The 54,532-nt window shown below is 61.2% G+C and carries 64 protein-coding genes and 2 pseudogenes; 25 read left to right on the top strand and 41 right to left on the bottom strand.

All coding sequences use genetic code 11. From position 1 onward, the window contains the following. The first annotated feature begins 286 nt into the window (after positions 1-286). Positions 287-769, top strand: a complete 483-nt coding sequence (locus V7787_RS08225) for an Hsp20/alpha crystallin family protein (protein ID WP_336087087.1) — start codon at positions 287-289, stop codon at positions 767-769. Between the two features lie 50 nt (positions 770-819). Beyond that, positions 820-1,098, top strand: coding sequence for a hypothetical protein (locus V7787_RS08220; protein WP_336087085.1), 279 nt, complete (start codon positions 820-822; stop codon positions 1,096-1,098). On the opposite strand, the gene V7787_RS08215 is transcribed toward V7787_RS08220, so the two are convergent. The 16 genes from V7787_RS08215 to V7787_RS08140 form a co-directional block, all read right to left on the bottom strand. Next, on the bottom strand, positions 1,099-1,575 hold the full coding sequence (locus tag V7787_RS08215) for a glycoside hydrolase family 24 protein (RefSeq protein WP_336087083.1): 477 nt from the start codon (positions 1,573-1,575) through the stop codon (positions 1,099-1,101). Continuing rightward, positions 1,556-1,777 (bottom strand): DUF7940 domain-containing protein, encoded by a 222-nt coding sequence (locus V7787_RS08210; protein ID WP_336087080.1) that lies wholly within the window; start codon positions 1,775-1,777, stop codon positions 1,556-1,558. Before V7787_RS08210 ends, V7787_RS08215 begins: the two co-directional genes overlap by 20 nt. Before the next feature lie 181 nt (positions 1,778-1,958). Next, on the bottom strand, positions 1,959-2,393 hold the full coding sequence (locus V7787_RS08205; RefSeq protein ID WP_336087078.1) for a DUF6631 family protein: 435 nt from the start codon (positions 2,391-2,393) through the stop codon (positions 1,959-1,961). Further along, the gene (locus V7787_RS08200; protein ID WP_336087076.1) at positions 2,393-3,151 is read right to left on the bottom strand and encodes a hypothetical protein; all 759 of its coding nucleotides are present in this window, start codon (positions 3,149-3,151) and stop codon (positions 2,393-2,395) included. The genes V7787_RS08205 and V7787_RS08200 overlap by 1 nt, the downstream gene beginning before the upstream one ends. Positions 3,152-3,188: 37 nt before the next feature. After that, complete coding sequence (locus V7787_RS08195) at positions 3,189-3,731, bottom strand: hypothetical protein (protein WP_336087074.1); 543 nt, start codon at positions 3,729-3,731, stop codon at positions 3,189-3,191. Then, complete coding sequence (locus tag V7787_RS08190) at positions 3,731-4,156, bottom strand: hypothetical protein (protein ID WP_336087072.1); 426 nt, start codon at positions 4,154-4,156, stop codon at positions 3,731-3,733. The genes V7787_RS08195 and V7787_RS08190 overlap by 1 nt, the downstream gene beginning before the upstream one ends. Further along, on the bottom strand, positions 4,149-4,439 hold the full coding sequence (locus V7787_RS08185) for a hypothetical protein (protein ID WP_336087070.1): 291 nt from the start codon (positions 4,437-4,439) through the stop codon (positions 4,149-4,151). Before V7787_RS08185 ends, V7787_RS08190 begins: the two co-directional genes overlap by 8 nt. After that, positions 4,440-5,447: a major capsid protein gene (locus tag V7787_RS08180; protein ID WP_336087067.1), complete on the bottom strand. Its 1,008-nt coding sequence runs from the start codon at positions 5,445-5,447 to the stop codon at positions 4,440-4,442. Positions 5,448-5,450: 3 nt separating this feature from the next. After that, positions 5,451-5,843 carry a head decoration protein gene (locus tag V7787_RS08175; protein WP_336087065.1) on the bottom strand — a complete coding sequence of 131 codons (393 nt, stop codon included), beginning with the start codon at positions 5,841-5,843 and terminating at the stop codon, positions 5,451-5,453. Position 5,844: 1 nt separating this feature from the next. After that, positions 5,845-7,023 carry a S49 family peptidase gene (locus V7787_RS08170; RefSeq protein WP_336087062.1) on the bottom strand — a complete coding sequence of 393 codons (1,179 nt, stop codon included), beginning with the start codon at positions 7,021-7,023 and terminating at the stop codon, positions 5,845-5,847. After that, positions 7,020-8,513 carry a phage portal protein gene (locus V7787_RS08165; RefSeq protein ID WP_336087060.1) on the bottom strand — a complete coding sequence of 498 codons (1,494 nt, stop codon included), beginning with the start codon at positions 8,511-8,513 and terminating at the stop codon, positions 7,020-7,022. Before V7787_RS08165 ends, V7787_RS08170 begins: the two co-directional genes overlap by 4 nt. A gap of 1 nt (position 8,514) precedes the next feature. Next, positions 8,515-8,733 carry a phage head-tail joining protein gene (locus V7787_RS08160; protein WP_336087058.1) on the bottom strand — a complete coding sequence of 73 codons (219 nt, stop codon included), beginning with the start codon at positions 8,731-8,733 and terminating at the stop codon, positions 8,515-8,517. Continuing rightward, positions 8,730-10,628, bottom strand: a complete 1,899-nt coding sequence (locus V7787_RS08155; protein WP_336087056.1) for a phage terminase large subunit family protein — start codon at positions 10,626-10,628, stop codon at positions 8,730-8,732. The genes V7787_RS08160 and V7787_RS08155 overlap by 4 nt, the downstream gene beginning before the upstream one ends. 48 nt (positions 10,629-10,676) lie before the next feature. Further along, positions 10,677-11,222 (bottom strand): elements of external origin, encoded by a 546-nt coding sequence (locus V7787_RS08150; RefSeq protein ID WP_336087054.1) that lies wholly within the window; start codon positions 11,220-11,222, stop codon positions 10,677-10,679. A gap of 122 nt (positions 11,223-11,344) precedes the next feature. Further along, the gene (locus tag V7787_RS08145; RefSeq protein WP_336087052.1) at positions 11,345-11,875 is read right to left on the bottom strand and encodes a hypothetical protein; all 531 of its coding nucleotides are present in this window, start codon (positions 11,873-11,875) and stop codon (positions 11,345-11,347) included. After that, positions 11,872-12,192 carry a hypothetical protein gene (locus V7787_RS08140; RefSeq protein WP_336087049.1) on the bottom strand — a complete coding sequence of 107 codons (321 nt, stop codon included), beginning with the start codon at positions 12,190-12,192 and terminating at the stop codon, positions 11,872-11,874. Before V7787_RS08140 ends, V7787_RS08145 begins: the two co-directional genes overlap by 4 nt. A 256-nt stretch (positions 12,193-12,448) precedes the next feature. On the opposite strand from V7787_RS08140, the gene V7787_RS08135 reads away from it, so the two are divergent. The 3 genes from V7787_RS08135 to V7787_RS08125 all read left to right on the top strand — a co-directional run bounded on the left by V7787_RS08135 (position 12,449) and on the right by V7787_RS08125 (position 14,491). Further along, positions 12,449-12,724, top strand: a complete 276-nt coding sequence (locus tag V7787_RS08135) for a hypothetical protein (protein ID WP_336087047.1) — start codon at positions 12,449-12,451, stop codon at positions 12,722-12,724. Between the two features lie 132 nt (positions 12,725-12,856). Beyond that, on the top strand, positions 12,857-14,002 hold the full coding sequence (locus V7787_RS08130) for a DUF3489 domain-containing protein (protein WP_336087045.1): 1,146 nt from the start codon (positions 12,857-12,859) through the stop codon (positions 14,000-14,002). 207 nt (positions 14,003-14,209) lie between these two features. Beyond that, positions 14,210-14,491, top strand: coding sequence for a hypothetical protein (locus V7787_RS08125; RefSeq protein ID WP_336087043.1), 282 nt, complete (start codon positions 14,210-14,212; stop codon positions 14,489-14,491). Positions 14,492-14,512: 21 nt separating this feature from the next. Here the strand turns inward: V7787_RS08125 and V7787_RS08120 are convergent, their stop codons facing one another. The 3 genes from V7787_RS08120 to V7787_RS08110 form a co-directional block, all read right to left on the bottom strand. Then, on the bottom strand, positions 14,513-14,872 hold the full coding sequence (locus tag V7787_RS08120; protein ID WP_336087041.1) for a hypothetical protein: 360 nt from the start codon (positions 14,870-14,872) through the stop codon (positions 14,513-14,515). A 106-nt stretch (positions 14,873-14,978) separates the two neighbouring features. After that, a complete protein-coding gene (locus tag V7787_RS08115; RefSeq protein ID WP_336087039.1) occupies positions 14,979-15,878 on the bottom strand; it encodes a DNA cytosine methyltransferase in 900 nt (299 codons plus the stop codon). Beyond that, positions 15,875-17,122, bottom strand: a complete 1,248-nt coding sequence (locus tag V7787_RS08110) for a site-specific DNA-methyltransferase (RefSeq protein WP_336087037.1) — start codon at positions 17,120-17,122, stop codon at positions 15,875-15,877. The genes V7787_RS08115 and V7787_RS08110 overlap by 4 nt, the downstream gene beginning before the upstream one ends. A gap of 326 nt (positions 17,123-17,448) precedes the next feature. On the opposite strand from V7787_RS08110, the gene V7787_RS08105 reads away from it, so the two are divergent. After that, complete coding sequence (locus V7787_RS08105; protein ID WP_336087035.1) at positions 17,449-17,676, top strand: hypothetical protein; 228 nt, start codon at positions 17,449-17,451, stop codon at positions 17,674-17,676. Between the two features lie 107 nt (positions 17,677-17,783). Here the strand turns inward: V7787_RS08105 and V7787_RS08100 are convergent, their stop codons facing one another. The 14 genes from V7787_RS08100 to V7787_RS08035 form a co-directional block, all read right to left on the bottom strand. Next, on the bottom strand, positions 17,784-18,644 hold the full coding sequence (locus V7787_RS08100; RefSeq protein WP_336087033.1) for a hypothetical protein: 861 nt from the start codon (positions 18,642-18,644) through the stop codon (positions 17,784-17,786). 842 nt (positions 18,645-19,486) lie between these two features. Beyond that, positions 19,487-19,915 (bottom strand): DUF6362 family protein, encoded by a 429-nt coding sequence (locus V7787_RS08095; RefSeq protein ID WP_336087032.1) that lies wholly within the window; start codon positions 19,913-19,915, stop codon positions 19,487-19,489. Next, a complete protein-coding gene (locus V7787_RS08090; protein ID WP_336087029.1) occupies positions 19,912-20,376 on the bottom strand; it encodes a crossover junction endodeoxyribonuclease RuvC in 465 nt (154 codons plus the stop codon). The genes V7787_RS08095 and V7787_RS08090 overlap by 4 nt, the downstream gene beginning before the upstream one ends. A 140-nt stretch (positions 20,377-20,516) precedes the next feature. Beyond that, entirely contained in the window at positions 20,517-22,790 is a 2,274-nt protein-coding gene (locus V7787_RS08085; protein ID WP_336087027.1) for a phage/plasmid primase, P4 family, read from the bottom strand. Next, entirely contained in the window at positions 22,787-23,632 is an 846-nt protein-coding gene (locus V7787_RS08080) for a ParB/RepB/Spo0J family partition protein (RefSeq protein ID WP_336087025.1), read from the bottom strand. Before V7787_RS08080 ends, V7787_RS08085 begins: the two co-directional genes overlap by 4 nt. Further along, the gene (locus V7787_RS08075) at positions 23,629-24,516 is read right to left on the bottom strand and encodes a hypothetical protein (protein ID WP_336087023.1); all 888 of its coding nucleotides are present in this window, start codon (positions 24,514-24,516) and stop codon (positions 23,629-23,631) included. The genes V7787_RS08080 and V7787_RS08075 overlap by 4 nt, the downstream gene beginning before the upstream one ends. A gap of 13 nt (positions 24,517-24,529) precedes the next feature. Beyond that, positions 24,530-25,279, bottom strand: coding sequence for a PD-(D/E)XK nuclease family protein (locus V7787_RS08070; RefSeq protein ID WP_336087021.1), 750 nt, complete (start codon positions 25,277-25,279; stop codon positions 24,530-24,532). A 51-nt stretch (positions 25,280-25,330) separates the two neighbouring features. Then, positions 25,331-25,570, bottom strand: coding sequence for a DUF6511 domain-containing protein (locus tag V7787_RS08065; RefSeq protein ID WP_336087019.1), 240 nt, complete (start codon positions 25,568-25,570; stop codon positions 25,331-25,333). Positions 25,571-25,758: 188 nt separating this feature from the next. Then, a complete protein-coding gene (locus tag V7787_RS08060) occupies positions 25,759-25,956 on the bottom strand; it encodes a hypothetical protein (protein ID WP_336087017.1) in 198 nt (65 codons plus the stop codon). Positions 25,957-25,971: 15 nt separating this feature from the next. Then, entirely contained in the window at positions 25,972-26,583 is a 612-nt protein-coding gene (locus V7787_RS08055; RefSeq protein WP_336087015.1) for a hypothetical protein, read from the bottom strand. Positions 26,584-26,597: 14 nt separating this feature from the next. Next, a complete protein-coding gene (locus V7787_RS08050; RefSeq protein ID WP_336087013.1) occupies positions 26,598-27,425 on the bottom strand; it encodes an ATP-binding protein in 828 nt (275 codons plus the stop codon). Next, entirely contained in the window at positions 27,425-27,601 is a 177-nt protein-coding gene (locus tag V7787_RS08045) for a hypothetical protein (RefSeq protein ID WP_336087011.1), read from the bottom strand. The genes V7787_RS08050 and V7787_RS08045 overlap by 1 nt, the downstream gene beginning before the upstream one ends. Next, complete coding sequence (locus tag V7787_RS08040) at positions 27,601-28,071, bottom strand: hypothetical protein (RefSeq protein WP_336087009.1); 471 nt, start codon at positions 28,069-28,071, stop codon at positions 27,601-27,603. Before V7787_RS08040 ends, V7787_RS08045 begins: the two co-directional genes overlap by 1 nt. Then, positions 28,068-28,340, bottom strand: coding sequence for a helix-turn-helix transcriptional regulator (locus V7787_RS08035; RefSeq protein WP_336087007.1), 273 nt, complete (start codon positions 28,338-28,340; stop codon positions 28,068-28,070). The genes V7787_RS08040 and V7787_RS08035 overlap by 4 nt, the downstream gene beginning before the upstream one ends. 819 nt (positions 28,341-29,159) lie before the next feature. Here V7787_RS08035 and V7787_RS08030 point away from each other — a divergent pair. The 9 genes from V7787_RS08030 (at position 29,160) to V7787_RS07990 (ending at position 35,140) form a co-directional block, all read left to right on the top strand. Beyond that, positions 29,160-30,074, top strand: a complete 915-nt coding sequence (locus V7787_RS08030; protein ID WP_336087005.1) for a hypothetical protein — start codon at positions 29,160-29,162, stop codon at positions 30,072-30,074. Continuing rightward, positions 30,071-30,280 (top strand): hypothetical protein, encoded by a 210-nt coding sequence (locus tag V7787_RS08025; protein ID WP_336087003.1) that lies wholly within the window; start codon positions 30,071-30,073, stop codon positions 30,278-30,280. The genes V7787_RS08030 and V7787_RS08025 overlap by 4 nt, the downstream gene beginning before the upstream one ends. Further along, on the top strand, positions 30,270-30,740 hold the full coding sequence (locus tag V7787_RS08020) for a DUF2924 domain-containing protein (RefSeq protein WP_336087001.1): 471 nt from the start codon (positions 30,270-30,272) through the stop codon (positions 30,738-30,740). Before V7787_RS08025 ends, V7787_RS08020 begins: the two co-directional genes overlap by 11 nt. Beyond that, entirely contained in the window at positions 30,737-31,144 is a 408-nt protein-coding gene (locus V7787_RS08015; RefSeq protein WP_336087000.1) for a recombinase family protein, read from the top strand. Before V7787_RS08020 ends, V7787_RS08015 begins: the two co-directional genes overlap by 4 nt. Then, positions 31,141-31,503 (top strand): recombinase family protein, encoded by a 363-nt coding sequence (locus V7787_RS08010; RefSeq protein ID WP_336086998.1) that lies wholly within the window; start codon positions 31,141-31,143, stop codon positions 31,501-31,503. The genes V7787_RS08015 and V7787_RS08010 overlap by 4 nt, the downstream gene beginning before the upstream one ends. Continuing rightward, entirely contained in the window at positions 31,500-32,828 is a 1,329-nt protein-coding gene (locus V7787_RS08005; protein ID WP_336086997.1) for a recombinase family protein, read from the top strand. Before V7787_RS08010 ends, V7787_RS08005 begins: the two co-directional genes overlap by 4 nt. After that, entirely contained in the window at positions 32,825-33,271 is a 447-nt protein-coding gene (locus V7787_RS08000) for a LacI family transcriptional regulator (protein ID WP_336086996.1), read from the top strand. The genes V7787_RS08005 and V7787_RS08000 overlap by 4 nt, the downstream gene beginning before the upstream one ends. Positions 33,272-33,307: 36 nt before the next feature. Continuing rightward, on the top strand, positions 33,308-33,964 hold the full coding sequence (locus V7787_RS07995; RefSeq protein WP_336086995.1) for a helix-turn-helix domain-containing protein: 657 nt from the start codon (positions 33,308-33,310) through the stop codon (positions 33,962-33,964). A 549-nt stretch (positions 33,965-34,513) separates the two neighbouring features. Beyond that, positions 34,514-35,140: a hypothetical protein gene (locus tag V7787_RS07990; protein WP_336086994.1), complete on the top strand. Its 627-nt coding sequence runs from the start codon at positions 34,514-34,516 to the stop codon at positions 35,138-35,140. A gap of 4 nt (positions 35,141-35,144) precedes the next feature. On the opposite strand, the gene V7787_RS07985 is transcribed toward V7787_RS07990, so the two are convergent. Further along, positions 35,145-35,438, bottom strand: a complete 294-nt coding sequence (locus tag V7787_RS07985) for a DUF3658 domain-containing protein (protein ID WP_336086993.1) — start codon at positions 35,436-35,438, stop codon at positions 35,145-35,147. Positions 35,439-35,471: 33 nt separating this feature from the next. Beyond that, positions 35,472-36,101 carry a DUF6988 family protein gene (locus V7787_RS07980; RefSeq protein ID WP_336086992.1) on the bottom strand — a complete coding sequence of 210 codons (630 nt, stop codon included), beginning with the start codon at positions 36,099-36,101 and terminating at the stop codon, positions 35,472-35,474. A gap of 82 nt (positions 36,102-36,183) precedes the next feature. Between V7787_RS07980 and V7787_RS07975 the strand changes: the two genes are divergently transcribed. Further along, positions 36,184-36,603 (top strand): H-NS histone family protein, encoded by a 420-nt coding sequence (locus V7787_RS07975; protein WP_336086991.1) that lies wholly within the window; start codon positions 36,184-36,186, stop codon positions 36,601-36,603. Between the two features lie 187 nt (positions 36,604-36,790). On the opposite strand, the gene V7787_RS07970 is transcribed toward V7787_RS07975, so the two are convergent. Together V7787_RS07970 and V7787_RS07965 are read right to left on the bottom strand one after the other, a co-directional pair. Beyond that, entirely contained in the window at positions 36,791-37,444 is a 654-nt protein-coding gene (locus V7787_RS07970; RefSeq protein ID WP_336086990.1) for a hypothetical protein, read from the bottom strand. Then, positions 37,389-38,192, bottom strand: a complete 804-nt coding sequence (locus V7787_RS07965; RefSeq protein ID WP_336086989.1) for a hypothetical protein — start codon at positions 38,190-38,192, stop codon at positions 37,389-37,391. The genes V7787_RS07970 and V7787_RS07965 overlap by 56 nt, the downstream gene beginning before the upstream one ends. A 515-nt stretch (positions 38,193-38,707) precedes the next feature. Between V7787_RS07965 and V7787_RS07960 the strand changes: the two are divergent. Beyond that, positions 38,708-39,081, top strand: a pseudogene (locus V7787_RS07960) (transposase); the annotation flags it as partial. Positions 39,082-39,132: 51 nt separating this feature from the next. Here V7787_RS07960 and V7787_RS07955 read toward each other — a convergent pair. After that, on the bottom strand, positions 39,133-39,564 hold the full coding sequence (locus V7787_RS07955; RefSeq protein WP_336086987.1) for a hypothetical protein: 432 nt from the start codon (positions 39,562-39,564) through the stop codon (positions 39,133-39,135). A 585-nt stretch (positions 39,565-40,149) separates the two neighbouring features. Then, positions 40,150-40,356, bottom strand: coding sequence for a hypothetical protein (locus V7787_RS07950; RefSeq protein WP_336086986.1), 207 nt, complete (start codon positions 40,354-40,356; stop codon positions 40,150-40,152). A gap of 1,973 nt (positions 40,357-42,329) precedes the next feature. On the opposite strand from V7787_RS07950, the gene V7787_RS07945 reads away from it, so the two are divergent. Both V7787_RS07945 and V7787_RS07940 read left to right on the top strand, forming a co-directional pair. After that, a complete protein-coding gene (locus V7787_RS07945; RefSeq protein ID WP_336086985.1) occupies positions 42,330-42,770 on the top strand; it encodes a hypothetical protein in 441 nt (146 codons plus the stop codon). Between the two features lie 80 nt (positions 42,771-42,850). Continuing rightward, a pseudogene (locus V7787_RS07940) lies at positions 42,851-43,542 on the top strand (IS3 family transposase); the annotation flags it as partial. Between the two features lie 147 nt (positions 43,543-43,689). Here the strand turns inward: V7787_RS07940 and V7787_RS07935 are convergent. Then, a complete protein-coding gene (locus V7787_RS07935) occupies positions 43,690-44,634 on the bottom strand; it encodes a DUF4760 domain-containing protein (protein ID WP_336086983.1) in 945 nt (314 codons plus the stop codon). A gap of 461 nt (positions 44,635-45,095) precedes the next feature. On the opposite strand from V7787_RS07935, the gene V7787_RS53060 reads away from it, so the two are divergent. Then, positions 45,096-45,458 carry a helix-turn-helix domain-containing protein gene (locus V7787_RS53060; protein WP_442965307.1) on the top strand — a complete coding sequence of 121 codons (363 nt, stop codon included), beginning with the start codon at positions 45,096-45,098 and terminating at the stop codon, positions 45,456-45,458. Between the two features lie 204 nt (positions 45,459-45,662). Here V7787_RS53060 and V7787_RS07930 read toward each other — a convergent pair whose 3' ends face one another. Continuing rightward, positions 45,663-46,160, bottom strand: a complete 498-nt coding sequence (locus V7787_RS07930; protein ID WP_336086982.1) for a hypothetical protein — start codon at positions 46,158-46,160, stop codon at positions 45,663-45,665. 530 nt (positions 46,161-46,690) lie between these two features. Between V7787_RS07930 and V7787_RS07925 the strand changes: the two genes are divergently transcribed. From V7787_RS07925 to V7787_RS07905, 5 genes are all read left to right on the top strand, one after another. Then, on the top strand, positions 46,691-48,133 hold the full coding sequence (locus V7787_RS07925) for a hypothetical protein (RefSeq protein ID WP_336086981.1): 1,443 nt from the start codon (positions 46,691-46,693) through the stop codon (positions 48,131-48,133). Then, a complete protein-coding gene (locus V7787_RS07920) occupies positions 48,130-48,858 on the top strand; it encodes a hypothetical protein (RefSeq protein WP_336086980.1) in 729 nt (242 codons plus the stop codon). The genes V7787_RS07925 and V7787_RS07920 overlap by 4 nt, the downstream gene beginning before the upstream one ends. After that, complete coding sequence (locus V7787_RS07915; protein WP_336086978.1) at positions 48,859-53,196, top strand: hypothetical protein; 4,338 nt, start codon at positions 48,859-48,861, stop codon at positions 53,194-53,196. Then, on the top strand, positions 53,193-54,194 hold the full coding sequence (locus V7787_RS07910; protein ID WP_336086977.1) for a Wadjet anti-phage system protein JetD domain-containing protein: 1,002 nt from the start codon (positions 53,193-53,195) through the stop codon (positions 54,192-54,194). The genes V7787_RS07915 and V7787_RS07910 overlap by 4 nt, the downstream gene beginning before the upstream one ends. 150 nt (positions 54,195-54,344) lie before the next feature. Then, a partial coding sequence (locus tag V7787_RS07905; protein ID WP_336086976.1) for a hypothetical protein occupies positions 54,345-54,532 on the top strand: 188 nt, incomplete at its 3' end.

Raw genomic sequence — 54,532 nt, 5'->3', positions numbered from 1 at the left:
AATGAAACGAACAGGCACGACGCTTCGCACCGCTGCATTCGCAGCGATGGGCGCGTGGCTCTTCTGGGCGCCTTAGTTAAGGAAAGTTATTCGCAAGATGTGCGGACCGTCACATGCTGCACGAAGACGCCCCATAGGGCAGAACGGTCAGCCCTGGCCAACCCTCAACCTAAATGGATACTAAACGAGAGCGAAGCTGCACCGTGGAGGGCTTGAAACCGCGTCTTCAGCCCCTACCGAAGGCTCGGGCGGATAGACCGCTCAACTGACCAATGGAGACCTTGCCATGAACGCTATGGTTCGCAATCCCCAATGGCCGACGCAGAACACGACCAAGAACAATGATCCGGTGCGTCACTTCATGGATCAGCTGTTCAACGACGTGTTCCTGCGCACCAGCACGACGGACGAATCATCCGTCGTCACGAGCCAGTGGGTGCCGCTCGTAGATATCGTGGAAACGAACGACAAGTTCGTCATCCTCGCCGACCTTCCCGGGGTCGATCCCAAAGACATCGACGTCCAAATGGAGAAGGGCATCCTGACCATCCGCGGTGAACGCCGACTCGACCGACAGACCGACTCGCAGACCTTCGCCCGAACGGAGCGGCTCCATGGCTCCTTCCATCGGCGCTTCGCCCTGCCCGACAGCGCCGATGCTGACAAGGTTTCCGCGTCCGGCAGCAACGGCGTACTGGAGATCGTGATCCCCAAGCGTCCCGAAACGACGCCACGCCGCATTCCGGTGGGCTTGGTGCACAACTCGTAACCTTCCAGCGGCCCGCTTGCGCGGGCCGCTTTTTCTTTGGCGGGGTCACTATGGACCGCAACACCGAAGAGGCAGTCTCCTCACTTCAGGCACAGATTGCCGTCCAGCATTTGATGCTGCTCAGTTTGGTCAAAACGCACCCGTACCCCAACCAATTACTGGAGACGTGGCGCTCAGTATTGGCGGACTGTGTCGAATGCAAGTCGGCGCTGCCGAGCACTAGTCGCACAAGTGAGTTGGTGCGTGAACGATGTGAGCACTTTGCCGAAGAATGGACGGCGCAACTGGTGGATGTCGCTATAGATCGTTCATCTCAGAAACCGACGTGATCAAGCGATCGACCCACCGGCCTTCTGATAAACGACGAGCAGGGCTTCCAGCGACAATTCGCGCTGTCCATAGCCAGCACTCGGCTGCGATGCCCAGGTCTTCCGCGATTTTCGGATCGCCGAAGCGATCCACCCCTTTTGGATGTCCGCCAGCGAGCCATTCTCGCGCAGTAGCTCAATCGCAGCCCGATCCTGCGAGATCGGCCCGAAGTCTAGCAACTTCAAGCGCTCGCGCAGGCTGTTCCAGGTCTTCCACAGGAATTGGTATCGACCCGCGGCGGTGGAATGGATGCGGTACTTCGGCAGCCACACCATCTTGCGCGGATGCTCGGTGTAGCTGGTGAATCGACCACCGCCGACCAGCACGTCGTAGCCGCTGTGCTCGCTGAAGCGCTCCACGCCTTCCGCGTGAGCGATCATGTCCAGGAATGCGACGACGTTCTGGCCGCCGGCCTGCTCAGCGGAGAGTTTCGCCATCGGCCCCTCGCTGTTGGAACAGACGGCCGATCAGGCCCAGAACGAGAATGCCGGCGGTGACGCTCAATGCGATCTTGTCGGGAATGTGCGCGCGCAGATCGTCGGGCAGATTGATCCACACGCCTTGTAGAGCAATCGCAAGTGCCATCGCTTGCACGCTCAAGTAGCGCCAGGCTTGGCGCCAGTTATCGATCAACTTCATAAGGGGTTCCGTAGTTTTTGAACGAAGGCGGCCACATCGCGCCCACCGGCGAAGCCCGCATTGATGTCTTCCACGCGCTCGGCGCGCAGCGCGCGCTCGCGATGGATGGCCGCGCGGTAAAACAGCGTCAGCTGGCGGGCGGTAGCGCGCTCGATCCACGGCCAGTCGTGGCCGTGATCGATCAGGGTGGCGAGGACGCTGGGCCAGTCGCTTCCGCTGGCGCTTGCCGTTGCAGCTCCAGCGCGCTCAGGAGCCGTTGCAGAAAAAAATCGGCGTTGACCGCCCAGAACGTCAGCAGCAACAGATCGCCGTGCGCGGCGCTGAGCGAATGCACCCACTCCACCGACTGATCGCTGGCCTGGGCGAGCAGTTCCACCGTCGCATCAGGGTGCAGCGCGCAGACCCGGTGCAGCCGGCCCAGGTCCACGTTGCCGTCGTCGGTCAGCCGCACCAAGTCGCCCACCAAGGCGGCGATGGATTCGTTCAAGCGCAGGCTTTCGAAGAAGCCAAGCTCGCGGACGGTGACCGCGCGATCGCCAAGCGGCAAGCTCCGCGTCGGCTGCAAGATCGCCAGTTCGTCCGCTGGGGACTGGGGTCGTTTGACGCGCCGCGCCATTACGACCGCACCATTTCGATTCGGCCGAAGCCACCTAGATCCGGGTCCAGCGAGCGGGATTCATCGAACAAGGTCGCGCCCGACAATTGCAGGCTGCCCCACTCTTCCGAGATCAGGTCCAGCTGCTCGATCGGATTGAACGCAACACGGTAGAGCGTCACGCGGGCGCGGCGGCCGTTCACGGTGTTGATGCCGTCGAGAAACAGCATCCGCTCCTGCGGCGGGGTGTTGAACAGGGCGATGTTCACGGTCTCGCCGTGCTGGTAAGTCGCCTTGAACGGCTGGGTGAAGCCTTCGACCTTGCGCAGGCCGAGAAGGCCCGCCGAAGCCGATTCGGTCCACCATTTGGGCGCCGGCACCGTGACCGACGGGTTGGCGCTGTCGGTCAGGGACACTTCACTGATCCAACCGCGGTCCAGCGCCACCATCTCGCCGGCCTTCAGGCCGACCGGCAGCAGCTCGTTGCTCACCGCGCCGGCCGGCAGGGTCGCCGGCAAGGAGTACAAGCCCTCGGCGAGGTTCTCCGGCGTGGCCTCATCCAGGGTCAGGTTGAGATTGGCGGTCTTGCTCTGGATCAGGCGGCCGTACAGCAGGCGGTTGCCGCTGAACGACTCGGTTTTGTCCGAATTTTGGACTTCCAGCGCGAGCTGGAGTTGGGGCGCATTGCCGACCCAGCGCAGCGGGCCGGGCCGGCCGCTGGACAGGCGTTGGGCGAGGTAGACCTTGCCCTGGAACGAAAAGAGGTCTTGCGCGGCCATCGGTCGCGTTGCTCCTATATATAGGTGTAGCGGCCGCTTAGCGGCGCAGCGAGCGCAGCAGCAGGCGGTCGATGTCGGCGGTGATGACGTCCAGGCCTGCTTGGGCCATGCGCTCCGGGCGGCCGCCCTTGCGCAGCATTTGTGCCAGCGATGGGCCGTACAGCCGGACAACCGGGGTGCGTGGCACGCGCTTATCCCCGGCGGTCGGGGTTCGAACAAACGCGATCTCGGCGCCGCGGTAGCAGTTCTGGAAGCCGCTGCGGCGAAAGCCGCGCTTACCGCGCACCGCGCTGTAGCTCAGGCCCATCGGGGTCTTGCGCGTTCCGAAGTTACGCAGACCCACGCCGCGCGCCACACCCATCAGCTCGACGCCCTCGCGGGTCGTGCGGACGCTGAGGCCGGCACGGATGCGCTGCGCCGACAGCGCGTACTCGGTTTGAATGTCGCGGCGCGCGATCACCGGCCAGCGACGGCGCAGCGTGCCCAACGCGCGGCGCTGGGCCAGGGCGACCTTTGCCGGAAGCTGACTGACGCGCTGAGCCGCATCCAACACAGCGTTGGCGTCGATGAATAGTTCCATCAGCGGCGGTACCGAAAGGCCAGCGCCACTTGGACCACTACGACCGGCAGCCCTTCCGGTCGGTCCAGGAACACGATGTCCTCGACCTGCACCGGCAGGGCCTGCGGCAGCGGAATCCAGTCATCGAGCGCATCCTCGATGTCGGCGGCAATGGCGTGGGATTGCGCATGGGCGTCGTTCATAGACACCGGCACCGTCGCTTCGGCCAGGGCTTGCAGCGTCCGATACCGCCCATGGGGCTTGTTGGCGTCGCGCTGAATCCCCAAAGCTGCCAGGGTCAATCCAGTCACGTCGTCGGCATGCTGCGCAGGCTCCAGCGCGATCGAGCCGCCGATATCGGTGCGATAACCCGCTGCCGTCCGGATGACAGCCATTCGCTCGGCAACCCGCTCCAACAAAGCCCAGCTCTGGGCGGGGTTAGCCATGCAGGACGGCCTCATTGACCAGGCCGTCGTCCCGGACCAGCGCCTCGATGGCTTGGGTCCGGCCATCGAGCGTTACGTCGTCGCCGCGGCGGAACAGCCAGTCACGATTACGGGCGGAGACGTGCCGCGCCCGCCCCACGACCTGCTGGAACTCGCCCAGACGCTCGACGCCGTCGCGCACGACAAGGGGGATCAGCACCGAGGGGTGAGATGGGCGCTGAACCTGCGCGACGACGCCGAGCACCTCAAAGATTACGTCATCGGCCACTGCAAAGGCGTTCACTTACGCCTTCAGCTTTACCAGCAACGCCGGCCGGTGGCACATCGGGAGGGGATTGGACTGCGTGTGCAAGTCGGTTCCGCGGTCGAACTTACGCGGCGCTTGCTTGCTGTAAAGCATCTGACCGAGTGTGTTGACCGTCTCGTTGAAGTCGGCCGGCGCGACGTAGGTCGCAAAGGTATCGAGGGTCCCCAACGGGAACGCGTGGCCTTCGCCCGCAGCGATGAAGCGTCGGGACTTCCCGTCCGCATCACTCGCTTCTCCGGAGTACTCCTCGAACCGGACGCCGGCAAAACGGAAATCCGAGCGCATGTCGTCGCGCAGGGCCGCGCCCTCTTGCCAGAGGTGATAGGCCTCCTTGACTTTATCGTGCCCGGACAACGCATCGAAGAACTCCGGCGACACCAGCACGTGGACGCCACTCATGCGCTCGCCCTTCAGGGCATTGCCCATATAGCGCTTCAGGTCGATGCACTTTTGTCGAACATCGGTTTCCTTGTTCGACAGCTGGAAATCGAAAGTCTTCGGCGTAATGTCGAAGATGTCGAACAGGTTCGCCAACTCGCTGCCATCGGCATCCAGGATCACGCCCTTAAGCGCCCCCATCCGAAGGTGCTCGAGGGTAATCGCATGCTTGTTGCGCATGGTCTGCAAGTGATCGGCCATGACGCCGGCGATGGTCTCGAGCTCGGACTCGGTGCTGAAGGAACGCACACCGATCACCTCTTCCGGCAGAACGACGTCCTCGTGCGGAATGTGCGGAACATTGAAAGCGCGGAGCGAGCGCTTACCGCGCTTGCCAACGGTGCCCGGCGAACCGACCGGTTGCGTGGGAAGCAGCGCCAAGATGCCATTGCGTTCCTCGACCGTTACCTGCCGAGTTCGCACCGGCCGAACCGGAAACAAGCCGAGTTCGTCCAGCCGACCGTACTGGTTGGGCAGGATATTGATTGCCGCCGTCAGCGAACTCATCGAGAACGCGGGATTGTGGAACGGATTATTCATCGACATGGATCAGTTTCCTTGACGCACGAGCACGCCCACCGTCCGCAATTGCTGGATGCAGGCAGTGCGCTGTTCGGGATTGATGCCTTTCGGCCAGACCAAGGCGTGGTCGGCGACGGTGGCGTGGCGCGCGATGATCACGCCATCCGGGCTCGGCGCATCGGCCGTGATGATCGGAACGATCACCACGCCTGCCGCCTGCTCGCGGCCATCAGTCGCGGTCGGGTCGAGTGCGGCCACCTGACCGGTTGCGATGATTCGACCGACCACGTGGCCCAACTGCAGCGCTTGCTGCGCCGCCACGGTCACACGATCTCGCGAGTACAGGTTGTCGGCTTCGAACTTGAGCAGGTCGCCCAAGTTGTTCGGCTCGGATTGCGGCGGATAGACAGTAATGCCCATCTCAGCGCTCCTTCTTCGCACGTGCGGCCCGCGCCTTGACGGCGTGGATCAGCGGGTTGTCGTCCAGCGAATGCGGAGCAGCCGTCGGCGCCGCGTTGGGCGACAGATGGCTGGTGATCTCCGGCGATTCGGCACGCAATTCGAGCAGCTTGCGGCGAACGTCTGCGGTGCTCAGGCTTTCGCCCAGGAACACCGCGGTCAGATCCGGACGGCCAGCGAGCGTGCACAGCTCGGCAATCGCCAGTGCATAGCCGTGCGCCTGCGCGCGCACGGCATCAACGTCGACGGCCGGTGGCGTCGATTCGGGGGTGGACATCGTGGGGGACTCCAGGGAAAGGGGACGCACAACGGCGTCCAGTTCGGTGTGCAGTTGCTGCACGGCGTCGCCGAGCGTGCCGATGCGATCGGCCAAGCCGGCGTCGAGGGCGTCCTGACCGAAGAAAAGTCCGGCCTCAGTGGCGCGAATGGCCTCCGCGGCAGACCCGCGTTGCTCGGCGACAGTCAGGACGAACAGTTCGTAGAGGCGGTCGACCTCGGTTTGGATCGCCGCGCGCGCTTCTGGCGTCAGCGGCTGGTGGGGGCTACCGTCGTTCTTGCGCGCGCCGGCCACGATCGGCGTATAGCTCAGACCGGCGTTGGCCTCGCGCCGCGATTGGTCGACGTGGAGTGCGATCACGCCGATGGAACCAACACCCGCGGTGCGCGTGACAAAGATTCGGCTAGCCGCGCTGGCCAGAGCATAGGCAGCTGAGAATGCAGCGTCATTAGCCGCTGCCCAGACTGGCTTCGCCTGCCGGGCCGCATGGATCTTGTCGGCCAGATCGAACACGCCCGCGGCTTCACCGCCGGGGCTATCGATGTCGAGCACGATTCCGCGTACAGCCGGGTCAGCCAGCGCCGCGTCGAACTGCTGAGCGATCGTTTGATAGCCGGTCAGACCCGACAAGGCCTCAAGACCGGCCGTCCGCTGCACCAATGTGCCGTGGATAGGGATGACTGCAATGCCGCGATGGTCCACGTAGCGCGGCGCCGCTACTGCGGGCGGCGTCATCTGAGGGGGCGGCAGCGTTTGGAGCTCGAACTTGGGTTCGAGCACACTCAGGATTACGTCCAGCTTGGCGCGCTGGATCAGCAGCGGCGTGTTGAACACGCGCGCCGCCAGATAAGGCAGTCCGGTCATTTGATGGTTTCGGGTTCGGTCGGCGCCGGCTCAGCCGGCACGGATTGGAAGGCGCCGTTGCGGGCGACGCGGCGCGGGTCGGTGTCGAACACCAAGCCCAGGCGGTCGGCGCGCTCGGCGTCGGCCGCAATTTCGCGATCGATGGTCTCGGCGTCGTAGCCCGAACTCGCGATCGCTTCCGCGCGCGACAGCAGGCCGGCGCGGATCGCCAGGATCATGGCGTTAAACTCTTTCTCGGGATCGACCCAGTTCCAGCCCTGCGGCACCCACTTGCAGGCGCGGTACTGGCGCTTGCGGCGGCGGTAGCCGGGCAGTTCCATGGCGCCGGCCAGGACCGCCGCGTCTACAAACGCGGCCCAGATCGGCCGGCACATCTGATAGACCAGGACCGTGTGCTGGAGCTGCTCGCAGCGGCGCCGAAACTCCAGCAGACCGGCGCGGATGGACGAGTAGTTGACGCCGGTCAGATCGCCGGTCAGTTGCTCGTAGGTGACGCCCATCGCCGCAGCGACCGCGCGGAACTGCGAGCGTAGGAACGCCTCGTAACTGGCGCCCACGTCGGCGGGTTGAGCGAAAGCGACGCTCTCTCCCGGCTCCAGGATTTGCAGACTGCCCGGCTCCAGGCCGAGCGGTGCATTGCCGTGCTCGTCGGGCTGCGTGTCGCCCGGCAGCGGATCGTCCGGGCCGTCGCGCGTAATGAAGCCGGCGAACATCGCCGCGGTCTTCTTGCGGACCAGCTCGGCGTCGTCGTACTGGTCGAGCTCATTGAGCTTGACCAGCGCGCGCGCCAGCCACGGCTCGCCGCGAATCTGGCCCGGTCGGAGCGGACGGAAGATGTGCAGGATTTCCGACGCCGGCACCCGGAACGTATCCAGACCGCCGTGGCGCGACATCGGCGCCATCGCTCCGTCCTGCGGATGCGATAAGTACAAGTGGTACGCCACCCGGCGACCGAGCCGGTCGAACTCGATGCCGGCGCGGATCAGATTGCCGTTCGGCTCCTCGCGGTTAAGGCTGATCGGCAAGTGTTCGGGTTCCAGCACCTGCAGTTGCAGCGGCACCGCCAAGCCATCCTCGGGCCGGCGCGGCCGCAGCCGGATCAGGCACTCGCCGCCTTCCAGCAGCGCGCGGCAGGCCAAAGCTTGCAGGCCGTACAGATCGGTCAGACCAGCGGCGTCGGCCTCATCGCACCAATCGCGCCACAGCGCCTGGAGCGCTTCCCGCTGGGTGGTGTCCGCGATCAACGACTGCGGTTTGATGCCGGTGCCGACCGCATTAGCGACGAACGCCTCGATCGCAGCATTGGCCCAAGCATTGCGTCGTACCAGGTCGCGCGACCGGACCCGCAGTGCATCGCCGGTTGCCAGCAGCGCGGCGACCGCGCCCGGATTGCTGGGCTGCCAAGCCGTCGACCGCCGACCCTGCCCCGCGACCTCGTGCACGGGCGATCCGCCGAACATCGACGCTCGCAGCCGGGACCACCAGCCCATGTCAGAAGCCCTTGGCGGTCGTGGTCAGCAAGCGACGAATCCGGCGCGGGTGGCCTTCGGTGCCGGCGAGCGCGGCTTCGACCTCGCGGATCGCGGCCAGCAGTTCATCGACGGACCGGTACTCGACTAGGCGATCGCCGAAGGTGACGCGGCGTTCGCCGCGCGCCAGCGCATCGCGCAAGGCTTTGAGCTGCCTGTGGGTGTAAGGAAGATCGGTCATTGCATGAAACGGCTCGAAATGACCCGGCGCCCTCGGCGCGGGCCAGAAACAGAAAGGCCACCCGATGGGATGGCCTGTTGAGGGGAATCAATCGCGGGTGGTGGACTAGGTGGCGCCGTGGGCGGCGCGATGCCGAGCGTTCGCTCCATCTCGCGCCAGTGGCGTTCTTCGAAACGGTCCACGCCGGCCTGCATCGCTGCGGCGCGGGCCATGACGTAACAGTCCAAGGCCTCGTTACGGTCGCGGCGCTTTTCCCACACCCGCTGCGGATAACCGTGGCGGTCGCGGCGCGAGATCAGATGTTCGGCCGTCAACTGCTGAAGGAACTCGCCATCGATCTTCGGCAGGTGGACATACCCCGCCGGAAACATCGACTGGCCGTCCCGTCCGATCTCGATCGACAGGCGCAGGGCGTTGTAGAACTCCAGCTTGGCGATGCCACCCGCGACGGCGAACAACTTCAGCCCTCGGCGGATGCGCTTGCCCGGCACGCTGACATCGACCGCGGTGGGCGTGCCGATCAGGGCCGCGCCGCTGCCGACGCCTTTCATTGGCAGCAGCCGCGGGTCATGGACGCCGCGCGCGAACGCATAGGCTTCCTGCGTCGCAAAGCCGGTATCCAGGCCCATGCGGGTCAAGGGCACCAACGCGCCGCTGGCGTGGGTCCACTGCTCGCCGAGGACGGCGGCCAGCGCCGACCACACGGCGGTGCGGGCTGTATCGCCCATCAGCACCCGATGCTCGACCAGCCAAGTCTCGCGTCCACGCCCGAAGGCCCAGATCGAAACCTCGATACGGTCCTTCTGTACGTCGGCGCCGCCGACCAGCAGCAATCCGCCAACCGGCACCGTGCCGATCCGGTAATCCTCGCGGCGTTCCAGCAGGCGCTCCCAATCCGGGGCTTCGCCTTCCTCTTCCCAGGTCTCGCCCAGTTCGGTGTTCTTAAATGCCTTCAGCGCGGTCGCCGAACCCTGTGCGGATTCCCAGGCGGCGGCGATGTCCGCCCAACTGCGCCAGCCAACCGGCGAGTACAACGACGACAGGTGATAGCCGGCCGTCTTGCCCTTGTTCTGCGGCGCCGTCGCGATCCAGTGGCCGTCTGCCAGCATGGCGGTCTTGTGATGCTCGCCGATCGGCTGCTCGCAGAACTCGCAGATGTAGCGAGCCGAGCGCGGGTCGCCCCAGGTCCAACGCAGCTGCTCGAACCGCAGCCACTGCTCTTGCCGGCAATGCGGGCACGGCACGAAGTAGCGCCGCTGGTCGGAGGCCAGATACTCGCGCTCGATGGTGCTGGCGCCAGCAATCGTCGGCGTCGAGACCAGCAGGATCTTGCGACGGGTAAACGTCCGGGTACGCGCCTCAGCCAGCGCGACCGCGTCGCCCTCGCCTTCCACGTCGCGCGGATAGCCGTCCACTTCGTCCAGGAACAGATACCGCACCGGCATCGAGCGCAAGCCAACCGCGCTGTTCGCGCCGGTCAGCACCAGCACGCCGCCTCGGAACTCCTTGGCCAGGATCGTGTTGCCGGCGTCGCGCGCGCGCGAGGGCGCGATGCGCTCACGCAGCGACGGGGATTCCTCGATCAGCGGATCGATCCGCTGTTTCGAGTTGCGCTTGGCCATCTCGACCGTGGGCGCTACGGCCATCATCGGCCCCGGCGCGCAGGCGATGACGTAGCCGATCCAGTTATTGCCGCACTCCGTACCGCCCACCTGCGCGCCCTTCATGAACACCACGCGCTCCGTCGCCGAGGCCGGCGACAGGTCGTTCATGATGTTGCGCAGGTACGGCGTGCGCGCGGTGCGCCAGCGACCGGGCTCGGACGACGACGTGCTCGACAGCACCCGATCCCGATCCGCCCATGCCGACACGTCCAAAAAGGGATCGGGCGTCATTCCGTCGCGCCATGCGCGCGCGACGTCGTCATGGCCGTCGTACAACAATCACTCCAGGCGGGCGACGAAGTCCCCCAGTTCGGACAGGTGCTGCCGCACCTCGCGCTCCAACACGACGTGCATTGCATGGGGATCGATACCGAGCTCAGCCGCCAGCATCGAACTGATCCGCGCCGGCCAGTTCAGCCAGGCATCGCGCTCGGCGCGTGCGAGCGCGAAGACCTGTCCCACCGCCTGCTGGCGGTCGATCAGTTCGCCGCGCAGCTGCGCGATGCGCAGCTTGTGGTGCTGGGCCTTGAGGACTTCGTTGGCCGTGCGCGCCTGCGCGTAGCTATTGCCGGTGGGCGCGGTTCCCGGCGCCGACGTGACGTTCTCCGCGAAGGGTGCGGGCCCGCGCTTTCGCGCCGGACGCGGCATGGAGCGCGATTCAGCCATCTCGGCCTTGGTCGTGTTGGCCGCCCACTCCGCATCGGCACGCGTGGCGTCGATGGTGCCGTCCGGCAGCGCCGAGATCCGGCCAGTGGCGAGGGCTTTGCGAACGGCGGTGTCGGAGACGCCGCGATGGCGCCCGTAGGCGCGGATGCTGATTCCCACGGGCGGTCACTGACAGGTTCGGTCCTCCGCGACCGCCGGCCATCGGCGCAGATTCAAAATGGAAGAGGGAACACCCCAACGTCCATCGGGACGCTGGGGTGTGCGCTCTCGCGCGATTTCGGTCAATTGTGGGGCGCTGACTCCGCTGCATCGTAGGCGCGCTTCGCACCCCGGATGCCGAACCGCAAGCCAAGCGCGTAATGTTCGTCGCCGACATCCCAAGCCGTCAGCAGTTTTAGTTGGCGAAGGACCCGGTCCAGAACGTGCGTAGGCAGCAGCGCGTACTCGGGCTCCATGCCGTCGAGGAAGCGATCGATATGGTCGTAAAGCGCTCGCAGTACCCATTCGTCCTCGCTGAACTCGATGGGCAATGCGCGCGGTTTGTTCCAGCCATCGACTTGATCGATGGTCCGTTCCAGCGAAATCAATTCCAGGCGACAGAGCTCCACCCATCGAATCACGTTCGCCGGATAGATCGGGGCCGCCCTAGCCGCGATGATGTTCGCCGAAAGTGCATGAAACAGCCCCTGACACGTCCGTAAAGTCAGCTGATGCCCGGAATCGAATATCGGTCCGTTCGCCAGAAGAATCCGCTCGATGCAGTCGCGCAGACTCAGCAGATCCGCCCGGACGTTGTGGTCGTAATCGTTCATCCCTTCCCCCTTTCGCAATCCGATCCGTTAGGCGTCCACAAGCGTTCCATCAGGTCGGTCACGCAGTACGGGTCCTCCGCAAACACCCGGGCCATCAGTTCGTTCGAACTGATGGCTTCGCCCATTCGCGCTCGCTTGTTGTCGCACAGCACCAAAAGCAGCGACGTGCATAGGTAGGCCACGCGACTGGCTGCCTCGCGTTCCTCGCTCGATAGCGGCGTGGTTGGCCTGCCGTCCTGCAGGCGTCGGGTCAGCAACACGCACTCGTTGAGCAGTGTGGCCGTGTCGCGGAAGCGACGCGTTGATAGGTGGCTCATGGTCTACGGGTTCGTTGTCACCGCGTTGTTGCGGCGTGCGCATGAACGCTTCCTTTGCAGCACAAGCCAAGCAGAACTTCGGCCGCACGGCGAGTTCGGACAGGTGTCCGACAGGTTCGTCGAACATCGGCAGCTCTACTCCAGAAGCTGTCCCATACCTGTCCACGAAAGAGAACGCCCGTTCTTCATCGCATCAACCGCTTGGCTTCGGTCCAAAAGGAAGCGTTCATGTCCCCACACCCACCGGAGCACGACGATGAACAACGCCACCTACCAGCAGCAGCAAAAGCGACTGACCAACTTTGCGAAGGAACTTGAACAGCTTTCGCGCAAGCACGGCGTGATCGTGCGATCGATTGGCGGCGTCTGGGTCGCGGAGGACATTGCCGAGTGCAAGAACGTCTACTACGACATCGCCAGCGACGGCGACCTGATGCCGGAATCGCCCGATTGGGACGACTTACCTTCAACGGTCCCGCAACAACCCGATGACGCCCCGCAGTGCGGGGCGTTTTTCGTTCCGCTGCGTTGAATCTGTCCGACACCTGTCCGACGCCTGTCCGTGAACGCGAACACGCGCTCATCCGCGCACGAACCGCTTGGCTTCGTGGGCAAAGGAAGCGTTCATGCACCCGCACCACCCAACACTCATCAGGAGCGCCACATGAACAACGTCGACCTCACCCCCACCCAGCGCCGCATCTTGGAACTGGCGATCACCACCGAAGGCCGAGTCGAGCATTTTCCCAACGGCCTGCAAGGCGGCGCCCGCACCAACGTCGTGCGCGGCTTGCTGCGCAACGGCTGGATTGAAGTGTACGACGCGGGCTACCGCGTCACCGCCGCCGGCTATGCGGCGGTCGGTGCGGACGCACCGGCCTACAAAGACGCTAGCGATAACAACGACGACGACGGCATCGCGCTGGATGCGGATGCGACCACTCTGGACGAAGGTGCCGAAGCGAACCCGGAGCAAACATCGCTCGAGCCTGCGCCCGCGCTGGCGCCGGCCAAGCCGGAGCGCGTCGCGCGCGGCGACACCAAGCTGGCCACGGTGGTCGGTTTGTTGATGCGCCCGGACGGCACCACCATCGCCCAGATCATGGCCGAGACCGGCTGGCAGCAGCACTCGGTGCGCGGCTTCCTGGCCGGTGCGGTGAAGAAGAAGGGTTACACCGTCACCAACGAGAAGACCGACAAGCAGGACCGCGTCTACCGCATCAAGACCGAAATGGAAAACGACCGGGCCCCGTCTACCATGAACAAAAATCCTCGGACCAGAAGGAAAAAAGTTGTCATTGATACCCAAGCGCTCCGTGAGTCATCCGCCGCCGCCAACTTGGAGCATGCAAAGCATATGGATGCGATGTCGGAGCAAGAGATTCTGATGAGAGACATAGAAGTCGGTCAGATACTGACACTGCGGGTCTGCAAAGCGCCTCCCGTCGGTGTCTGTTGGATCTCCATGTTCACGGACGAAACCTGCTTTCGCTACGAAGAAGGCATCGTCGAGACAGTCATCCACCAATCGCACCCGGATGACTATGACACACTCATCGCTGAGCTCCCGCACGCTCCACCGGATTGCGCGCGCTTCGCCGATTGCGATTCCGAAGGACGAAAGCGCTTTGTCGCGATCACCACGCCGGAACGAGCGACGCTGTACGTCAATGCTGACGCGAACGGTAGGCTAGCGTGGGTCGGCATCTGGTTCTTCGGTCGCGACCACATAGATCGAGTTAAGGCTTGGAGAAACCTCGATCTTTTCGCGCTACGGAAGCATAAACCGCTTGATGTTTGTTTGAATTGAAGCGTACATGGGCTCCAAAGAAGGAGGCCACGGCAACCCCGACCTGCAGGCAGACCAGGAGAAGTGATTCCTAAGGCGAGCCGGGCACCCGCCCGGCTCGCTGTCTCGTTCCTGTCGGCCGCAGCGTCAGCGCTGGATCAGGCGGGAATTCGCTTGATGTTCCGCCGCGATGAAGCGTTCATGGGCCATCTACCACGGAGTGCCACCATGCACGATGCCTCGCCTAGCCACGCCAGTCACGACCTCGCGGCGCTGCCGGCCACACTGCTGGAGCTAACCGAAGCCGTCTTGTCGAACGACGAGAGCAGCAGTAATGCCGAACTCGCCCGGTACCTGACCGACGTCGGCTTGTCCGTCGCGCAGGCCCGGCAGGCCGTCAGCTTCCGCGACGCCTACCGCTTGAACCTTTGGGTCGCCGGCTGCACGCCCATTCGTGGCGGCGTCCGCCTGCGCTACAACGGGACAACGGAACAATTCGAACTTGCCTGAAACCCCGACCTCCGCCGGACATCAAGTGGGCGGCGGGCGGCGCACCCGGTAAGAGCGCAACCGACGTTCGTCGTCGATAGCTTTCAGAATCGCGCGCGCCTGTGACTCCACGATGCGGTTATCGTGCCACGCTTGTGCCACCGTCTCTAGGTCGCCACTGCGGATAAGCGCCTGGATCAGCTTCATCTCGTCAACCGTCCATTTTCGTTGTTCGGCGCGCTGCTTCCGAAAGACGCCACCGCCGTACTTGGACGAACATCGTTGATCGTCAATGGCCTTCACGATGGCGCGCGCCTGCGACTCCAGTATGCGGCTTTCGTGCCACGCTTGCGCGACCGCCTCCAAGTCGCCGCTGCGAACAAGCGCACGAACAAACTTCATCTGCTCGGCAGGCCATTCCCGCTGTTCGAGACGCCGATTCCCCACGACGTTTCCCCGCCATTGGACGGAACCAGCGTACGCCGCCGCCCCTACGCCCTCAAGGCTCTCAGGATTTCAGCCGCGACCTGCGGGACGATCGCGTTGCCGGCGGCGCGCAGGCGAGGAATTCGGGCGGGTATCCCATGAGCCAGAAGACGAATTCCGGATTCAGGAACCGCCGGCCGGCGAGGGTTCGACCTGTCGCCCAAGCATCCCATTGACCGGCGCGCTGCCAACGCTCGACGCGTCCTTGTGATCCCGCGTCGTCGGCGTCGCCCAGACCGCCTGCGCCGGCAACGGGCGGGTCACTCCGCTCCCGAATGACTGGTTCGGCCCGCCCTTCTCCCCGTCGCTCGCGCGCGGGGTACTCCACACCGCCTTCGCTACGCCCGGCAGGCCATTGCGTCGCTCGGCCGCAAAGTCGCCGCGCTTCTCCGGGTCGTTCGCCGTCGCGGTCGGCCAGACGGCGACCGACGATCCAGACCCGGTCGCGTCGGTGGGGGGCGTTGACGGCACAAGCTGGAACAACCACCGCCCGGCTGGCGTAGCCTTCGGCTTCCAAGTCAGACAGAACTCCGTCGAGGCCCAGCGGGATGAGACCAGCAACGTTCTCACCCAGGAATACATCGGGTCGCGCGGATGCAATAAGGCGGCGCAGTTCCGGCCAGAGGTGGCGGTCGTCCGCCTGCGCGCGCTGTCGGCCGGCGACGCTGAAGGGCTGGCACGGGAAGCCACCGGTCCACAGCGGCGCGTCGTCCGGCCAGCCCGCGAGGCGGGCGGCGTAGGCGAATCCGCCGACCCCGGCGAAGAAGTGGCACTGGCCGTATCCACGCAAATCGTCTGCGCAAACAGATCGGATGTCCCGGTCATCAACGTCGCCGGCCGGGATCAAACCCACGGCGATCAGATTGCGCAGCCAATCGCATAGGTAGGGATCATTCTCGTTGTAGAACGCCGGCCGGATCATTTGGATTCGACCGGTTCGATTTCGCGCGCGGCGTCTTCGAAGCTAACGGCATCTGCCTGCCGGACCGCGTTCCGGCCGGTGTGCTCTTGCCAGCGCCGTACGATCACGTCCGCGTACTTCGGGTCCAGTTCGATCAAACGCGCACGGCGGCCAGTCTTCTCGGCCGCGATCATCGTCGTACCCGATCCGCCAAACGGGTCAAGCACCAGATCGCGGCTCTTGCTGCTGTTGCGGATGGCGCGCTCGACCAGCGCCACCGGCTTCATGGTCGGATGGAGATCGTTCTTGCTGGTGCGGTCGATGAACCAGACATCGCCTTGGTCGCGCGCGCCGCACCAGAAACGCTCGGTGCCTTCGCGCCAGCCGTACAGGATGGGCTCGTACTGCCGTTGGTAGTCAGCGTGCCCCATCGTGAACTTGTTCTTGGCCCAGATGATGAAGGTGGACCAGCGACCGCCGGCCGCGCGGAACGCGGTCTGGAGCCGGTCGAGCTCGGACGACGACATGGCGATGTAGATCGCCCCCTTGGTCAGCGTCACCATCTGCGTGCAACACGCTTCCAGGAACGCGCCGAAGTCGCCGCCGAGGTTGTCGTTGAGGATCGGACGATGCTTGCCGCGCAGCTTGTCCTTGGGATTGTTGGCGTAATCCACGTTGTAGGGCGGATCGGTGAAGATCATGTCGACCAGTTCGTCGCCCAGCAAGGCGGCGTAGTCCGCCGCGTCGGTGGCGTCGCCGCACAGCACCTTGTGCGCGCCGCAGATCCAGACATCGCCGCGGCGGGACACGGGCTGCTCGTGTACCTCCGGCACGGCATCGTCGTCGGTCAATCCGGCTTCGTCGCCGATGAGCAGATCGTCCAACTCCGCATCGGTGAAGCCGAGCAGGTCCAAGTCGAACTCGGCGTCACGCAGTTCTGCCAGTTCCAGCGCCAGCAACTCTTCGTCCCAACCTGCGTTCTCCGCCAGGCGGTTGTCGGCGATGACGTAGGCGCGCTTCTGCGTCGGGGTCAGATGCGCAAGTTCGATCACCGGCACTTGCGCCAGTCCCAATTGCCGCGCGGCGAGCAACCGGCCGTGGCCGGCGATGATGCCGTTGGCGCCGTCGACCAGAATTGGGCAGGTCCACCCGAACTCCACGATGCTGGCGGCGATCTGCGCCACCTGCGCATCGGAGTGCGTGCGCGCATTATTTGCAAACGGGATGAGCGCCTCGATCGGGCGCTGTTCGATCTGAAGGCTCAAGGAAGGTCCGAATGCGAACCGGGCTGCGGAGATCGCAAACCCGATGAAAAGGATTGACGCTAGCGGGGTTTTGCGGCTTGGCCCCCCGCTTGGCCTGAGCGCCAGGAAGGACCCGTCGCACGATCATCAGCGACCGGTCGCCGCTTCTCGCGCGATTCGAGAATGATTCGTCAGTTCCGCCCGTTCGTCGGCCAATGTCCCTGCTAAATCGCAGGGACTGCACAGCGCGTAACGGTTTACTTACGCGACGCCGCGTACGTTCGATGTCGGCCGGCTGGGATTGCCCAGGCACAGGGGCCGCGCTGTAGAGATCGAGGGAGGATCTCATGGTGCGCAGCACCATCAAGCTATGCCGTCGTCCAGGTTCGCTGTTGGACATCTTGCCGATCGCCGACGTCGCAGTTGCCTACTTACAGTCGGTCGAAGGCGTCACGAACATTGAAATCGAACGTTCCAATCTGCTCCAGATCGAGCTGACCTATCTGTGGCATGGCAGCGGCGATCCAGTGATACCGCTCGACACGATCGACCGCTACGGGCTTTCGGTCTGTTGATAAATGACGGTGGCCATCGAGGCCACCGCCCCCCGCCGCGCCCACACCAGCACGGTCGGATATGCCGCGCCACCATGGAACTGAGCAGGGTGATCCCGTCGCGCTGATTAACCCCTAGCACGCACCAGACCTGTGCCTCCTACTTGCGACTTCATCAGATCAATGGCCGCATATCGCGTGCAGATATGATGGTAGTCGCTCACGTGAAAGAGCGAAGCGTCCGTCGCATCCTGCTCCCCAGCAAAGAACACCCAGGGGGCGTTTTGCCGGCCGATCCGATTGCTTAGGTACTCTTGCAGCAAGGCTTCGAACTCCCTCATCAGCGCTAAGCGGGCGCTGGGATTCCAAGAGAACCAATGGACGCGCACGCGGTACGGTCGTTGCGCCCGGACACCGGCTCCTCCTTCCGCAAGCGGAATCTCGTAGGTCGAGTTTGACTCTGTCGGTCGAGACCTCCAGGCGGCGCGTCCGAACCAAATCGATGATCCTGCGTACCGCACGACTTCTTTAGTCGCGAGCCGTTGAATCACAGTGGCATAGGTGTGCCCGGCGACGCCGGCGATCCGCAAAGGGTGATCGCGGTTATTTGGAAAGTCGCAATAGGCCGCGGCAATGCGCCGCAGACTTGGATCATTGTCTCGGCCCAGCAGAGTTTCCGACGACCCGAGTTTTGCTCGGGTCGGCATCGCGTCGCACCGACGCAAGTCCTCGACCGGAATGCGCTCTCGGCGCGCCCGCGTGACCAAGTCTTTGTAGGCGGCCATTTGGCAATCCGGGGCATTCCTCGCACCCAGCCGCTCCAGCCTGAAGTACGGCCGCTTCCGCGTGGTCTCCGCCCCGAAGGCCGCCGGCAGAAGATCCACGCCACACGACACGCATTGAAATCGCGACAGATCCGATTGGTCCAACAACCAAAGCTCTTCTGCATCCACCACTTTGCCGGTGGCTATGTCCAGCGCTCGATCCATACCGTTTTCCTGATGATGATCAGGCCGACCACCACGTGGCGTCCCAAGTCACTGGGGCGGCGTGCAGAGGGTTAGCGGGCGGAACAACCAAGCGCCCGAGAGGAAACCAGCGGTTCCCGAAGAATTTGAGCGAACCCGTTGTGATGATGACGTATCTTTTGAAGGCGCTGCGTTGAGCGTTGTGCTCAGTGCGACGTCGCGCCAGCGCCATTAGTGGTGCTCATCCCGGTCCAACGACGCTGAGTGATTTCCCCTATAGCCAACCGGCCCGCAATACGATAGATCGTACTTGGGGAGGAGAAGCGTCAGTACGCAGACGCCTAATCATCCGCGCCAACGCGTCGTCGCCGAGCCTGTTTCTCCAGGCATTGTCGGACAAACGCTTCTGACGTTAAACGGTTCTGGAAGGGGCGGCACGATGTGGGCATTCCTTACCGTTCGCAGAGCGTGGAATACGCGCATGGTCGCGCTGCCACTGGAGGAGTTGGCGGTACTTGCCTTGCGGGACGTGCCGGGCGTCCGCTCATCCGTCATCCAGCGGGATGACCCGCCTGGGGTCGTCGTTGCCTACGAGTGGACGGGACCTACTCAGCCCACGGTCCCGACAGAGTGCTTAAGCCGCCTCGGACTGGAGATCGCGTAATAGGCGAAGCGCACTTGGCGGCTCAAAGAAAAGGCGGCGGCTCTATTCGAACCGCCGCCTCCACTGCGCCTACACCGCCATGTGTCGGGCATACCCGCGTCAGCATGGGATCTAGGCTAGGCCAAATGCGGGGGTTTTGGGACACCCCATAACGGCCGCGATCATGATCCTGGATAACCGTGGATATCGCAGGATCCGTTCAGTGAAGAATTGTCGTTTCCGCGGCTTGCTCGACGGCGGCGAAGCGCGGCTGTTCGCCATTGAGATGAACGACGACCACGGCCAGTGCGTGCTGGTAGCGACGCCAAGCCGTCTTGCGGATCAGGCCGGTGCGGTTGCAGATCTCGCGCCACGGCACGTACTGCGCGCGCAACCACACCAAGCGCCGCTGCTCCTCTTCCAGCCACCGCAGCCAGCGCACGGTCTCGCCGAAGCGGTCGATCGCGCCGGGCGAGGCATTGAAGCGCAGGACGATGCGCTCGTCGGCATAGCCTTCCCACGACTGCCGATTGATATCCGGCCAGAATGCCGCGTAGCCCTGCACGCGAGCCGGCGGTAGCCGCCGCGCAGTGACCGCGGCTTCCTGGAAGCGATCGGTGACGCGCTGGATGTTCCAGTTCTGGCTCATGCCTCGACTCCCTGCGACAGCGCCCAGTGCAGCAGTGCGAGCGCATCGGCTTCGTTGTCGTCGGTGGGCACATGGCCACGTCGCTGCATCGCCGCGATCATGGCGTCCTTCTTGGCGTTTCCCTTGCCGGTCGCGAACCGCTTGATCGTGCCGACCGGCACGCCTTGATACGGGATGCAGTGCTGTTCGCACCACGCCGTCAGCTGAGCCAAGAAGCCGCCGTAGGCGTGCGCCGCGTCGACGCCCCGGTGCCGGCGGACCTCCTCGAAGTAGATCGCCTCGACCTGGCCGACGAAGGCCAAGGTCTCGTCCAGCCAGCGGCCGAAGCGCAGGAAGCGCATGCCGCCGCCTTCGAAGCGGCCAGGCCGGAACGCCTGCGTGCCGCTCGCGATCTGCCCGCCGCGCGCCAGCGCCCAACCCATCGTCGTGCCCAGATCCAGGGCCAGTGTTGTCGTGCTCATCTTGGTTCCTTGGGTCGGCGTGGGTGACGTGTGTGACACGGTTGCCGGTTAACGCTCATATGTGCGTGCGCGCGCACACGCGGGGGGTAACTAGCAGCTATGTCACACACGTCACCCACCGAAATAAGTGACTGATTTTTCTAGCTCGCGTAGCTAGCGAAGCTCTTGGGCCGCAGGCTGAGGCCAATGACATACCGAGCGCCCTTTCCACCTCGATGCCGACCATAACGGCGCGATTCCAGCATTTCGGAGAAGCGCTTGATCGATCCGGCGAACTCGCCATTGGCCATGCTCCAGTCCTTCCAGTCGGCAAACAGGTCGGCGACGAGCGCCTTCGACTGCGAGTGCTCATGGCATCGCTCTTCGATCCATCGCCCCAGTGCATCCTCCGACTCGAAGTACTCATCGGTGGCGTCCAGGACGCACTTCGGCGGCTTCAGGCCGATGCGCTGCCATTCCAGGCAGCCTTCAACCGCCCAAGCCAAGACGCCCTCGCGCTCCGCGAGCAGCTTGCGCGCCAGGTCCTGATCACGCCGCTCCGGCGGTACCGTGACGGTGAAAGGGATCAAGTGCAGACGGCGCTTCATCGCCTCATCCACGTTGCGGATCGCCGGCTTATGATTGCCGGCGATCACCAGCTTGAACTGGGGGACGTACTCGAAGAAGTCTTGCCGCATGAAGCGCGCCATGATCTTGTCGCCGCCGGTGATCGCCTTGAGCTTCGACTCGTTCCAGCGCCGGCCCTCCTCGGTCTCGACGGCGGCGACGAAACGCGCGCCGCGTAGACCAGCAAGTTCCGTGGGATGTCGCTCGCCGCGGCTCTCCATGAACGTGTCCATCGGCGCACTCGTGGCGTAATCCCCGAGAATGGTCGCCAGCGTGTTGACGAACACGGACTTACCGTTGGCGCCGGTACCGTAGAGGAAGAACAACGCATGCTCCGTGGTCGCGCCGGTCAGACAATAGCCGGCCATCCGCTGCAGATAGGCTTGCAGTTCGCTGTCGCCACCGGTCACATCGGCGAGGAACCGAGGCCACAGCGAGCATTCCCCGTCGACTCCTGCGGTCGCCATGCGCGTCAAGCGATCCAGCCGAGAATGCTTGCGCAACGATCCCGTCTTGAGATCGATGGTTCCGGTCGGCGAGTTCAGCAACCACGGGCGCGTGTCCCACTCCTCCGCGTCCGACGCGTGGTAGCGGTCGCTGCGCGCCATGCGCTCCACCGCGGACATAGTCGAAGCGCTCGCCAACCGGGATTGCTGGCTGCCGGAGTTCGCGTAGGTCGCTGCGACTCGACAGACGCCGCGGACCAAATGGTTGACGGTGAGCGTGCGGTCTGGGTTCCAGCGCTGACCGCTCCAGACCATCCACTGCCCCCACGCCGCGCAGTAGCGCCAGTCCTCGTGGTAGCGGTTGGTAAAAGCCGTAGCCAAGCCATCGTCGGTATGCCAGCCGAGCTCGCCGAAGTCGATGGCTTCGACTCGCTCGGGCCGGGTGATCGGCGTGCGCTCGCCCGCGCGCAGGAATCCGATGACGTCGAAGTGCTCCTCGACAGCATCGGCGGCGTCCCAACCCTGCTCCTTGTCCTCGGGCGGATACAAGATGGCGCACGAGATCGCGCCGGCGCCGAGCGCGGCCTGCGCGACCGACAGGGCGTACTCCCAGCCCGCCTTGTCCTTGTCCGGCCAGATCAGCACGTGCTTACCGCGCAGCGGCGACCAGTCCGTTTTCTCCATCGGCGCCTTGGCGCCGTTCATCGCGGTCGTGGCCGGCACCTGCAGCGCGATCAAGGCATCGGCGGCCTTCTCGCCTTCCACTACCACCACGTCGAGCTCGGCAGCGAGGCCAGGTTGGTTGTAGAGCGGCCGCGGCTCCGGCGCCGCATGCTTGCGCCGCTTCGCATCCCAAGGCCGGTACTCCTTGCCAGTCGGCGGATCGTAGCGGTATACACAGGCGATCAGTTCGCCGTCGGCGCTGAGGTAATCCCAGCGCGCGGTCGCCGGTCCGAGTTCGTCCAGCACCGGCTCGCCCCGCCGCGGTTTGACCGACGCGCGCCGCAGCGGCGCCGGCACATGTCCAGCCCACTCCGCAGCCCGCGCCAGCACCGCGGAGAAATCATGCCGCGCGTCCAAGCCCGCCTGCGCGGCGACAAGATCGAAGACATCGCCGCCCTCGCCCGTCGCATGATCGGTCCACAACCCGGCCTTCGGCCCGGACAATTCGACTTCCAGACTGTCGCCCTTGTCGCCCTGGACGTTCCCGAGATGGAACTTGCCGCGCCGGACTCGCCCGTTCGGATACAGCGCCTGGAGGACACCGTCCAAGCGCTGCAGCAGCAGCGCTTTGACGGCATCCCGCGACGGACGCTCTGGCCGAGGCTCGGTCGGAGCCTCGGCGTCGTTGAAGTCCATCATGCCGGCCGCCTCTCTTGGATCAGCACAGCCAATTCGCCGGTCGCTTTGAACCAGGGCAACGCAGTCTCGATACGCTTAACGAAGCGGTCGTCAGCCCAAACTGCATCGTCCAACAGGCGGCGGTTCAACGTGCCCGGCTCCACATCAGCTTCCGTGAGGCATAGGGCCATGCTTTCAAACCGCGCCAGCCAAGTCAGAACCCAATTCGGCTGCACGACGGCCTCGACGAAATCGGTGCGCGGGCCGGTGTGCTTTCGTCCTTTGCTGATCGACAGAGCCTTCGTGACCTCCTTCTTGCGCTCCTTGCGATCCTCGATGGCGAGGATGCGCTCCTGGGACTTCTTGCCCAACTGAGCGATCCGCGACGCCTCACTGACCGTCAGTTCGCCTGCCTCAACCTTTGCCACAAGCACCGGCGCACCATGCTTTCGTACCTCGGAGGCTTTTCGGATAGTGCGATCAGAAACCGAAAGCATTTCAGCAACTTGCGTCTGTTTTTGCCCCTTAATCGGAAACATTTCCGATTTACGCGGCTTGCCTTTTCCCCAACTTGCCAGTTGAGCGGCGACCATTGCGCGCTGGGATTCAGTCAAATGCCGGCGCGCGACGTTCTCGCTGACCACGAAGGCAACTGGATCGTCGCCCGTGAACTCCACCGTGCGCGGTTCTATGCCGCAGGCGATGCATGCCCGATAACGATGGCGACCATCCAGGATCATCCCTTCGTAAAGCACGATGTCGCGGAGTTGACCGCTGCGTTGCACATCCTCAACGAGCGCGTCGAACGCCTCGGCGCTCATATCCGGCAGCGACAAGCACAGCGGATGAAACTGCAAAGTCATCGTGCAACCTCCGGAAAGTTTTCGTCGGAGCGCGGGAAGATCGGCCTCCACGACGTGTACTGCCTGCCTTGCCGGGTCGCGTTCCAGGCCTTGATGCACGCATGCAGCATGGCGAGGTCGGGGATCGACTGGCCTTCCATACGCAGAGACAGCAAGCGCTGTCGCAGGTGGTAAAGCGGCTCCGTACGGCCTAGCAGCTCGCCGGTGAAGAGTTGTTCGATGAAGCTGTCGGCGGCCTCAACGTCGCGCTGGCAGAACACCCAATGCAGAAACAGCGCCTTGGAGTGCCGAATCGGCATGACCTTGCGCGGCAACCTCGTCACGAAGTGGCTACTGCGGCGGATGGCCGACTGGCTGTTCCAAGCAGCGATCAGCTCTTGATTCGGAAAACGCGTCTTGCTGTGCGGCGCCAGACCACGTTGATAGTTCAAGATCAACGGCATCGCACCGGCCGCCACGGCGGATTCGCGCGCGCCAACGCCTTCGATCAGCAGCACGTCGGCGCCGGTGCGCGAGCGTCCCGTGTCGATGGCGTCAAAGGCGCTGTTGTCCAGTCCAGTCACCACGACCATCGACAGAGCGACGTCCGCGTCCACGATAGCGGCCAGGCGGTGCTGGCCATCGAGCAATCGACCGCTCGCGCTGAACTTGATCGACTCACCGGTCGTTTTCCACGCGCCCCGGAGCATATCGTTCGCATACTGCTGAACGGCTCGGTGGCGCAGCTTTCGATTGGCCTCGTTGCGTCGCAGCCAGGCAGTCGCCAACTCCGGCGTGATCATGACTTGCTGGGTGGCGTATTCCTTGCTGTCCGGCAGTAGATACGACGCGACTGGCGCTACGATGCGCGGCGCGGTGAGGGTTTCGTTGGAGGAGACGTTCATTGGAACCTCGGGCTCAGTGAAGCGTGGTGGATGAAGGCAAGGACCAACAGCGGTCCTGCCAGGCGCAGCCACGACACGTTTGGTGGGTGGGCGTCGTGCTGATTCTGGGGAGCAGTTCGGCGGCGTCGCAGGCGCGTAGGATCTCGACGGCTCGATCGGACGCGCGCTGGGCCAGGCCGCGATCGAAGACCACGCGCTCGGCGTAGATGGACATGTCGTCGGCGCAGATCGCGGTGAACAACGCCGGGTGTTCGTGCAGGCCGAGGTAGGCCTGGTACAGCGCGATCTGGGTGGCGTAGACCGGCCGGCTCAAGGCGAGCCGCTTGCGTTGGAACTCGCGGAAAGTCTTGGTGCCGACCGCCTTGTTCTCCCACAACATCGGATAGCGGAAGCCGTCCGGACCACCGACGATGACGCCGTCGATATGACCGCGCACGCGGCCGCCCGCCGTCTCGAACCCGAACTGCTGCCCGTTGCCGTCGTGGGTACGCAGGTCCAAGCCGGCGACACGCAGCCAATCGGCCATCCACTCTTCCATCTGATGACCGCGCTGGAAGACGCGCAGCAGCCGGCCCGGGAAGTGGCGCCCGCAATCCTTGGCAGCATCGAAGAATTGGAACTGCAGGCGGCGGCTGCACTCTTCGCCCAGGCTCGATGCGCCTAGGTAGGCGCGCGCGGGTCGAGCCGCAGCGTCGCGCTCCATCGCGGCATCAACCAACGCCGTCAGTTGCTCCGACAGGTCGTGCGAGTTGAAATCAAGCATGGCGTCGCTCGAATAGTGGCTGATGCCAGACTTTTTCTGGCATGCCATTTCTTAGAAGGGGATCGGGTCGTCGAAGGGCCGATCTGAATCAAGCGGCGGCATCGGCTTGTTGCGCGGGTCCGTCTGCTCTCGCAGCGTCGATTCGTAGGCCATCGTTACGGCCTCGATCACTTCGGTGGCCTGGACCTGGCTGTACTGCGCCAGCGGGACATCGAAGCCGACGCGCTCGGCGACCTGCGCCAGCGCCGTCAGGCACGCGCGCTGGGCTTCATGGGACAAAGGGTGTGGCACGGGCAAAAGCTCCTCCACCGCGCTCGGATTCGTCCGAGCTCGGGTCGCGTAGAGTTGGTGAAATGCGTTCTGGCAGGTGGTCGAGCAGAACGCCCAGCGGTATGGGGTGCGTCGCGGATCAGCGATGCGGCGGCGCAGGTCCAGATGGCCGAACCCGCGTGCGGGTCGGCCGCAGCCCCAGCACGGCGTCATCGACCATGCCGCGATCGATCAAATACATGGTCGCGGTACTCGATCAGGGCTTGCGCGTGCTCGTCGTGGTGCTGCGCCAGAGCGATCAGGCGCTGGATCTGCGCATCAAGCTCGGCGCTGGACAGCTCGCGCAGGGGGGTAAAGATGCCGTCGCCGTTCGGGTAACGGTCCTGGAGGCGGGGGTTTCGTGGCATGGCGGCGTATGTCCATCACTGCGCCCACATCGGCCGACCGGCAATCGGCGCCTGCGCCGCTCCCTGGTTCGCGGCGTGCGCGATGTGGGCCGGCACCGCGGCAGCCTGCGCCGGCGGCGGTTGCACCGCGCCCATCACCTCCTTGTACTGCGGGTGGTCGGGCATGATCGGCACCTTGATCACCGCCTTATCCTCGCCGTAGCTGTCCTTTTCCCAGTCGACTTTGCCGACGAAGATGGTCCCGTCCAGATCGCCGAAGCTCTCGATGCAGCGGCCCTGCTGGGCGGCCGCGCTCATGTCGTCCGGGTGCAGCGCGTTGGCGGAGTTGAGAACGCCCTTGATGAAGCTGCGTCCCATCTGGCCCCAGGTCGGGCCCTTCGGGCTGTGCAGGCCGATCAGCGTCCACAGCTTGCGACGCGCGTACTTGCCTTCGAGCACGACGAACTCGGCGTTGAGGTAGACGGCGCCGGTGTCGCCGCGGCTGGCCCAGCCGTGCAGCCAGCCGTTTGCGGCGTCGCTGTAGCCGCCGGGCTTGATGGTCATGCGGACCTTGACCAAGGTGCCTTTGGGGATGAGGGAAAACGCCGGGCTCTCGGCGTCGTTGAAGTTGTTCCAAGCGGAGGACATGACTGACCTTCTTATTAGTGAAGCGTGGGGGGAGTTGGCGCGGCCGCTTCCGGCGCGCCGAGCTTGCGCATGAGCTGGCCCAAGTCCGGGGGCTCGACCATGTCGAGCCGACCGGACCGGTCTTTGGCGGGGTAGCCCCAGGGATTGGCTGTCTGGCAGACAAAGGCGCGGTACGCGGCGCCCTCGGCGGCGGGCACTTCGGCCAGGGTGATGACTTCGTCCACGATGCCGGGCAGTTCGAGACCGGTCTTGGAACCGTCGATCTGTAGGGCGTGGTTGCGACGGCCGAAGTCGTCCACCCGCTCTTCGAGGATGCCGACGAACCAGACGTGCTTGCCGCGGACGTGCTGGAGTTGGGTCAGCCAGCTGACCATCTCCTGCCCGAGCAGGCCGTAGGCGCCGCGGGTGTCAGGCTTGCCCGTCTTCTCGGAGAACGCCTGCGGCTGGCCCTTGCACCATTGCAGGCACAGTCGGCCAGCGACGGTGATCGAGTCCACGAACAGAGTCTGGTATTGGTCGAAGACGGCAGGATCGCCGTAGCGCAGCTGCGCGGCCTCGAAGTGCCATTGGCTGAAGGACTGGTTCTCCCGCAGCGCAGGGTTGGCGCCGCCGATGAGGACGGCGATGTCGCGGCAATCTTCCCAGGTGCGCGGGCGGATGCTATCGCCGGGCCAGTTCTTGACCGGCAGGTCGCCGGCTTCAATGTCCACGAACAACGTCGTGGCCGGATCCAGGGTCCACAGCTGCGAGGTCTTGCCCAGACCCCAGCCGCCGACGAGCACACCCTTGACGCCACGGGTCTCGGCCAGCCGCTGCTCAGCGGTAATGATCGGCAGCGCCATCAGACTGCGCTCCCGGTCTTGCGTAGGAACTCGGCGACCGCCTCGGCCGCCTCCGGCGTCACCGGCTCGTGCTCTTCCGGACCGTCATTCAACTCGGTCAGCGCATACGTGGTGCCCAGTTCGTGCACGGCGGTCATGAGCATCCAGCGGCCCCAACTTACAGTTGTGATTTTCATCACGATTTTCCTTCGGTCAGCGACAGGCGGAAGACCGGTTTGCCGGGCTTGAGGGTTCGGGCAGAATCGAAGGACGCGCGCATCGAGGCCGGCCAGGCCGTGTACTTCGCCTCGCTGACGCGGTAGCTGATCTCCACAAACTCGGCCGGGTCTTCGCCGGTACTGCGGATGCGCTCCACGATCTTGCCGAGCGCGGCTTGGTCCCACTCGACTTTCTTCGGCATCTCGCAGGAGATCCGCACGGCGCCTTCGGTCAAGGTCACCATGCCGGTGTCCTTGCCGGCGGCGAAACGCTGCTCCGCGGCGCGCTTGCCGTAACGGATGTCGAGCGCCTGGTCGATCTTCTCGGCCTGCGCGCGCGCGGCGGCGACGGCCTCGGCCGCTTGCAGCTTCAGGTCGAGCAGCAGATCCGGCGCGAAGTTGGCGAGCTCGCTCGCCGGTCGTTCGATGCATCGGGCGAGCAGGTTCATGCCGACGCTCCTTCCATGGTCGCGCTGGAATTACCGCGCTGCGCCGCCAAGCGCAGATCGTTGCTCGGGATGCGATCGGTGTCCGCTGTCGAGGTACGCATCGACTCGGACTCGTACTGTTCGATGTCCTCAAGCCGGTACTTCACGCGCCGGCCGAGCACCTTGAAGAACGGCGGGCCGATCGCTTCGGCGCGCCAGCGTGCAAGTGTTTCGGGGGTGACGTCCCAGCGCGAAGCGAGCTGTTCGGTCGTCAGAGAGTTATCGCTCATGGGAAGGTTCTCGTCGTCGACGTGGTGCTGCCGGCACGAAAGACTGCGCGAACTTCGGCTAGGAATGAAAGAGGGGAACGAGCTAGAAATCGACCTCCGATTTCTAGACGTTCCTAGCCAAAAGCGTATGTCGAGCCAAAAATAAGGCGTTTTTACAGATAGAAATCGCCGAAAGGCCGACCCAAAAAAATTTCGTCCGACACTCAGATCGTTCGCTGCGACGCCCGCGCGCTCGCTCGCGACGGAAAAATCTCCATCAACTGCGCAAGGTCCGCATCGGCATCGACATCCCTACACACCTTGATCGCATGTCGGCATGCATCACGCGCGTTCGACGCATCCGCATCGCCGAGCAGTGAGAAAAAAATAGAAATCGGGGCCGATTTCTAGCTCTTTCGCACCTGAATCCGAACGAACCGTGAACTCGTTTCGGCGACGGGTGGGGGATTGCGTTGAGTGATGTTGCGCACGGCTTCTGCGCCGCGCTATCTTCGTTAAGAAGAAAGAAAGCCCACTCGAAGTGGGCCGCACGATGAAGGACAACACTGATGCGCAATGGAATGTTCCACCACACGGTCGTGGCGGCTTCGCGCAACCACGGCAAACCTCTCCCCCGCTGCTACCGCGCGCCGAACATCGGCTGCGTACGAGACCGGAGCGGCGCAGGAACGCACCTGCGCCTACCGATCCGCACTTCGCATTCGATAGCGCGCTCGTCGATCGCCTGATCGGCTAGTTCGTTTCGCCCCCGCTTCATCCCGATTCAGACCGCTCTGGCCTGACGGGCAGCTATTGCCCCGCATTACCGAAGGAAACGCCGTGCTCAACCGAGTCATCCGCTGGTTCGAAATCGAATCGGTCGGCACCCTGCTGTCTTACGATCCGGACGCCATGCGTCGGTTCGTATACGCAGGCGCGCTGACCACCCCCAAGCGAACACGCTATGCGACCTGCCGCGTGTGCAAAGCCTCCCGTGCCGTACAGGTCTACGGATGGGGTGAGCATTCGGTGCGCTGCGAACAATGCGGCGGTCTGGTCGACTTCGGCATCGAGTTCGAATCCGTCAAGGTGCGATCGAACTGGCTGCCCGACGCATTGGCCATCCAGTTCGATGCCGCGTCGCCGTCCGCTACTCCGGTCATCGACGGTCGGTTGTGGCGACTCAACCCCTCGGACACCAAGGCGACCGCGGTCTATCTGCTGCGTTCCAGCCTCAGCCTGGACGTTGCGCCGGTCATCGCGACGTTGAATCGGGAGCCCGAAGAACGCAGACGGCTGGTTATCGTCACGAGTCCTCTTCGCACCATGCCGAAATCGACGGCCGAGTTGGCATTTCTGCCGCTGGATGAAGTGGCGCACATGGAGGTGGAAGGGATTCGTTTGGACGTTCGCCGACTGCTTCCTCACCTGGTCGAGCAGGCGCCGCTGTGGTTCGAACTGCCGCCGCCCTTTACCACCTTGCTACTGGGAGGCGAGTCGCTCCCGTTGCGTCGCGGACAGAGCGCCTTCATGCGGCTGCTGGCCGAAGCGCACACCGCCGGAGTCAAGAAGTCCAGTTGGCGCGGGCTGCTCAAGCGCGCTGGCTACAAGGGCGATTACAGCAGTTTGTCGCAGTTGTTCCCCGACGACGCCTTCCGCTTCATCGGAACGTCGAAGGACGACGTCTGGATCCGTAAGGCACCCCTCCCGCAGTCGCAGACCGGACCTCCCCGGCGAAGGAAGAGCATCAAATGAAGATCGACCATACAGCCTTAGCATCATCCGCTTCCCAGGCACGTCTTGTCGTCGTCGCGGAGATCCTCGCCGCCGGGCTGATTCGATTGCGCGATAGCAATCCGACCGACGCGTGCCGCCCCGTGGACATTGATAACGCCTCCGAAGAGAGGGTGACTGTCCGCGCCCTCAAACCACCACGGAGAGACCGACGCGATGTCCACTAAGCCCCTACCGGAAAACGTTGTTGCCCAGATCGAATCGCTCTACCAGATGAAGTGGATCGATCTGAAGGCGATGTGGACGGACCGCTTCGGTTCGCCGCCGGGCATCAACAACCGGCGCTACGTCGAGCGGCGTCTGGCCCACCGAATACAAGAGGACGCCGCGCGCGCTGCGCGATCGGCAATCCTCGCCGCCAACGACGAACGCGTCCGTCATCTTCTGAGCACCGGAACCATGAAAGCGCAGGACAAGAATCGGCTCCAGCCCGGCCTCGTGATCACCCGCAACTACCACGGCGCGCTGCACTCCGTGCGCGTGCTTGGAAAGGATCGCTTCGAGTACCTGGGCAAGCCTTACGCGAGCTTGTCGGCCATCGCGCGCGAGATCACCGGAACTCGCTGGTCCGGCCCGCTCTTCTTCGGCATCAAGGCCGACCCCACCTCCGGGAGGAAGACCCGATGACGCCGCCGCGCACCGTCGCATGCTACATCCGCACGCCCAGCTACCACCCCGACGCCCTGACCCAGCAGATTCGGGTTACGCGACATTTCCTGCGCACCCAATTGGGCGCCTACGCCAGCGTGATCTACTGCGACGAAGCCCATTCGGGCACGACGCTCAACCGGCCGGGCCTCCAGTCGCTGCTCGCGCACGTCGAGGCCGGTGGCGTCGAAGCCGTCGTGGTCGCCGAGTACCAGCGTCTGTCCCGCGTCCACACCCATCTGCTCACTGTGCAGATGAAGCTGGAGCGCGCCAACGTCGCCCTCTGGGTGGCCGCGCCGCCCCCTCGCTCCTGGGTCGCCCTGCCCCGCACCACACCGCCCTCCTTTCTCTACGACGCCCCCCTCCCGGAGGCCCGCCCATGACCACGCCGCTGCGCATCGCCGTCTACTGCCAAACCCCCATCGCCTCGCCCGACCACATCACCGTCCAGCGCGTCACGCTGGTCGAAACCCTCAACCGCTGCTGCGATGTGACGCCGATACTGTCGGTCTACGCCGACGACGGCTACTGCGCGCACAGCCAGAATCGCCCCGGTTTGCAGCGATTGCTGCAGGCGGCTGAGGCTCGGCAAATCGATTGCGTCGCCGTGCTCGGACGCCAGCACCTATCGACCAAGGCCGCGGACTATGACGAACTGATCCGGGTGCTGGAGCAGAAGCACCGCGTCTCGGTGATGGAGTGCGAGCAGGCGCCGGCGCGGATCGTTCGGGGCGCGGCATGAACGGCCGCGTGCGGCTGCGCTGTGCGGTCTACACCAGGGTCTCTACAGACGAGGGTATGGGCCAGCTCTATACCTCGATTGATGCCCAGCGCGACGCCGGGGAATCCTACATTGCCAGCCGGCGCGCCGAGGGTTGGGTGCCGGTCGGCGAGTTGTACGACGACGCCGGTTACTCGGGCGGCACTCTGGACCGCCCCGCCTTGCAGCGCCTGATCGCCGACGTCAAAGCCGGCCGCGTGGACGTGGTCGTCTCGTACAAGCTGGACCGCCTGAGCCGCTCGCTGCTGGACTTCCATGATCTGATCAAGGTGTTCGATGCCCACAACGTCACGTTCATTTCGGTGACGCAGCACTTCAACACCACTGACGCGATGGGGCGGATGCAGCTGAACATGCTGCTCGCCTTCGCGCAGTACGAACGGGAAGTGACCGCCGAACGCATCCGCGACAAGTTCGCGGCCAGCAAGCGCAAGGGACTTTGGATGCATGGCATCCCGCCGCTGGGCTATGACATTGAGCAACGCCGCCTCGCCATCAACCCGCAGGAGGCCGCAATCGTGCGTTGGGCATTCACCCAGTTCCAGGTCGTGAAGTCCATCCAGAAGCTGGCCGAGCAGGCCCGCACTCTGGGGTACCGCAACAAGTCCTGGACTACAAAGGCCGGGAACTTCCGGGAAGGCAAGGTTCTGGACAAGAGCGGGCTGCACAAGATCTTGCACAACCGGACCTACCTCGGCCACCTGAAGCATGGGGACTCTGAGGTTCCCGACACGCATCCGGCGATCATCGATTCCGACCTCTGGCAAGCGGTCCATGCGCTCCTCTCGACCAACTCGGTCGCCCGCGGCAATGTCACGCGCTCGCGAATCTCCTTTTTGCTCAAGGGCCTCGTATTCACAGCCGACGGGCGCGCCCTGATCCCCTGGCACACCACCAAGGGAAATGGCCGGCTCTATCGCTACTACCAGACGCGGGAGACGATGGAGCGTGGCCGCCTCTCCGAGTCCGTGCTGCCCCGCCTTCCGGCCAGCGAATTGGAAGACATCGTGCTGCAGCAACTGCGCGAAATCTTCAAGCGCGAGGACGTTCTCGCCGAGGTAGTGAAGGCCGCCGTCGCAAAGGACCCGTCGTTAGACGAGGCGCGGGTTACCGTCGCCATGCGCCAGATCGACCGGATCTGGGAGTCGCTCTTCCCGGAGGAACAGGCCCGACTAGCACAACAATTGATAGAGCGCGTCGTCGTTACCCACAGCGCCATCGAGATCCGCATGCACGCGCTGGGGTCGGCCACGTCGGTACAAGAACTGATGAGGGACAACGCATGAGCGAACCCGTCATCCAAGTCGGCGGTGCCGCCGATATCGTCCACATCAGCAATGGCGATACGGTCGTTCGCATACCGGTCAGGCTTCGACGCCGCTCCGGCAAGCGCAGACTGCGCCAGACCAAGGTGCACTGCGCCGAACTCGCTCCCGATCTCACTGCGCTTCAGGCCGCACTCGCACGAGGGTATCGCTGGCGCGACATGATGGACGCCGGCGAGGTCGCTTCGATGAAAGATATCGCCGAAGCCGAGAACATCGACCGCAGCTACGTCGCTCGAATGATCAACATGACGCTTCTGGCGCCCGAGCTGATCGAGGCCATCTTGGACGACACCGTTCCCGACTGGACATTGGACGACGTCGCCATCGCGCCGCCAGACCGCTGGGATGAGCAGTTGGCCAAGTTCGCCAAGCTCAAGCCTGCTCTCTCCCGCCCTAACTAACCGCCCCTCGAAAAACCAAGATACGAAGGACCGCACATGCCCAACCTCGCAACCGTACTTAAATCCGAAGTGGCGCGTTTGACACGCAAGGAGCTCAAACTGCATGTCGAGCCGTTACGAAAGCAGGTCGCTGCCCAGAATAAGACGATAGCGGCGCTTCGCGACGACATCACCAAGCTTCAACGGGGCAGCGCGTCTCCGGGCCGCAAGGCGGTCGCCGTCCAACGCGCCGAAGACGCGCCCGCGACGCGCGCGCGATTCTCCCCCAGTGGGCTGCGGAAACTCCGGGCACGCCTGGGCTTAACTTTGGCGTCGTTCGGCATCCTGTTCGGCGCGAGCGCCCAGACCATCTTTAAGTGGGAGAACGGCAGTCACCGCCCGCGCGCCGAATCGATTCAGAAGATCGCCATCGTGCGGGGCATGACGAAGCGACAGGTCGAAAACCTGCTCGCTCAGCATGCGCCGGCCGCCAAGCCGCGTGCACGTCGCGGACGCAAGCCGGCGGCAAAGAAGGGCAATCCGACGCCAGCGAGTAAGGCGCTCAGTAAGGCTGCAAAAGCGAAGACGAAGAAGACAGCTCGCAACGCCTCGTCCGCAAAGAGCGAGAGCAAGAGCGACAGGCCCTCCGCGAGCAAGCCGACGCAGCGCAAAAGCCAAGAAAAGGTCAACGAAGGAGCCGCAGCCCCCCAATAAAAAGATGCCCGCCGGTCTCCTTACCGGCGGGCAACCAAGGTGAGCGTTGACGCGGCGACTATGCCGAGGAGGCGTCTCACGCCGCCGCGTACCGCTCTTGTGATTTTAGTAGGCTGCTCCTGGGCCGGCAGGTCTACGGCCGGCCGCACGGCCTGGTTTTGCGTCTCGCTAGGCCGTCGCTCGTTTACGGCGCGCTCCGGCGCGATGGTCGGATTCGCGGGCGCCGCAGCGATGCCGGGGCCGGCGGCAGCCAACGAGACCTTGCCGGCCGGGTCCGAAACGCCGACCTCACGATGCTCAGGCTTCGCCTGCGAGTCCGGCTGCTTGTTCGCCGCCAGCTCGGGCTCCGGTCGCTTCGGGGGTTCGACTGGGGCGGGCTCGACGGTCCGCGTTTGCTCGGCCTTCGGTGGCTGAGGCGGCCGTGTTTCTGCGACGGCCCCGATGACGATCTCAGGCTCTCTATTAACTACCGTTACGCTTTCTCAAGAGCGACGGGTGTAGGCTGGCGCATCGATATCTAAGGAAGACACACAGGGGCGTGGTAGAACCATGTTGCACAGTGAATTTGGGAAGGACCCGGTCAGCGTGGAGTTGCCGCGCGGGAAGTCGCTTTGGGGCGACGCGATGTTCTTCCAAGTTGAGAGCGAGGCTGAAGAGCTTGAATTGTCGCGCGAGCAACTGAGCGAACGACCCTATGCCGCGACCGGTACCGGCGAACAGGGCGATCTAACCTTCCTGCGACCCGGTGAGTGGGTGTTCGCGCCATTCAAGGAGGCGCTCATCGCTGCGATCACGCGATGGGATCAGATCGGCATCAAGACTCGGTGGTACGACTGGAGCGCCGACAAGAGTGCGGCTCCCAGCTACGACGACTTCGTACGCGATCACGCGGCCCGCCAGGAGCGTTTCGATAACAATCGAATGACCGTGTTTGAGGCGCTGGACCACGTCACGTATACACCGGATACGTTCACCGGCTACTGGCTCATCGAGAATCTACCGAAGGGCACGAGCATGCTGGACTGGTACGGCCCGCGATATCGCCATTGCATCAAGCGAGACGCGAAGCTCCGGGAGGCAAAGTGCATCATGCAAGAGGCGACGTTTGACCACTGGCGCTACGCGCCACGGAAGGGCCTCAAGCTGCTCGATGCACGCCGAGGCGAGTGGCGCTAGTCGCTCAGTGGACGACGCCAGAAGCGAGCCGCACTTCGCAGTAACGCATCCTCGACAAGTCGCCTTGGGCCTCAAGGCGACCGAGCGCCACCATCTCGGCCACGCGCTTAGCGTAGAAGCTGTCGGGAATGCCGGGCGCTCGGCTAGGAATGCTACCCATGACGGTGGCAACAACCCGAGCGACTTTGCGCCAATGCTGGTCGCACGCATTGAGCAGCGCCATTTCGATCGCCTGAATCTCATCCGGCCGGAGTGCCGCGATCAACTTGAGCGCAACGACATCGAGTTCGGCGTCCATGGGCTCGTATGGTGCGTCTGACATTGCTATTCCCTATGGCGTAGATCGCGCGATCGGAAAGCAGTCTCGGAATCGCTCATTGAGCGGAGTCAGCTGCTTCTGAAGCCCATCGATTCCCGTGAGAATCGAGTACTGCATGGCGGCGACCATGGCCAGCGCGTTACTGATCTTTACGGTGGCTGCGATCAGATCCAGCGGGTAGTCTTCCACCATACGACTTAGAGGATGTATGCCGCCATGAGTGAACGAGTTGAGAGCTAACCATGCACTACCCTTGAACTCGGTAAAAGCCGCGCATGGGACGTGCGCATTGGGAGCTTTAGAAAGAGCATCCAACATTTCCTGAACTTGCGGAAGATTCTTCGCCGCCTGCTCCGTCTCATCCGCCAACTGCGCAACAAGCCGCGCAACCTGATGATCCGTCGCGCAGTAGAGAATCCAGACCGCTCGAACCGCCGCTTCGAATTGTGCGCGAAGTACAGTAAAGCCGCTGGCGAACATGCGCCCCTCAACGAGGAGCCGGAAAGCACATGCATGCTCAATTGAAATCTGGCACAGATTTCCAGACACCGCTACGCGCGCGGAACTGTTGTAAGGCGGCTTATCGATAACCTCTATAATGTTCTGCGTTAGCAGCTCAGATCTGCGAAATATCTCATCCATTGCGATCTCGACAAAGAGGAAGCGATCAGAGTCTCTGCAACGTTGCTTGACAGTGGACCAGCATAGACAGAACCTTGGCGGCATGAAAATCGATATCGACAAGCTCAATCTTCGCGAGTTGACTGCGTTCTTGGCCGCCGCGGAGAAGCGGAAGCAGCTTCTATCGAACCGCCGCCCCGCCACATCGGTCCGCCGGGAAGCCATCGCACTCGCTTCCCGCCACGGCTACACGATCGAGGAACTCTTTGGCGAACAGTCGACAGTCCAGCCAGCCCGACGAAGACGGAAAGCGAGCCGCAAAGCCACCAAGGTCGCGCCCAAGTACCGCGACCCAGACAACCAGCTCAACACTTGGTCGGGTCGCGGGAGCATGCCCCGTTGGCTAGCTAAAAAGATCAGGTTCGGCCAGCACGCCACTGACTTCCTGATTCCCGGCATCGCGAAACCCACCGCACGAACAAGTAGCTCAATAGGCGAGCGGACGCTCGTCAAGCAAGGCTGACCGTTTGCTGCGCGAGGCGAAGTGCCTCACGCAGGAGACAATGTTCGGCTGCTGGCGACCCGGGCCACCGAAGAGATAGAAGCTCTTGGACGGCCGTAAAAGTCGACGGGCATGAGGTTATGTCTGCGTATTGCATCGGCGCTCTCGTTACGAACAATGGTTGCAAACTATAGCGGAGTGAAGCCGCTCATCGTGTATAGCGGGAAGTCGTCTCGCTAGCCTTGACTGCGATCAGATCCTTCAAGCTCGCGGAGTGTAGTTCGTATATTTGCAAAGGCAATAGAAAGAGCCTGAAAAGCGAGATAGTTAACATCCCGCCACACATGAGGCCAGCGACAGCGAGCAATAAGCTATCGGCGCGAAAGACAAACAAGGCAAGCCATACTAGCGCGAAAAAAGAGACAGCCAGCGCAGAGCAGAGCGTCGTCATCTGCGATTGCAACAAATACAAAATTCGCGCGGAGTGGCGATTGAGTTGCTCCAACGATAGCGTTTCAGGTCGACCGGCCGTGCCAGTAAAAAGCATTAGCGTGACTACAAAACCTACAACCAGAGCACTGAAGGCGAAGATCGAACCAATGACCATGCCAGGAACACTTGCATCGGGCCCAATCAAGCGCAATGACAAAATCGCAGACGGAACGGCACCCACCAAAAACATCACGAGCGTGATTACTCGAGATCGCACACGCTCCGCGCGACGTTTTGCGTCTAACGCCGCTATCTCTGCATAGACGTCGACGGCCGAAACCCATTCGGCCGGCAGCAGCTTTGCCAGCCACTCTCTACTTTTTAGCTTTGACAGAAAACGTGGCATGAGTTGTAAAGTAGCCATCGTCATCTATTAGCCTCCATGAATTGGAATTAGCTTGACGTAGGCGATCCAGGAATGCCCAAAGCCCATCCACTATATCCGACTTAAAAATTACGCCTGCCGAATCGACCTTTACTGTAACTTCATCCCGCACCTTGAAACGATCCAACCGATTGATTTTATCACCATTCTTCAGGTTTATAATTATCTTATCGAGCCCTGAATCATCCTGTTCTGCTTCATCCACGGCGGTCATAACGGCATCGGTATCGAATGCGTCGCCGTCAGCCTCCCATACCGCGTGAAATTTTTGCGCATGGGAAAGCTGATTCATCTGGGATCTCAAGCGATGCGCCCAGCTCTCGTCATCAGCATCAACTCCTTCCGACACTCGCAGATAAAGTCGATCGACGCCGCCACCTCGCTCAATTTCGTCTCGCAAATTATCGGATATCACATCCATCAGCTCGATCGACGGCCAATTGACGTTCTTATGCGGTGACATACCAGGTAGTGGCGGCGGCTTCTTGCAATGTTTTTCAATGAGTCGACCCAGAACACCCTGCGCAACGTTGTAACCACCTGAGCCCCTGCTGCTTTCGAGCAACACAATTTCCCCAAGGGCAACGCCTCGAATCACCGATGTCAAAGCGCGATCACTCACGCCTGATTTTGGAAGGACCTCAGAAACAATTTCGGGATGCGGCTTGGTGAAATCCAAAGTGGTTTGATCGTGAGCTATCCCGTAGATATAGCTTCCAATTTCGAAGTACACCCCCTTTCCATCACCACCTGGCCTATTTGAAACTGAAGTCAAGAATGCGCATTGTGTGCCCGGCTTTATCTTCGCTGGAGGCGCTGGCGGTGGCGGTAGATGCCGATCCGACCAATTAGGTACGATAGCAACTATCTGCCGGAGCAGAGTTTCAATCGAAGGCGGCTTCGGCGGCGTTTTCGCCTTCCCAAACCGGAACCGTACTCGCTTGGCTTGCAGATACCTTTTAGTGCTAGTAGCCATGATGTCCCTATTCCGTATGCATCTCGTTGCAACGCAATAGGAGCACAAGACAGGCCAGCCAGACAATCGGAACCGGCTTTTCGGTGGCTTCGCCTCGTGCGCTTCCTGTCTTACGTCATAGTTCCAGCTCCCGTTCTCCGCGGTTAAGATTTTGGTACGCAACCAAAAAGTGCGTGCATCCAACGGTCGCCAGAAACTTTTGCGAGACCTGGATCGCCCGGGGTTTCGTAGACATCTCGCAGCCATAAACTATGGCTTAAGCGGAGGTGGTTATGAGCGCGAAGCGGTACACCGATGAATTCAAGATTGAAGCGGTCCGTCAGATCATGGAGTACGGTCGGCCGGTAGCCGAAGTGGCCGAGCGGCTGGGCGTGTCGGTGCACAGCCTGTATGGCTGGCGGCGGCAGTAAGGAAAGAGCGCCGTGGTTCGCCGTGTCGAAAGCGACCAGAACGCGGAAGTGCGTCGCCTGAAGGCGGAACTGCGCCGGGTCACTGAAGAACGAGACATCCTAAAAAAAGCCGCCGGGTACTTTGCCAGGGGGTAAAGGTGAAGTACGCCTTCATGAAGCAGCACGCCGACGAGTTCGGACTGGCGGCCATGTGCCTCGTGTCGCACGTGCACCGCAGCGGCTACTACGCATGGCTTCACAATCACTTACTGCTTTCGCATAGCTCCGGGCGACGCCACAAGGAGCAATCAAACAAGACCGATCTCATCTAGACTGAAAGAATCATTCAGTCCATGAGCCTCCGAGGGACAACTTGAGGCTAGCGAACTGAAGAAATCATGATCGAAACGTCGATCCAAAGCCGCATACCGAAGAATGCTAATCAACTCCCAGCGAAGGAGGCGTCCAAAATGACTCTCCAGGTCGTAGAAGCTGATGCGGCGACCACTAGTCCATTGCTCGTCACAGTAACTGACAACGCTATTCGCCAAATCTCTCCCAATCCTGTAACCCAAGTCGAACGGGTCCGAATCGCCCTGGAACACCGGGCAAAGCCTTCTATCGATAGCAAATGCGTAACTGTCAGGCACGCGATGGGCGGTGCTTTCTGACAGCTTGGCCATGAGGATTTGAGTGCGGTGGATTTCCAACAATCCTTGAACTACGAGCGGGTCAGTCATATTTTCTCCCCTAGTCAACTACGTGGCCTTGGTCGCCCCTATCGCTCAAGCTCCGCTTCAAGCGCTGGCAGCATCACGTCGAGCACGCGCAGGCTTTCTGCGACCAACATTTGATCTCTCGGGGCATCAGGGTCCTTCGATCCATGTAGCAAGTTACAACGCACTTGGTAGATAACTCCAGACACAGCGGCCAAACGCCTGGGGGCAGGCAGATGCCGATTCATATACAGTCGAGCGCACTTTTTCGAAGCGCTGCGAAAACCGGGATTGTTAGACTCGAGCAACATATTGCCGGGGGGGTACAGCAAGCACGCGATCAATCGAGTCGCCAACCTGGGCGATCACTCTCGCCGCAGCAGGCTCGGAGAACGATTGGTGGACGCAACGCATAATCTTTTGCCGCTCATGTCGATCTGGTTCAGCTCCGTACACGGCATTAAAGGCAGCCCACGCTGTGGCGAACTTACCCCAGTCAGGCGGCGCCCCCATCCTGATTCGACGGGCGAATTGAGCTAAGAGGCGCTGACTAACTGCCATAAGTTGGTACGCTGCTTCGGATCCGGCACAGCGCTGTGGGCGGAAACATCATCTGCTGCGGCGGTTGTAGGGGCGCTGGTTAGTTGGCTTGAGAGAAACGCCGAGTTCTCCTGCTTTTCCTCTCACTGCAGATTCGGTGCGTCCTAATTTGAGCCCCATGACGCGAGTTGGCGTATTCTCCCGCGCCAGTTCTCTGAGCTGCTTCGTCTGTGCGGGCGTCCAGTCTTTACCGTGATTCGCAGGCTTTTTTGCCATGTCGACACTCCTCGGTCGTGACGTTGATTCTGTCCCGTAGCCCCGATTGGCATACTAGCCTCGCCGAGTGATTACAACCACACTTTTGGAGAGGCAGCGGTTGCTAGTTCGAATCCTGACGGGCACATTGATCGCTGAAAAACCCGCCTGACAAGTCCACAGCTAACCCATTGATCCGTAAGACCCCGAAAATTCGGGCCTGTGGTTTTCGGTCCACAGCCGCAGAGAAAACGGAGAAAAAGTGGCGAAAATTTCGCCAGAAATGGCGCGCGCTATTTTCTCCAAAACCACAGGCCTACGACGAAAAGGCCGAAAATAAGGCGTTTTCGTGAGGTGCGTAGAGGCGGAGAAAGCCGTTCGACGTTACGGCGTGGTGGAGCGTGGGCAACCGGAATCCAACTCTCTCGATTACCCAGGGTTACCCAGAGATATCCTAAATCAAAATACTCCGCCGAATAGCCCAGCCCACTCGTGCCCGGGTCAGGCTGGGGCCGGCTGGAGCGAGATCGGCCGCTTGGTTGGCAGGCGCCCCAGTGCGGAGGGTAGCCCTTCTCAAATGCCAAGACTGTGGCTGGCCGACGTCCGGGACGATCCACAGCGGTGACCGTAGCAATGTCGCCCAACCGAGGAAGAGTAGTACCCCTGAAGTCGCTGTCCACCCGCTCCGAAGGAATCGCTGCTGTGACGCGGACAACGTCGTGCTCGCAGATGGTCATGACGGGCGTCTGTTGCTGGGATTGTATCGAGCCGCGAAGCGGCTTCGGCTTGAATGAACTGTTTGGGCTCACTAACTTGAAGCTACAAGAGCCTCATCCGGCGATCTATAGCCTGTGAACACTCTTGAGCCACGATCCAGCCAGTACAAGCTCAGTGTCGGTTGTCCCGACTCCTCGATCTTGTAATGGGCAAGACTCGGCGGTGGTTTGTGAAGCCTGGTGCTATTGCATTTGAAGTAGGTGGTCAATGTCGAATCTGCCGCGATCACCAGCTCATAGATGTTGGACCTTACTTTGCTCAATTTGAAGCCAAGGGCGGGCGACCATGCCAATCTTTGCCACTGGAATTTTTTGACAGTCTCTTCGGCCTTGGCTGAGGCGACGAACAAGTAGCTGCTCGAGTTATCTGTGCATGGATGCTTGGGCCATGGAGGGCCTAGCTCATCAAAAAATACGCGGCCACCGTACGGTGTTTGATAGAAGAAAACGGACGCACCGCAGACCGGGCACGAAGCATTTGGGTTGGTGTACGACTCGCCCTGCCGAGCATCTAACGGCCTTGCAGGGCTGGCCTGGTGCGTCTGTTGCGGTGAGCTCCAATCAGTCCGATCAACCCAGTGGCCCTCGACCCAGTGCGTTACACCATAGACGCTTGTTCGCCAGAATCCGCTTCTGTAGTGCATGGCCTCTCCGAATTTTGGTTGTCACCCCTAGCACCGAGTTAAGCCGAGCCGCGAAACGGCGTCGGCTTACGACCTGCTGCAAACGAGACTGGTTTGAACTTGGTAGCCGTGGGCACGTCCAATTCCGCCGACAACCGGGGCCGCGAAGCGGCTTCGACTGAGAGACGTCCTTTGAATGGAAGCTCTTCGTCTTGACTAAGCGTAGAGTCGGCTCAGCTTGCCGTACCAATAAGAATTCGAAATATGAGCCACAGATTAGCAAGGCGCAGAAAACCTTAAACGTAATATTGCGATCAAAGAGGCCATCGTTGACCCGGATAGACGACCTGCCCCGCAGGTCTTCAGGCACACCTAACGCCGGCTAGGCGAGGACCTGATTTGTCTACTACCATTACAGCAAATTTTTCTAGGGGACCTCTTATGACGAATCCAGATCGGCCCGCCCAGCCAACAAACCCGCCTCGTGAAGAGAAGCATAGTCACACTCCCCCAGAGCGAAATCCCCCGCCTCCGCCGGAGCGTCGCTGAGTTGGCTTCAGATGGTGGCGTCTATGAGAGGACCAAGTACGAGCTAATGCTCGACATCGACTATGCCGTTTGCTTCTCCGAGGCCAACTGCAGGCTTTTTACGCGACTGAAGAAAGTCTTCGTATTAATTAACCTCTTAGCAGGATCAGCTGCCATGACCACGTTGCTAAGTAAAAATGCAACGATAGCCGCAATTGCAGGCATAGTCGTAGCAATGATCTCTATGATCGACTTGGTCTACGATCCGGGCGCCGCCGCTGCCGCACACATGCGGGACAAGCAAGCCTTTCTCAGCCTTCGATCTCGCTATTCCCGTCTGTCTCTTGAAGGGGGCGATAGCGAGCTTGCAAAAATAAAGATGTCGGCTACTCATGGCCTTCAATCCCTTGCGCGTCCAGCTCACAATGAAAACTTGCGCCACCACGGCCGCAAAGAATACCTCGTGGAGCTATCTCGTTGGGAGCAACTTGTGAAGCTATTTGCTTAGCGGCGCGAGCGAGAGATTGAATCACCCAGGGTTTCGTAGACATCTCGCAGCCATAAACTATGGCTTAAGTGAAGGTGGTTATGAGCGCGAAACGGTACACCGATGAATTCAAGATCGAAGCGGTCCGGCAGATCGTGGAGTACGGGCGCCCCGTGACCGAAGTGGCCGAGCGTCTGGGCGTGTCGGTGTACAGCTTGTACGGCTGGCGGCGGCAGCAAGGCAAAGGCGACGTGGTTCGCCGCGTGGAAAGCGACCAGAGCGCGGAAGTGCGTCGTCTGAAGGCGGAACTTCGCCGCATGACAGAAGAACGAGACATCCTAAAAAAAGCCGCCGCGTACTTTGCCAAGGGGTAAAGGTGAAGTACGCCTTCATGAAGCAGCACGCCAGCGATTTGGGGCTGGCGGCAATGTGTCGCGTGCTGCATGTGCATCGTAGCGGCTACTACGCGTGGCTTCGCGAACCCAGCAGTGCTCGTGCACGCGACGATCAACGGCTGCTCGGTTTGATCAAGCATTGCTGGCTGGAGAGCGGCTCGATCTACGGCCATCGCAAGATCACCAAGGATCTGCGCGAGTTGGGCGATACATGCAGCAAACACAGCGTTGCACGCCTGATGGAGCAAGAAGGACTGCGCGCCATGGTGGGCTATGGCCGACGTCCGCGGCCATTAAGTGGGCCGATCGGCGCGGTGGCTAACAACACGCTGGCGCGTGCGTTCACGGCGCAGGATCCGAACCGGGTGTGGGTCACCGGCATCACCTACATCCGCACTTGCGCGAACTGAATCATTATCTTCGCAGGATCACCGAACAACTTAGCGCCCCGCTAGAGGAAGTGGACGCCCTTCGCTATTAGTCCCACCGCCTTATCGAGTCGTTCTAGATCGAGGCGAAAACTTGCACCACGTGTAGAAAGTGGCTCAACTGCGGCCGTTTCGGTCACGAGATTTCCACTCCGCGGACAATCGCTTCAGATCGCAGAAGGTGTCCGGATGCCCCCCTCGCGCTTCGTCGGAGGCAAAATCGATATACGCTTTTGCCCGATCAAACAAGCGGATTACGGCGGTGCTTATTGAGGAAAACAAGAGATCGCCATCGAGGTCCCCCGCCTTGATGCCGACGGCCATGAACTCATAGTAGTTGAGTACGAACTTTAGCGCCTGAATTGCCTCTGCTTTTTCGACATTTGCATTCGCAGTGTCCAGCGCCGAGCTGGCGTTACGCAAAAAACCTTCTTTCGGAGCGCCATTCTGCAGTTTCGCTATTTGGCTAAGATTCGCCTGCGCGCCCGCCGCGGCATTTCTCGCCTTCGTTAAGGCGTCTGGAGCAAAAAATGGAACATAAGACTGCGGGATTGGACCGCTACCGGGCGGAAAGTGGTAACTGACAATCTCCAGGCGTTTAATTATTTCCGAATTTTTCCGCATTTCCATAATTATCGCAAATGCGTTGTTGGTTCGATGCGCCTTGGTCGTGAGCTTGAAGTGAATTAGCCAGCCTACGGCAGCCGCCCAAATAGCCACTAGCACTGGAACCAAATTATTGAGTAGCTTGTCCAGAGCTGGGTAGAGATTACTGATGATATGCATGTAGCTGTAGAAGAGCGCAGCGATGCCCAGTGCCAGCATCACGAACGACCATATGCAAACAGTCAACAGATGGCGATGATCAAGATGCGCAGCTAGAAGAAGCGAGCGCCACATGAAGACAACTAACCCCGAATAGGCCAACAGCACTAGGGCACCTTTGCCGAAATCCGTGAGCAATGGATTGAAGACAACAGCTGCCATTGCGATCACTGCGACCCCCAGGCCAACCCACGCGGCCCAATGCTTCGCAGCGATATCCTTAAAGATGTGCTCCATTCCATCCCCTAATATGGAGAAGGGCCCCGACGGGGCCCTTCTGTTTTGCTTACTCTTCGACGGCGATCATATCGTTCTTCATGGCTGTCTCCACTGGCATGTAGCTTGTGGATCTCCTTCCCACTTATGGCTACGAAATTTGACCAGACAACAGGCCATCAGTTCCGAAGCCCCATAAGCCGAACGATCTCGGCCACACATGAGACGGGCGACTGACTCATGCAGTTCGAGCCTAGCAAGGATGCGCCATGCCTGGAACTGCCTCCTGTCGCTAAATTGAGGCCGGTTGGCCGGACGGTTACTGATGACCTAACTAGCTGAATCGGACGTCGGGTGATGATGTGAATTCGGCAGCAAGAGTCTGCGCCCGATAGGGCGCTGGCCAAGGGCGCGCGCAAGAGTGGGCAGGTCGAGGGTGATCCCACCACCCCCACCACTCGTAAGCGATTCTCGGCAAGGGCTTGCGTAAGTTACGCGAAAAGTTAGGCCTCTCGCGGGAGACTTTCGCCCCGCTGCTCGGAGCAAGTGCGCAGACCGTCTATAACAGGGAGCAGCAAGGCACCCGCCCTCGTCCCGAGATAATCGAGAAGATCGCCATCTTGCGTGGCATGTCCAAACGAGAAGTGCTTGCTGTACTCGATCAGCACAACTCGCCGCCAGCCAAAAGCACCAAGCGCACGCCTACGAAGTACACCCAGAAGCGGCCGAAGAAGACGGCCAAGCCAGCAAGAAGGTCACGTCCGGTAAGTCTTCGGATGCAGTTGCGGCCGCTTAACGTTACCGCCAGCCCTGCCGTCTCGATTCGGGAGACGGCACCTGACTAGGGTCCGGCCATTGCCACTGACCGGGCCCTACAAAATCTGCCTACCGGCTTTCATCGGGAGGCCCCTTTTCAGGCTCGATCTTTCCGGTTGCGGATGTCTACGAAATCCTGGTAACTCTACGCTGATCCGAAAGTCGCCTTCCAACCGGCAGCCCGAGTCGGGTCAACAATATCCAGACTGCCCCGCCCAACAAGTAACGCCTCATCATTTCTTCGGTAGAGACGGCTTCTCGCCGGGTAATTCCTGACGCCAGAACATCGAGCCCAAGACCTTAACTCTTCCAAGGGACTCCGACGCTCCGCCGCGTCTATCGCGAGAAAATAGGCCAGTTATTGTTACCGGCCCTTCGTAGTTGTCGAACTCGGCATCGAAGCCACGGGCCTGATCCGCGTCCACCTCCAAGTAAACTCCATCCCTGCCGGCCGAATAAACATAGGCATCCTTGCTGGCAAAGAGATAGTAGCCGCTTAATGACTTGTGCAAGTATCCGGTTATCTCTACGTATCTCTTATTGACCTCGACGGAGGCATTCAATCTATAGAAATTCGTTCTGCAGACGATTTCTTTCTTCTGCAAGACGGGAACTGTACGACAGCTTTCGTTCGACAAGGTAGCCGCCTTGGATTCTCCGAGCCATGATGCCTGAGCCAACGCTACACAGGCCACCATGCCATAGGTCAATAGACAATTAGTGTTCGGCATAAAAACTCTCATTTAGATAAGAGGCACCGTTAATTTTAATGTAGGAGCTGGCTTCCCAACCATATACTTTTCCATCAGGACGGCTAACGAACGCGGTTTGCTCGAATGATCCAGATGTATCGCGATTCCATCCGTTTACAGGTAGTCGTACGCTATCGCTCCCAGCCGTACGCCAGTGGGCGAGCGCAGGTCAACGTAGCCGTAGAGCAACTAGGACAGGAGCAGACCGGCGCAGGCCTTTACCGCTCTCCGGAGTTTCGGATCAGCCCTCCATGCCCGCTGATTCGCTTGGCCGCGTTCTACACATAGTTAAAACGCCCGCAGGTCGCAGCGCCCCCTGTCTACGAAGCTAGGCGGAAACCACGCCAGGCTATCGTTGAAGTGCTGTCTAAACCTATAGAGAGCGTCTCATGTCATGAGATCGACAAGCGGTAAGTATGGATCGATGATGTACATGGGAGTTTCGCACCCATGACTTAAATGACTTTCGTCACAGTCGGGGTTTTTAAGGAGGAGGTCGCTAGGCTGCTATGAGTACAACGGCCCTGTTGGATACCTTGTTAGATCTGACCCCCCAACAACGCAACTTGTTGTTGATGAGGCCACTCTTCCAGCTGGAGCTCACAAAGAATAAGTTCTCAGACTCCACTGCCGACGGCCGGAGCCTCTTCGAAGGTGTAGACACGCATTATCTTAGTCTCGCCGCCTTGACCCACATGATGGAAGGTACGGCAGTCGCCGTTGGCTACACCCAGGAAGAGGTAGTTCAGCATTTAGCCTCCATCGTATCTCGGATGAAGCCCGCCGGGACAGCGAAGCAATGGGAGCGTATTGCTGAGATCGTTGTTGACGCGCTAGACAATGCATCCAACAACTACTTGGAGCACTCGTACGAGTACTTCCATGCCCCGTCTGGCGAAAGCCGGAAGGTAGGATTTCGATTGACCACTTACGAACCTGATCTTGAGGACTCGTACCGTTACCACCCGACGGCAGAGGGATACCTCGTTCTCATGGGCATGCTCGACCTGAAGGTGGAAGATCACCAAATCCTTGTCGAGCGGATGCTTCAGCTACTGATAGAGCGTGGTCGATTCGATCAGGCCTACGAGTTTGCAAGGCGGGCTCGAATGCTCTCTATCGAGCACCGTCAGCAGATTCGAGACTTCATTCATCAGGCTTGGCGGGCGCCGGGGTCGGTTGCCTGGGCTCGCGAAATCGCTCCTCGGCTACATGAAGCGCGTATGCACATCCACGCACGTCAAGAAGAGGACCGGCGATTGGAGGAGTCGGTCCGTGAGCAGCTAATTCAGGTGACTGACGACAGAGCACGGGAGCAGCTCGTGCGGCTGCACGGCGTCCTCAAAAGTGCAAGCGGAGTGCGCGCCCATCTTCAGGTCGAAGTGATCGGAGCAGGTGACAAATTCATGGATGCGCAGGTGGGCGCCTTCCGCTCGCGTCGGCCATCCTCCTTCCCTGACCTAGAGACCCGACTGTTGCCCGAAGCACTGGCGACAGCTCAATCCGTCTTGGCCGAAAGTGTTGATGCGTTGCTTCTAAGCCTTTATCCGGCCATCGCGCCGAAAGCACCTGACCTTTCGAATGTTCTGGCTCTACTGCTCGCTCGACGCGAGTACGACGAACCAAGCGAGGACGACTCTGAGAGCGGGGAACTACTGCCGTTCAAGAGGTACCACGACCCATTTCCAGAGAATGTGATGCAATTCGTGCAGAGCTGGGTATCAGCGAAGTTTTCCATCGGCGGCAGTTGGAAACTCGATGAACTGCTTGCACATTCCGAGGATGAAGGCCTTACCCCGATAGAACGCCAGTGCATCGTCTACGTCCTCTATCGCAGCTACCCTGATAGCGAGAGCCTGTTCAAGAGTATGCGAGCACATGCGGATGGTGCGTTTATGACTGACGTGGCAGCAGGCGACAACCTTCGTTTCGATCCCGCGGAGATCAGATGAGCAGCATCCATCGCGAAGCCACCCGACTTCTCTACAAGGCCTTAAATCTCACGAGCTCTCCGTCGACAGATCTAGAGTATAGAGATCTGCTACATAAGTTCCGTGCCGACCCGGCATTCTCCTTGGCGGTTCGGGAAGCGGCAATCGGCCTGGAGCTTCATATTCTGGACGTGAGTGAGCGTGGATTGATCCTGGCGCCATCTTCAAAAGAGAGCCGCTTTTCGCTTCGGATGACGGACTTACGCGGACAATTCAGCGCAGAGCAGAAGGTAGCCCTGGCCATGGCGCATTTGGCCATCGCCGCCGTCTTCTTCCCAACCACCGACCGGTTGGACGATGACGCCAAGGCGCCGCTACCGGCGACGCTCGCGCGCTTTCGCGACACACTTCTTGGCATCGTTAACCGCCTCTCGGACACACAAGACCCGGATGAAGCGGCGGACATCAGTGAAGAGCTGGTGCCTGGCTGGCAGTATTTGAGGCGTTTGCCGGCGGTAAACCCGAAGGCAGAACGGGCATCCGCGTCCTCGGTGGACGGCTTCGTGCGGATTGCCGTCAACAGAATGGTCGAGTACGGCCTACTGAGGATGGTTCGCGAAGGCGAGGATGAAGCGCTGTCGCTTTTCACAGCAACTCACAGGTTGCGTGTCCACTTGCGTGAGCTGACGCTACCTCGCCTTTTTCACGTGACACGCGATGCGGCGAATGCTGCAGGGGCAATCTAGATGCAGCGAATTTCAAGAATTTACGTCAGTCATTTCGGTAGTCCGACAGCTTGGTACGACAGCCATCTATTTGGGCTGGATGACCCAGACACAGACAGCCCTACGGACACGGTATTCAACCTGGAGAACGCGGGCGGCAAAACCTCGTTACTTTCTTACATCTTCAGTTGCTTCGACCCGAAACTGGATCGGTGGCTCCAGCACTTGCAGACGAAAAATCATCACTTTCATGACTACTTTTCGCGCGACGGCCGCCCTTCGTTCATCTTGATTGAGTGGCGGATGCCCGGTCGAGCTGCCGGCTTACCTGATTATAGTTTTTTGATTGGACAAGCTGTGACTATCAAAGACAATGCCGAACGAAATAACGACGTCGAACGATGGTTTTTTGCCCATGAGACAGCGCCCGGACTGTCGATGGAGAATTTTCCCGCCCCCGGTCTTCACCAGAACCCTGTTCGCACCATGCCCGAGTTCGTGCATTGGCTTCAGGAGGCCACCGCAAAATCGAAAGGCGACTTCTTCCGCACCAAGACCCAGGATGACTGGATCAAGCATCTAGGAAACGTGCGTGGGCTGGATATAGAACTGCTTCGGATGCAGGTCGATTTCAACAGCAATGAAGGCGGAATGGAGGAAGGCTTCCTCACATTCAACTCGGAAGCCGACCTGATACGACGCTTTCTTCTGCTAACACTCGACCCTGAGAAGTCGGCGACTGTGCGCGCGGGGTTGGCTCAAACCGCTGACAAGCTGAAGTCGCGGCCTCGGTACGAGCAACAGCTACAGCAGCTCACGAAGCTCCACACGGCCATGGTGCCATTCGTTGATGCAGCGGCCGAGTTCCAAGCTGTCTCAGAGCAACATGGTGCGACAAGAAGAGACGCAGCGAGTCTCGCCGCTGCATTACGCCGTGGCGGGCAAGAAACGGAGGCCGCTGCAGCGGAGAAGCGTAGCTATGCTGAAGCCCAAGAGGCCTTGGTGAAAGTTGCAGAGGAGAACGCCGAGCTTCATACAGTCGACGTTGTGGCGTTGAAAGGCCTCCAACTCCATCGCAGAATCGTCGCCGCGAAAGCAATAGAAGAGCTCGCGTCTGAGAAGCAGGCCGCGGGGGGGAAACGGATCCGAATGCTCCATGGAGCCAAGGCGCTGGGGCACTGGGAAGCAAAGACTGAAGCAGCGAAAGAGCTCGAAGCATTAGTCGAATCAGAAGAACAAGGTCTCCAGTCGGTACGGCAGCAAGCAGAGATACAGGGCGCGCTACTTGACAGCGCCCTGGCCGCTGCGGAGGCCCGCGAAAAGTCCAAGATGGCTCAAGCCAACACGCAGGGGGCAGCCGCTCAGCAGGAGATGGCAGCTATCGGCCTACTAGAGCAGCAGATCAACAGCCGCCTCAGCGCGATTGCGAATGAGCAGGGGCAGGTTCAAGCTTTTCTCGAGAGGCTCCGACTACAGCGCCATCGGCTGGAACAGGATGGCCTCGTATTGACATCGGATCTGCGGGTGGAAACTGCCATTGAGCGTGTTCAGCTCAAAATTGAAGAGCTTGAGACGCAGGATCAAGCTCTTGGAGATCGCATCCTTGGCCTACAGGATCAAGAGCAGCAGCACCAGAGTAACGGGGCTGACCAGGGCTTGAAGGCCGCCAAAGCAGCCTCAGATCAAAAGCCGCTGGAGGACTTTCTGTCCAAGGGGCGCTCACTGCATGACGAACTCGCCCAAATGGAGGTCATGCGCGCAGCAGCGGACGCCGAGCTTGCTGATCCCGATTCAGTAACGCTCCTTGACGACCTTGAAGGGCTTCTTGCAGAGACTGATCGAGAAATTAGCGAGCGAGATGTTCGGCTTGCACAGCTTAGTTCGGATCGAAGCTCAATCGTGGAGACCGGTCTAGCGGGGCGTAACGCCGACGTGGACGCAGCCGTTAGACAACTCCATGCTTTGGGCATCCGATCCGCAAGAGCCGCTAATACTTATGTGGCCGATTTGATTTCCGACGTTGATAGGGCTTCACAGTTGGTGCTCTCGGACCCCGCGCGATTCCTCGGCATTGCCGTTGCTCAAGGAGACTGGTCGAAGCTCGAGGAAAAACGGGATGGCGTGAAGGTCAAGCTCAGAGCACCAGTCACGGTTGCTCAGGCAACCCTAGATACTCAAGACGCTGCATTTGGAAAGATTGTCTTCGCACCTGAAGACGCGGCGCTATTCAACAAGGATGCAGCCAGAGTGGCCCTTGGCCATTTGGATACGCGCATCGCCTCGACAGCAGAGCAGCGCGATGCGTACCTAAAACGGCGTACGGACGGGAGCGCTGGGCGGGAGATGCTGCTGAGATACCAAAGGGAGTTCGGGGCGGCTCGGCTGAAGCAAGCAGATGCCGACCTCAACGATCTGAAGGTTAGTGAAAGCACGGCGAGAGCACGGCAAAAAGAGTTCTTACTGTTGGTTGATCAGGTCAAACAAGATCGTGTGCATGCAGAAAACCAGCGCAAGTCATTTCCTAGAAAGATCGAAGCAAGCAAGAATGCGCGCCGGCGGCTGGCGGAGTATCTGCATGACTTCGAAGAGCCCAGCGGCGCAAAACAGAAGCGATCAGATGAACTCGCGTCACAAACTACGTTTGAGGAGGCGCGCCTAACCAGTTTAGCGGTACAGCGCGAGGAAGTCGACACACGTCGACTTCGCTTCATTAACGACAAGGTAATGCATGAGAACAACGCCCGAGTTCACTCCACGCACCGTGCCGGCATCTCCTACATCGACAGGAAATATCCAGCCGAGCAGCAGCTAGAGGCCCGACCGCGCGCTCTCGAAGTACTGAGAGCGACATACGATGACGCTGCCGCAGCCCTGGAAGCCCAGGAGCGTGACAAGTTAGGCGTCCTCGCAGATCGCCTTAAGACTGCCAGATTAGAGCGGCAGGCCGCTGAGACCTCCTACAGGAAGGACTATGGCGACCTCTCACCAGACGAGCTCGAACCACTGCGGGCCTTGGACTTTGAGCCTGAGGTCCGCGAACAGAACATAGTCAATCAACGGCTAGCGGAGCTGAGTAGCGAGGCTAGCAATAGACACGCTTCTGCCCAAACCGAGCACGAGATCTTTTGGAGAAACCAAAAGCAACGGCGTCCGCCGACACAACAAATGGAGGCGCTGAATGATTCTGACTTGGCTAGAAAAATCTCTACCACCGAAGACGATGTGGTGAAGGCAACCGAAGTCGCCGATCGGGCGAGACGCGAAGCTCATCGCGCGCGCGAGCAGGTAGCGGACGCCGAACTTTCTGCATCAAAGCTAAGCATCCTGCTTGCTAATTTGATCGCGGCCGTCTCGAAGATGGATGAGGACTTTCAGCAACCAAGTTTACCGATTGATCCAGAGTTGTACACGACGGAGCTAATTCGTCGACATGGCGAGACCAAAGAGCGCGTGGACAGGCAGCGCGACAAAGCTTTGACGGCTTTCCAGGCGCTGGTGGCTTCGGCCATGGCAAAGGACCTGATTGAGGTCGAGCCAGAACTATCCAGAGACATAATTGAAAGCAATTTCGACTTGACGTGCTCTGACAGGCTGCGCGTCCTCGAGCTGATCCTGGACCGAATAGCTGCCGCGAAGGACACCCTAGACACCATGGAGCCGGACCTGCAGAACTCGATCGGCGAACTCTACAATTTGACATTTGAAGGCATTGCCTTATTGACCAGGGCTTGCAACAAGACGATGCCTATGGCAGCTCCTTACATCGGCGGTAAGCCCATCATCAAGATGAAGGCGAATTTCAAAGGAATCCCTGTGGAGTCCCGCAAGGAGGCCATCCGCGCTTACTTCAACGGGCTCATCAAAGCTGGGATCGTGCCCGCTAAGGGCGCAGATCTAGTAGTTCAGAGCCTAGTTGCCATCAGTGGCCGGCCAGACCTAGGCTTGGAAGTGCTGAAGATGGAGCAGAATGAGGCCCACCAGTACCAGCTCGCAAGCGAGCTCAAGGGCTCTAAGGGACAGGGAAGTGTCATCGCAATGTTCCTGTACCTGCTTATCAGCCAGCTCCGTTCCGACACCCAAGCCACAGCCAAACGTGCTGGTGGCGGCCCACTGATCCTGGACAACCCGTTCGCAAAGGTACAGACGCGCGCGCTCATCGATGCACAACGCCTTTTGGCCAAAGAAATCGGCGTACAGCTTATCTTTTTTACTGCCAATGCGGATGCCAACATCTTGGCCGGCTTTCGCAGGGTCATTCGCCTGCGCAAATCACACATGAACTCCCGGTCCCAGAGATCTCACATTGAGATGATTTCTGCGACGTTCGAGGATCTGACTACCTCCGAGCTGTCAGCATGAGTGGACACTTCCTAAATCGGCTCCACGCTCATCCAAAAAAACGTATCGCGCTGGCCGAACTCCGCCAGATGTGGCTGACTGTTCATCCGGAGCAGGTTGAGCATCCAGAACGGGACTCTTTGATGCTAGAGACCCTAAGCAACTACGCGGAGCATGGATATCTGGCCCTACCGGCGGCCAACAGTTTTGAGAAGGTCGGCCACCCGCGAATGCCGAAGTTTGTCACCCTTATCACTGGCAGTCGGCATATTCCCACCACTGACTGGGCAGCGTTGCCTTGGCTGCCGGAGCTTGGCTTTTGGCCATTGCTGAAGAACTCGGAAAAACAAGTGGCGTTCGCCATCAATGAATGGTTACGCCGGCCTAAAGGCCGCGGCCTGTTCGCCCCCCTCAGGGAACGAGCACTAGAGATCTTTGGGGACGAGAAGTTCCTTGACCTACGGGTCCGTAATGATGCGCTTTTCGCGGGGCGGCTTCCTTTGACTATTCTCAGGACCTTTCTGGTATCTCCACCGCTTCCGCACAAGAAGGCAAATGCTCCCGGACGACCAGCAGTCATCGTTGAGAACCATCACACGTATTGGAGCCTGAGCGAATGGAACGTAGACGCCAAGAGGTACGCCACTGTCATCTATGGATCTGGCTACGCGGTCTCTTCGACTAGCCGAGCACTGGACGAGATTTTACGTGAAGTGAATGGAACATCCGTTCTTTACTTTGGCGATCTAGATCCGGAGGGAATTGCCATCCCGTTACGTATTCAGAGCGCTGGAGCAAGCGAGATCTGCCCAGACATTGACCTCTACGAGCTGGCTCTGGCCCATGGACGCAGAAGATATGAGGTCCACCGGCTGCTCGACGACATTTCCACATTGCATCGCTGGATCCCTTCCCTTGCAACAGAAGTTGAAACGATGTGGATGGAGGGACAATGGATTCCTCAAGAGGGCGTAGGCATCGAGCTGTTGCATGAACGGGGCTCTCAGCTATTGACCTAACAATGGGCCTCGTGCCGACGAACGGATGTGCGTCGGCCACGTCGCAGAGTCTGACGTTATGTCCGCCGATGCACCCACTCCGCCCCTTGCCGGCGGCCAGAGCCGGGCGTAGCGTCTCCCGAATCCCCCCCGTGTCGGGCGCCCGCGGCGATGAAAGCACTGTCCCAGGCCACGTTGGTCGAACTCGCCCACGCCGGCGCCGTGCGCGGCGACACCCTGCACGGCCGCGCCGACGGCTACGTCCTGTCGGTGCAGTACGGCCTGCACGAGGCCGTGCTGACCGCCAAACGCGGCGGCGCCCGCCGCTTCGCCCGGATCGACACCGCCCTCGCGTTGCT

Source organism: Pseudomonas sp. CGJS7 (assembly GCF_036961695.1).
Note: the sequence above shows the minus strand (reverse complement) of the source record. Positions and strands in the feature narration are given on the sequence as shown.

Coding starts and splice junctions, on each gene's coding strand:
- V7787_RS08180 (WP_336087067.1), bottom strand. CDS start 5,447: ATGTCGATGAATAATCCGTTCCACAATCCCGCGTTCTCGATGAGTTCG.
- V7787_RS08190 (WP_336087072.1), bottom strand. CDS start 4,156: ATGGCTAACCCCGCCCAGAGCTGGGCTTTGTTGGAGCGGGTTGCCGAG.
- V7787_RS08225 (WP_336087087.1), top strand. CDS start 287: ATGAACGCTATGGTTCGCAATCCCCAATGGCCGACGCAGAACACGACC.
- V7787_RS07930 (WP_336086982.1), bottom strand. CDS start 46,160: ATGCCGAACACTAATTGTCTATTGACCTATGGCATGGTGGCCTGTGTA.
- V7787_RS08015 (WP_336087000.1), top strand. CDS start 30,737: ATGACGCCGCCGCGCACCGTCGCATGCTACATCCGCACGCCCAGCTAC.
- V7787_RS07980 (WP_336086992.1), bottom strand. CDS start 36,101: ATGGATGAGATATTTCGCAGATCTGAGCTGCTAACGCAGAACATTATA.
- V7787_RS08080 (WP_336087025.1), bottom strand. CDS start 23,632: ATGACTTTGCAGTTTCATCCGCTGTGCTTGTCGCTGCCGGATATGAGC.
- V7787_RS07995 (WP_336086995.1), top strand. CDS start 33,308: ATGCCCAACCTCGCAACCGTACTTAAATCCGAAGTGGCGCGTTTGACA.
- V7787_RS08025 (WP_336087003.1), top strand. CDS start 30,071: ATGAAGATCGACCATACAGCCTTAGCATCATCCGCTTCCCAGGCACGT.
- V7787_RS08155 (WP_336087056.1), bottom strand. CDS start 10,628: ATGACGCCCGATCCCTTTTTGGACGTGTCGGCATGGGCGGATCGGGAT.
- V7787_RS07925 (WP_336086981.1), top strand. CDS start 46,691: ATGAGTACAACGGCCCTGTTGGATACCTTGTTAGATCTGACCCCCCAA.
- V7787_RS08170 (WP_336087062.1), bottom strand. CDS start 7,023: ATGACCGGACTGCCTTATCTGGCGGCGCGCGTGTTCAACACGCCGCTG.
- V7787_RS07935 (WP_336086983.1), bottom strand. CDS start 44,634: ATGGAGCACATCTTTAAGGATATCGCTGCGAAGCATTGGGCCGCGTGG.
- V7787_RS08135 (WP_336087047.1), top strand. CDS start 12,449: ATGAACAACGCCACCTACCAGCAGCAGCAAAAGCGACTGACCAACTTT.
- V7787_RS08175 (WP_336087065.1), bottom strand. CDS start 5,843: ATGGGCATTACTGTCTATCCGCCGCAATCCGAGCCGAACAACTTGGGC.
- V7787_RS08055 (WP_336087015.1), bottom strand. CDS start 26,583: ATGTCCTCCGCTTGGAACAACTTCAACGACGCCGAGAGCCCGGCGTTT.
- V7787_RS08075 (WP_336087023.1), bottom strand. CDS start 24,516: ATGAACGTCTCCTCCAACGAAACCCTCACCGCGCCGCGCATCGTAGCG.
- V7787_RS08035 (WP_336087007.1), bottom strand. CDS start 28,340: ATGAGCGATAACTCTCTGACGACCGAACAGCTCGCTTCGCGCTGGGAC.
- V7787_RS08095 (WP_336087032.1), bottom strand. CDS start 19,915: ATGAGCCAGAACTGGAACATCCAGCGCGTCACCGATCGCTTCCAGGAA.
- V7787_RS08125 (WP_336087043.1), top strand. CDS start 14,210: ATGCACGATGCCTCGCCTAGCCACGCCAGTCACGACCTCGCGGCGCTG.
- V7787_RS08165 (WP_336087060.1), bottom strand. CDS start 8,513: ATGGGCTGGTGGTCCCGGCTGCGAGCGTCGATGTTCGGCGGATCGCCC.
- V7787_RS08020 (WP_336087001.1), top strand. CDS start 30,270: ATGTCCACTAAGCCCCTACCGGAAAACGTTGTTGCCCAGATCGAATCG.
- V7787_RS08010 (WP_336086998.1), top strand. CDS start 31,141: ATGACCACGCCGCTGCGCATCGCCGTCTACTGCCAAACCCCCATCGCC.
- V7787_RS08130 (WP_336087045.1), top strand. CDS start 12,857: ATGAACAACGTCGACCTCACCCCCACCCAGCGCCGCATCTTGGAACTG.
- V7787_RS07970 (WP_336086990.1), bottom strand. CDS start 37,444: ATGACGATGGCTACTTTACAACTCATGCCACGTTTTCTGTCAAAGCTA.
- V7787_RS08120 (WP_336087041.1), bottom strand. CDS start 14,872: ATGAAGTTTGTTCGTGCGCTTGTTCGCAGCGGCGACTTGGAGGCGGTC.
- V7787_RS08045 (WP_336087011.1), bottom strand. CDS start 27,601: ATGAAAATCACAACTGTAAGTTGGGGCCGCTGGATGCTCATGACCGCC.
- V7787_RS08115 (WP_336087039.1), bottom strand. CDS start 15,878: ATGATCCGGCCGGCGTTCTACAACGAGAATGATCCCTACCTATGCGAT.
- V7787_RS08005 (WP_336086997.1), top strand. CDS start 31,500: ATGAACGGCCGCGTGCGGCTGCGCTGTGCGGTCTACACCAGGGTCTCT.
- V7787_RS07920 (WP_336086980.1), top strand. CDS start 48,130: ATGAGCAGCATCCATCGCGAAGCCACCCGACTTCTCTACAAGGCCTTA.
- V7787_RS08100 (WP_336087033.1), bottom strand. CDS start 18,644: ATGGATCGAGCGCTGGACATAGCCACCGGCAAAGTGGTGGATGCAGAA.
- V7787_RS07955 (WP_336086987.1), bottom strand. CDS start 39,564: ATGACTGACCCGCTCGTAGTTCAAGGATTGTTGGAAATCCACCGCACT.
- V7787_RS08060 (WP_336087017.1), bottom strand. CDS start 25,956: ATGCCACGAAACCCCCGCCTCCAGGACCGTTACCCGAACGGCGACGGC.
- V7787_RS08090 (WP_336087029.1), bottom strand. CDS start 20,376: ATGAGCACGACAACACTGGCCCTGGATCTGGGCACGACGATGGGTTGG.
- V7787_RS08000 (WP_336086996.1), top strand. CDS start 32,825: ATGAGCGAACCCGTCATCCAAGTCGGCGGTGCCGCCGATATCGTCCAC.
- V7787_RS07945 (WP_336086985.1), top strand. CDS start 42,330: ATGCTCGACATCGACTATGCCGTTTGCTTCTCCGAGGCCAACTGCAGG.
- V7787_RS08085 (WP_336087027.1), bottom strand. CDS start 22,790: ATGATGGACTTCAACGACGCCGAGGCTCCGACCGAGCCTCGGCCAGAG.
- V7787_RS08220 (WP_336087085.1), top strand. CDS start 820: ATGGACCGCAACACCGAAGAGGCAGTCTCCTCACTTCAGGCACAGATT.
- V7787_RS07990 (WP_336086994.1), top strand. CDS start 34,514: ATGTTGCACAGTGAATTTGGGAAGGACCCGGTCAGCGTGGAGTTGCCG.
- V7787_RS08070 (WP_336087021.1), bottom strand. CDS start 25,279: ATGCTTGATTTCAACTCGCACGACCTGTCGGAGCAACTGACGGCGTTG.
- V7787_RS08200 (WP_336087076.1), bottom strand. CDS start 3,151: ATGGCCGCGCAAGACCTCTTTTCGTTCCAGGGCAAGGTCTACCTCGCC.
- V7787_RS08215 (WP_336087083.1), bottom strand. CDS start 1,575: ATGGCGAAACTCTCCGCTGAGCAGGCCGGCGGCCAGAACGTCGTCGCA.
- V7787_RS08210 (WP_336087080.1), bottom strand. CDS start 1,777: ATGAAGTTGATCGATAACTGGCGCCAAGCCTGGCGCTACTTGAGCGTG.
- V7787_RS08145 (WP_336087052.1), bottom strand. CDS start 11,875: ATGAACGATTACGACCACAACGTCCGGGCGGATCTGCTGAGTCTGCGC.
- V7787_RS07910 (WP_336086977.1), top strand. CDS start 53,193: ATGAGTGGACACTTCCTAAATCGGCTCCACGCTCATCCAAAAAAACGT.
- V7787_RS08195 (WP_336087074.1), bottom strand. CDS start 3,731: ATGGAACTATTCATCGACGCCAACGCTGTGTTGGATGCGGCTCAGCGC.
- V7787_RS08040 (WP_336087009.1), bottom strand. CDS start 28,071: ATGAACCTGCTCGCCCGATGCATCGAACGACCGGCGAGCGAGCTCGCC.
- V7787_RS07950 (WP_336086986.1), bottom strand. CDS start 40,356: ATGGCAAAAAAGCCTGCGAATCACGGTAAAGACTGGACGCCCGCACAG.
- V7787_RS08140 (WP_336087049.1), bottom strand. CDS start 12,192: ATGAGCCACCTATCAACGCGTCGCTTCCGCGACACGGCCACACTGCTC.
- V7787_RS08205 (WP_336087078.1), bottom strand. CDS start 2,393: ATGGCGCGGCGCGTCAAACGACCCCAGTCCCCAGCGGACGAACTGGCG.
- V7787_RS08105 (WP_336087035.1), top strand. CDS start 17,449: ATGGTGCGCAGCACCATCAAGCTATGCCGTCGTCCAGGTTCGCTGTTG.
- V7787_RS07975 (WP_336086991.1), top strand. CDS start 36,184: ATGAAAATCGATATCGACAAGCTCAATCTTCGCGAGTTGACTGCGTTC.
- V7787_RS08050 (WP_336087013.1), bottom strand. CDS start 27,425: ATGGCGCTGCCGATCATTACCGCTGAGCAGCGGCTGGCCGAGACCCGT.
- V7787_RS07915 (WP_336086978.1), top strand. CDS start 48,859: ATGCAGCGAATTTCAAGAATTTACGTCAGTCATTTCGGTAGTCCGACA.
- V7787_RS07985 (WP_336086993.1), bottom strand. CDS start 35,438: ATGGACGCCGAACTCGATGTCGTTGCGCTCAAGTTGATCGCGGCACTC.
- V7787_RS08160 (WP_336087058.1), bottom strand. CDS start 8,733: ATGACCGATCTTCCTTACACCCACAGGCAGCTCAAAGCCTTGCGCGAT.